The sequence below is a fragment of the Micromonospora sp. DT63 genome (genome assembly GCF_049841615.1).
Classification (GTDB): domain Bacteria; phylum Actinomycetota; class Actinomycetes; order Mycobacteriales; family Micromonosporaceae; genus Micromonospora.
On record NZ_JBNCKQ010000003.1, the window covers coordinates 55,359 to 110,553 of the forward strand.

Annotated in this window: 61 protein-coding genes (2 of these 61 only partly in view); 43 read left to right on the forward strand and 18 right to left on the reverse strand. The window is 72.0% G+C overall.

Features of this window, described 5'->3' with window-relative positions:
• Positions 1-330: the 3' portion of a PH domain-containing protein gene (locus tag ACLQ27_RS12555; protein WP_234582603.1), read on the forward strand. 99 nt of this gene lie to the left of the window's left edge; the window shows 330 of its 429 coding nt (coding positions 100-429); the start codon falls outside the window, past its left edge; it ends in the stop codon at positions 328-330.
• Between the two features lie 3 nt (positions 331-333).
• Here ACLQ27_RS12555 and ACLQ27_RS12560 read toward each other — a convergent pair whose 3' ends face one another.
• Both ACLQ27_RS12560 and ACLQ27_RS12565 read right to left on the reverse strand, forming a co-directional pair.
• Positions 334-1,245 carry a rhomboid family intramembrane serine protease gene (locus ACLQ27_RS12560; protein WP_425866886.1) on the reverse strand — a complete coding sequence of 304 codons (912 nt, stop codon included), beginning with the start codon at positions 1,243-1,245 and terminating at the stop codon, positions 334-336.
• A gap of 100 nt (positions 1,246-1,345) precedes the next feature.
• Entirely contained in the window at positions 1,346-1,876 is a 531-nt protein-coding gene (locus tag ACLQ27_RS12565; RefSeq protein WP_234582605.1) for a peptidylprolyl isomerase, read from the reverse strand.
• 84 nt (positions 1,877-1,960) lie between these two features.
• On the opposite strand from ACLQ27_RS12565, the gene ACLQ27_RS12570 reads away from it, so the two are divergent.
• The gene (locus ACLQ27_RS12570) at positions 1,961-2,737 is read left to right on the forward strand and encodes a hypothetical protein (RefSeq protein WP_357491866.1); all 777 of its coding nucleotides are present in this window, start codon (positions 1,961-1,963) and stop codon (positions 2,735-2,737) included.
• A gap of 89 nt (positions 2,738-2,826) precedes the next feature.
• Here ACLQ27_RS12570 and corA read toward each other — a convergent pair whose 3' ends face one another.
• The 4 genes from corA to ACLQ27_RS12590 all read right to left on the reverse strand — a co-directional run bounded on the left by corA (position 2,827) and on the right by ACLQ27_RS12590 (position 6,415).
• Entirely contained in the window at positions 2,827-3,975 is a 1,149-nt protein-coding gene (gene corA / locus ACLQ27_RS12575; protein ID WP_234582607.1) for a magnesium/cobalt transporter CorA, read from the reverse strand.
• Positions 3,976-4,279: 304 nt separating this feature from the next.
• Positions 4,280-5,374 (reverse strand): PLP-dependent aminotransferase family protein, encoded by a 1,095-nt coding sequence (locus ACLQ27_RS12580; RefSeq protein ID WP_234582608.1) that lies wholly within the window; start codon positions 5,372-5,374, stop codon positions 4,280-4,282.
• A gap of 106 nt (positions 5,375-5,480) precedes the next feature.
• Complete coding sequence (locus tag ACLQ27_RS12585; protein WP_357575795.1) at positions 5,481-5,939, reverse strand: ester cyclase; 459 nt, start codon at positions 5,937-5,939, stop codon at positions 5,481-5,483.
• Positions 5,940-6,022: 83 nt separating this feature from the next.
• Positions 6,023-6,415 (reverse strand): cyclic nucleotide-binding/CBS domain-containing protein, encoded by a 393-nt coding sequence (locus tag ACLQ27_RS12590; RefSeq protein ID WP_425866890.1) that lies wholly within the window; start codon positions 6,413-6,415, stop codon positions 6,023-6,025.
• Between the two features lie 114 nt (positions 6,416-6,529).
• On the opposite strand from ACLQ27_RS12590, the gene ACLQ27_RS12595 reads away from it, so the two are divergent.
• From ACLQ27_RS12595 to ACLQ27_RS12615, 5 genes are all read left to right on the forward strand, one after another.
• Positions 6,530-6,718 (forward strand): NUDIX domain-containing protein, encoded by a 189-nt coding sequence (locus ACLQ27_RS12595; protein WP_357491859.1) that lies wholly within the window; start codon positions 6,530-6,532, stop codon positions 6,716-6,718.
• Positions 6,715-7,482, forward strand: a complete 768-nt coding sequence (locus tag ACLQ27_RS12600; RefSeq protein ID WP_357491857.1) for a hypothetical protein — start codon at positions 6,715-6,717, stop codon at positions 7,480-7,482. The genes ACLQ27_RS12595 and ACLQ27_RS12600 overlap by 4 nt, the downstream gene beginning before the upstream one ends.
• A 79-nt stretch (positions 7,483-7,561) precedes the next feature.
• On the forward strand, positions 7,562-8,293 hold the full coding sequence (locus ACLQ27_RS12605) for a sugar phosphate nucleotidyltransferase (protein WP_425866892.1): 732 nt from the start codon (positions 7,562-7,564) through the stop codon (positions 8,291-8,293).
• Entirely contained in the window at positions 8,281-9,348 is a 1,068-nt protein-coding gene (locus ACLQ27_RS12610) for an iron-containing alcohol dehydrogenase family protein (RefSeq protein ID WP_234582613.1), read from the forward strand. Before ACLQ27_RS12605 ends, ACLQ27_RS12610 begins: the two co-directional genes overlap by 13 nt.
• The gene (locus ACLQ27_RS12615; protein ID WP_357491853.1) at positions 9,323-10,045 is read left to right on the forward strand and encodes a CDP-alcohol phosphatidyltransferase family protein; all 723 of its coding nucleotides are present in this window, start codon (positions 9,323-9,325) and stop codon (positions 10,043-10,045) included. The genes ACLQ27_RS12610 and ACLQ27_RS12615 overlap by 26 nt, the downstream gene beginning before the upstream one ends.
• A gap of 244 nt (positions 10,046-10,289) precedes the next feature.
• Here ACLQ27_RS12615 and ACLQ27_RS12620 read toward each other — a convergent pair whose 3' ends face one another.
• The gene (locus ACLQ27_RS12620) at positions 10,290-11,555 is read right to left on the reverse strand and encodes a glycosyltransferase (RefSeq protein ID WP_425866895.1); all 1,266 of its coding nucleotides are present in this window, start codon (positions 11,553-11,555) and stop codon (positions 10,290-10,292) included.
• A gap of 24 nt (positions 11,556-11,579) precedes the next feature.
• Here ACLQ27_RS12620 and ACLQ27_RS12625 point away from each other — a divergent pair, with 24 nt between their 5' ends.
• The 10 genes from ACLQ27_RS12625 to ACLQ27_RS12670 all read left to right on the forward strand — a co-directional run bounded on the left by ACLQ27_RS12625 (position 11,580) and on the right by ACLQ27_RS12670 (position 23,134).
• Entirely contained in the window at positions 11,580-12,440 is an 861-nt protein-coding gene (locus ACLQ27_RS12625; protein ID WP_357491849.1) for an Fpg/Nei family DNA glycosylase, read from the forward strand.
• 264 nt (positions 12,441-12,704) lie between these two features.
• Positions 12,705-14,276 carry a sugar transferase gene (locus ACLQ27_RS12630; protein ID WP_234582693.1) on the forward strand — a complete coding sequence of 524 codons (1,572 nt, stop codon included), beginning with the start codon at positions 12,705-12,707 and terminating at the stop codon, positions 14,274-14,276.
• Positions 14,277-14,308: 32 nt separating this feature from the next.
• The gene (locus tag ACLQ27_RS12635; protein WP_234582617.1) at positions 14,309-15,535 is read left to right on the forward strand and encodes a sensor histidine kinase; all 1,227 of its coding nucleotides are present in this window, start codon (positions 14,309-14,311) and stop codon (positions 15,533-15,535) included.
• Positions 15,532-16,290 carry a LytR/AlgR family response regulator transcription factor gene (locus ACLQ27_RS12640; protein ID WP_053651534.1) on the forward strand — a complete coding sequence of 253 codons (759 nt, stop codon included), beginning with the start codon at positions 15,532-15,534 and terminating at the stop codon, positions 16,288-16,290. The genes ACLQ27_RS12635 and ACLQ27_RS12640 overlap by 4 nt, the downstream gene beginning before the upstream one ends.
• A gap of 66 nt (positions 16,291-16,356) precedes the next feature.
• Positions 16,357-17,019, forward strand: coding sequence for a DUF5701 family protein (locus ACLQ27_RS12645; protein ID WP_357575798.1), 663 nt, complete (start codon positions 16,357-16,359; stop codon positions 17,017-17,019).
• Between the two features lie 171 nt (positions 17,020-17,190).
• Positions 17,191-17,868 carry a response regulator transcription factor gene (locus tag ACLQ27_RS12650; RefSeq protein WP_234582619.1) on the forward strand — a complete coding sequence of 226 codons (678 nt, stop codon included), beginning with the start codon at positions 17,191-17,193 and terminating at the stop codon, positions 17,866-17,868.
• Positions 17,865-18,941 (forward strand): HAMP domain-containing sensor histidine kinase, encoded by a 1,077-nt coding sequence (locus ACLQ27_RS12655; RefSeq protein ID WP_425866898.1) that lies wholly within the window; start codon positions 17,865-17,867, stop codon positions 18,939-18,941. Before ACLQ27_RS12650 ends, ACLQ27_RS12655 begins: the two co-directional genes overlap by 4 nt.
• A 749-nt stretch (positions 18,942-19,690) precedes the next feature.
• Positions 19,691-21,034 carry a DUF4153 domain-containing protein gene (locus ACLQ27_RS12660; RefSeq protein WP_425866900.1) on the forward strand — a complete coding sequence of 448 codons (1,344 nt, stop codon included), beginning with the start codon at positions 19,691-19,693 and terminating at the stop codon, positions 21,032-21,034.
• Positions 21,035-21,078: 44 nt separating this feature from the next.
• Positions 21,079-21,492 carry a DUF485 domain-containing protein gene (locus ACLQ27_RS12665; protein ID WP_234582623.1) on the forward strand — a complete coding sequence of 138 codons (414 nt, stop codon included), beginning with the start codon at positions 21,079-21,081 and terminating at the stop codon, positions 21,490-21,492.
• 1 nt (position 21,493) lies between these two features.
• On the forward strand, positions 21,494-23,134 hold the full coding sequence (locus ACLQ27_RS12670) for a cation acetate symporter (RefSeq protein ID WP_425866902.1): 1,641 nt from the start codon (positions 21,494-21,496) through the stop codon (positions 23,132-23,134).
• Between the two features lie 14 nt (positions 23,135-23,148).
• Here the strand turns inward: ACLQ27_RS12670 and ACLQ27_RS12675 are convergent, their stop codons facing one another.
• Positions 23,149-23,502, reverse strand: coding sequence for a hypothetical protein (locus ACLQ27_RS12675; protein ID WP_234582625.1), 354 nt, complete (start codon positions 23,500-23,502; stop codon positions 23,149-23,151).
• Entirely contained in the window at positions 23,499-23,960 is a 462-nt protein-coding gene (locus tag ACLQ27_RS12680) for a hypothetical protein (protein WP_425867316.1), read from the reverse strand. The genes ACLQ27_RS12675 and ACLQ27_RS12680 overlap by 4 nt, the downstream gene beginning before the upstream one ends.
• A 122-nt stretch (positions 23,961-24,082) precedes the next feature.
• Here ACLQ27_RS12680 and ACLQ27_RS12685 point away from each other — a divergent pair, with 122 nt between their 5' ends.
• Both ACLQ27_RS12685 and ACLQ27_RS12690 read left to right on the forward strand, forming a co-directional pair.
• Positions 24,083-24,847 (forward strand): ABC transporter ATP-binding protein, encoded by a 765-nt coding sequence (locus ACLQ27_RS12685; RefSeq protein ID WP_234582626.1) that lies wholly within the window; start codon positions 24,083-24,085, stop codon positions 24,845-24,847.
• Positions 24,832-26,535 carry an ABC transporter permease gene (locus ACLQ27_RS12690; RefSeq protein ID WP_357491835.1) on the forward strand — a complete coding sequence of 568 codons (1,704 nt, stop codon included), beginning with the start codon at positions 24,832-24,834 and terminating at the stop codon, positions 26,533-26,535. The genes ACLQ27_RS12685 and ACLQ27_RS12690 overlap by 16 nt, the downstream gene beginning before the upstream one ends.
• On the opposite strand, the gene ACLQ27_RS12695 is transcribed toward ACLQ27_RS12690, so the two are convergent.
• Positions 26,532-26,747: a DUF397 domain-containing protein gene (locus tag ACLQ27_RS12695; protein ID WP_357491833.1), complete on the reverse strand. Its 216-nt coding sequence runs from the start codon at positions 26,745-26,747 to the stop codon at positions 26,532-26,534. The genes ACLQ27_RS12690 and ACLQ27_RS12695 overlap by 4 nt on opposite strands.
• The gene (locus tag ACLQ27_RS12700) at positions 26,744-27,529 is read right to left on the reverse strand and encodes a helix-turn-helix domain-containing protein (RefSeq protein WP_357491831.1); all 786 of its coding nucleotides are present in this window, start codon (positions 27,527-27,529) and stop codon (positions 26,744-26,746) included. Before ACLQ27_RS12700 ends, ACLQ27_RS12695 begins: the two co-directional genes overlap by 4 nt.
• 479 nt (positions 27,530-28,008) lie before the next feature.
• On the opposite strand from ACLQ27_RS12700, the gene ACLQ27_RS12705 reads away from it, so the two are divergent.
• From ACLQ27_RS12705 to ACLQ27_RS12760, 12 genes are all read left to right on the forward strand, one after another.
• Positions 28,009-28,761 (forward strand): flavin reductase family protein, encoded by a 753-nt coding sequence (locus ACLQ27_RS12705; RefSeq protein ID WP_425867318.1) that lies wholly within the window; start codon positions 28,009-28,011, stop codon positions 28,759-28,761.
• 176 nt (positions 28,762-28,937) lie between these two features.
• The gene (locus ACLQ27_RS12710) at positions 28,938-29,303 is read left to right on the forward strand and encodes a DUF485 domain-containing protein (protein ID WP_357491829.1); all 366 of its coding nucleotides are present in this window, start codon (positions 28,938-28,940) and stop codon (positions 29,301-29,303) included.
• On the forward strand, positions 29,281-30,972 hold the full coding sequence (locus ACLQ27_RS12715) for a solute symporter family protein (protein ID WP_357491827.1): 1,692 nt from the start codon (positions 29,281-29,283) through the stop codon (positions 30,970-30,972). Before ACLQ27_RS12710 ends, ACLQ27_RS12715 begins: the two co-directional genes overlap by 23 nt.
• Before the next feature lie 82 nt (positions 30,973-31,054).
• Entirely contained in the window at positions 31,055-32,032 is a 978-nt protein-coding gene (locus ACLQ27_RS12720; RefSeq protein WP_357575803.1) for an NAD-dependent epimerase/dehydratase family protein, read from the forward strand.
• Between the two features lie 76 nt (positions 32,033-32,108).
• Positions 32,109-33,332, forward strand: coding sequence for an LCP family protein (locus tag ACLQ27_RS12725; protein ID WP_357491823.1), 1,224 nt, complete (start codon positions 32,109-32,111; stop codon positions 33,330-33,332).
• Positions 33,333-33,527: 195 nt separating this feature from the next.
• Positions 33,528-34,790: an LCP family protein gene (locus ACLQ27_RS12730; RefSeq protein ID WP_425866907.1), complete on the forward strand. Its 1,263-nt coding sequence runs from the start codon at positions 33,528-33,530 to the stop codon at positions 34,788-34,790.
• A 228-nt stretch (positions 34,791-35,018) separates the two neighbouring features.
• Positions 35,019-35,981 (forward strand): LCP family protein, encoded by a 963-nt coding sequence (locus ACLQ27_RS12735; protein WP_425867320.1) that lies wholly within the window; start codon positions 35,019-35,021, stop codon positions 35,979-35,981.
• Positions 35,982-36,039: 58 nt separating this feature from the next.
• Entirely contained in the window at positions 36,040-36,375 is a 336-nt protein-coding gene (locus ACLQ27_RS12740) for a rhodanese-like domain-containing protein (RefSeq protein WP_039905019.1), read from the forward strand.
• 10 nt (positions 36,376-36,385) lie between these two features.
• Positions 36,386-37,174 carry a glycerophosphodiester phosphodiesterase gene (locus tag ACLQ27_RS12745; protein WP_425866909.1) on the forward strand — a complete coding sequence of 263 codons (789 nt, stop codon included), beginning with the start codon at positions 36,386-36,388 and terminating at the stop codon, positions 37,172-37,174.
• 152 nt (positions 37,175-37,326) lie between these two features.
• Positions 37,327-38,781, forward strand: a complete 1,455-nt coding sequence (locus ACLQ27_RS12750) for a PAS domain-containing sensor histidine kinase (protein ID WP_425866911.1) — start codon at positions 37,327-37,329, stop codon at positions 38,779-38,781.
• A 61-nt stretch (positions 38,782-38,842) separates the two neighbouring features.
• Positions 38,843-39,277 carry an ATP-binding protein gene (locus ACLQ27_RS12755; RefSeq protein ID WP_234582698.1) on the forward strand — a complete coding sequence of 145 codons (435 nt, stop codon included), beginning with the start codon at positions 38,843-38,845 and terminating at the stop codon, positions 39,275-39,277.
• A 62-nt stretch (positions 39,278-39,339) separates the two neighbouring features.
• On the forward strand, positions 39,340-40,227 hold the full coding sequence (locus ACLQ27_RS12760) for a DUF5926 family protein (RefSeq protein WP_425866913.1): 888 nt from the start codon (positions 39,340-39,342) through the stop codon (positions 40,225-40,227).
• A gap of 18 nt (positions 40,228-40,245) precedes the next feature.
• On the opposite strand, the gene ACLQ27_RS12765 is transcribed toward ACLQ27_RS12760, so the two are convergent.
• On the reverse strand, positions 40,246-41,463 hold the full coding sequence (locus ACLQ27_RS12765) for an arginine deiminase (protein ID WP_234582637.1): 1,218 nt from the start codon (positions 41,461-41,463) through the stop codon (positions 40,246-40,248).
• 167 nt (positions 41,464-41,630) lie between these two features.
• Between ACLQ27_RS12765 and ACLQ27_RS12770 the strand changes: the two genes are divergently transcribed.
• The 5 genes from ACLQ27_RS12770 to pheA all read left to right on the forward strand — a co-directional run bounded on the left by ACLQ27_RS12770 (position 41,631) and on the right by pheA (position 45,119).
• Positions 41,631-42,371 (forward strand): hypothetical protein, encoded by a 741-nt coding sequence (locus ACLQ27_RS12770; protein WP_234582638.1) that lies wholly within the window; start codon positions 41,631-41,633, stop codon positions 42,369-42,371.
• A gap of 167 nt (positions 42,372-42,538) precedes the next feature.
• Positions 42,539-42,997: a hypothetical protein gene (locus ACLQ27_RS12775; protein WP_357573752.1), complete on the forward strand. Its 459-nt coding sequence runs from the start codon at positions 42,539-42,541 to the stop codon at positions 42,995-42,997.
• Between the two features lie 75 nt (positions 42,998-43,072).
• Positions 43,073-43,462 (forward strand): ACT domain-containing protein, encoded by a 390-nt coding sequence (locus tag ACLQ27_RS12780; RefSeq protein ID WP_357573751.1) that lies wholly within the window; start codon positions 43,073-43,075, stop codon positions 43,460-43,462.
• A 66-nt stretch (positions 43,463-43,528) separates the two neighbouring features.
• Complete coding sequence (locus ACLQ27_RS12785; RefSeq protein ID WP_357491810.1) at positions 43,529-44,152, forward strand: hypothetical protein; 624 nt, start codon at positions 43,529-43,531, stop codon at positions 44,150-44,152.
• 10 nt (positions 44,153-44,162) lie between these two features.
• Positions 44,163-45,119 carry a prephenate dehydratase gene (pheA, locus tag ACLQ27_RS12790; protein WP_425866915.1) on the forward strand — a complete coding sequence of 319 codons (957 nt, stop codon included), beginning with the start codon at positions 44,163-44,165 and terminating at the stop codon, positions 45,117-45,119.
• 73 nt (positions 45,120-45,192) lie between these two features.
• On the opposite strand, the gene ACLQ27_RS12795 is transcribed toward pheA, so the two are convergent.
• From ACLQ27_RS12795 to ACLQ27_RS12805, 3 genes are all read right to left on the reverse strand, one after another.
• Positions 45,193-45,915, reverse strand: coding sequence for an AIM24 family protein (locus ACLQ27_RS12795; RefSeq protein ID WP_234582643.1), 723 nt, complete (start codon positions 45,913-45,915; stop codon positions 45,193-45,195).
• 175 nt (positions 45,916-46,090) lie between these two features.
• A complete protein-coding gene (locus ACLQ27_RS12800; RefSeq protein ID WP_234582699.1) occupies positions 46,091-46,438 on the reverse strand; it encodes a metallopeptidase family protein in 348 nt (115 codons plus the stop codon).
• Positions 46,439-46,634: 196 nt separating this feature from the next.
• Positions 46,635-47,066: an OsmC family protein gene (locus tag ACLQ27_RS12805; RefSeq protein ID WP_007453754.1), complete on the reverse strand. Its 432-nt coding sequence runs from the start codon at positions 47,064-47,066 to the stop codon at positions 46,635-46,637.
• Positions 47,067-47,240: 174 nt separating this feature from the next.
• Here ACLQ27_RS12805 and ACLQ27_RS12810 point away from each other — a divergent pair, with 174 nt between their 5' ends.
• The 3 genes from ACLQ27_RS12810 (at position 47,241) to ACLQ27_RS12820 (ending at position 49,859) form a co-directional block, all read left to right on the forward strand.
• Complete coding sequence (locus ACLQ27_RS12810) at positions 47,241-47,966, forward strand: hypothetical protein (RefSeq protein ID WP_425866916.1); 726 nt, start codon at positions 47,241-47,243, stop codon at positions 47,964-47,966.
• Between the two features lie 259 nt (positions 47,967-48,225).
• Positions 48,226-49,047 carry an HAD family hydrolase gene (locus tag ACLQ27_RS12815; RefSeq protein WP_234582645.1) on the forward strand — a complete coding sequence of 274 codons (822 nt, stop codon included), beginning with the start codon at positions 48,226-48,228 and terminating at the stop codon, positions 49,045-49,047.
• Entirely contained in the window at positions 49,047-49,859 is an 813-nt protein-coding gene (locus tag ACLQ27_RS12820; protein ID WP_357491802.1) for an HAD family hydrolase, read from the forward strand. The genes ACLQ27_RS12815 and ACLQ27_RS12820 overlap by 1 nt, the downstream gene beginning before the upstream one ends.
• Before the next feature lie 9 nt (positions 49,860-49,868).
• On the opposite strand, the gene ACLQ27_RS12825 is transcribed toward ACLQ27_RS12820, so the two are convergent.
• Positions 49,869-50,471 (reverse strand): bacterial proteasome activator family protein, encoded by a 603-nt coding sequence (locus ACLQ27_RS12825; RefSeq protein ID WP_234582647.1) that lies wholly within the window; start codon positions 50,469-50,471, stop codon positions 49,869-49,871.
• 84 nt (positions 50,472-50,555) lie between these two features.
• Here ACLQ27_RS12825 and ACLQ27_RS12830 point away from each other — a divergent pair, with 84 nt between their 5' ends.
• Both ACLQ27_RS12830 and ACLQ27_RS12835 read left to right on the forward strand, forming a co-directional pair.
• The gene (locus tag ACLQ27_RS12830; RefSeq protein ID WP_425866918.1) at positions 50,556-51,353 is read left to right on the forward strand and encodes an alpha/beta hydrolase family protein; all 798 of its coding nucleotides are present in this window, start codon (positions 50,556-50,558) and stop codon (positions 51,351-51,353) included.
• A 79-nt stretch (positions 51,354-51,432) separates the two neighbouring features.
• Complete coding sequence (locus tag ACLQ27_RS12835; protein ID WP_357491798.1) at positions 51,433-52,620, forward strand: ABC transporter substrate-binding protein; 1,188 nt, start codon at positions 51,433-51,435, stop codon at positions 52,618-52,620.
• Between the two features lie 75 nt (positions 52,621-52,695).
• On the opposite strand, the gene ddaH is transcribed toward ACLQ27_RS12835, so the two are convergent.
• Complete coding sequence (gene ddaH / locus ACLQ27_RS12840; protein ID WP_357491796.1) at positions 52,696-53,529, reverse strand: dimethylargininase; 834 nt, start codon at positions 53,527-53,529, stop codon at positions 52,696-52,698.
• Between the two features lie 59 nt (positions 53,530-53,588).
• Here ddaH and ACLQ27_RS12845 point away from each other — a divergent pair, with 59 nt between their 5' ends.
• A complete protein-coding gene (locus ACLQ27_RS12845) occupies positions 53,589-54,050 on the forward strand; it encodes an Lrp/AsnC family transcriptional regulator (protein ID WP_234582651.1) in 462 nt (153 codons plus the stop codon).
• Between the two features lie 60 nt (positions 54,051-54,110).
• Positions 54,111-55,067 carry a zinc-binding dehydrogenase gene (locus ACLQ27_RS12850; protein WP_425866920.1) on the forward strand — a complete coding sequence of 319 codons (957 nt, stop codon included), beginning with the start codon at positions 54,111-54,113 and terminating at the stop codon, positions 55,065-55,067.
• On the opposite strand, the gene ACLQ27_RS12855 is transcribed toward ACLQ27_RS12850, so the two are convergent.
• Positions 55,064-55,195: the final stretch of a T3SS (YopN, CesT) and YbjN peptide-binding chaperone 1 gene (locus tag ACLQ27_RS12855; protein ID WP_425866922.1), read on the reverse strand. 972 nt of this gene lie beyond the right edge of the window; only the last 132 of its 1,104 coding nucleotides appear in the window; its start codon lies beyond the right edge, outside the window; it ends in the stop codon at positions 55,064-55,066. The genes ACLQ27_RS12850 and ACLQ27_RS12855 overlap by 4 nt on opposite strands.

Here is a 55,195-nt window from a genome sequence, read left to right on the forward strand (position 1 = left end):
TTCGCCGACGGCGACCCGATCCGGCTGGTCGTGGCCGGTGTGGCCGCCGCCGCACTGGCCGCCTGGGCGGTACGGGACCTGGTCGCGCCGGTCCGCCTGACCGTCGATCCGGCGGGGCTCACCGTCATCCACGGCTTCGCCGGCCGGCGGCTGCTGCCGTGGCCGACGGTCGAGGCGATCACCGTGGACCGCCGGCAGCGGTGGGGGCTGACCGGCGAGGTCCTGGAGATCGACGCGGGCGAGTCGCTGCACCTGTTCGGCAGGTACGACCTCGGCGCCACCCCCGAGGAGGTGGCCGCCGAACTGCGCGCCGCCCGCCGACACCCCTGAGCGTCAGCTCAGCAGTTGCGCGGTGCGGAACAGGACCAGGCCGAGCAGGATCAACAGGATGATCGCGCCGCCCACGGCCTGCACCAGCGTGCGCCGACCACGCGGCGCGTACGCGAGCACCGCCGCCATCGCGCCGCCGACCACCAGGCCGCCGAGGTGCCCGGGGATGGAGATGCCCGGCACGGTCAACGTGAACACCAGGTTGATCACCAGGATGGGGATCACCTGGGAGATGTCCCGGCCGAGCTTGCGCTCGATGATGATCAGCGCGGCGAAGAGGCCGAAGACGGCAGTGGACGCGCCGGCCGTCGCCGAGTTCTGGGCGCTGAACAGATAGGCGGCCACGTTGCCGCCGAGGCCCGCGACCAGATAGAGCGCGCCGAAGCGCAGCGGCCCGAGGTTGGCCTCCAGCGACCGGCCGAGCACCCACAGCGCCCACATGTTGAGGAGCAGGTGGATGACGCCGTAGTGCAGGAACATCGCGGTGATCAGCCGATACCACTGACCCTCGGCGATGCCGCCGAGCGTGCCGTCGGGGAGGACCGCCAACCCGAGCACCGAACCCCAGTTGGTGAGCGGGGTCCCGCCGCCCATCAGCCCGCCGAAGCCGGAGCCGCCGAGCGCGGCGTCCCCGCCCCGGTCGGAGGCGATGGACAGCAGCATGACCAGCACGTTCAGGGCGATGATGCCCTTGGTGACGTAGCCGTGCCGGCCGGCCGTACCACCACCGAAGGCGGTACGTGCCGGCCGGGCGGTGCGACGGCCCTCGTTGACGCACTCCGGGCACTGGTGCCCGACGGACGCCTCCCGCATGCAGTCCGGACAGATCGGCCGGTCGCAGCGGGTGCACCGGACGTAGGTCTCCCGGCCAGGGTGCCGGTAGCAGACCGGGGTGGTCGGCGGGGACTCGCTCACCGGGCCGGTCCTCCGTCCGCCACCGCGCGGCTCACCGACGCTGGCCGGCGCGGTGCTCCGGAGCGCTCAATCATGCGAGCAAAGGTACCTCGCGGGTTCGTCAGGCGGCAGACCGCTCGATCTCGACCCGCTCGATGACGACGTCCTGCAGCGGACGGTCGCTCGGGCCGGTCGGGGTGTTGGCGATCGAGTCGACGACCTTCACCGACTCCTCGTCGGCGACCTGACCGAAGATGGTGTGCCGGTTGTTGAGGTGCGGGGTCGGGGACACCGTGATGAAGAACTGCGAACCGTTGGTGCCCGGTCCGGCGTTCGCCATCGCCAGCAGGTACGGCCGGTCGAAGCGCAGCTCCGGGTGGAACTCGTCGGCGAACTTGTAGCCCGGCCCGCCCCGACCGGTGCCGGTCGGGTCGCCCATCTGAACCATGAAACCGCTGATCACGCGGTGCGAGATGGTGCCGTCGTAGTACGGCCCACTGCCCGGCTGACCGGTGCGCGGGTCGGTGTATTCCCGGTTGCCCTCGGCCAGGTCGATGAAGTTGCGGACCGTCTTCGGAGCGTGGTTTTCGAAGAGCTCCAGCCGGATCGGGCCAGCGTTGGTGTGCAGGGTGGCGTAGACAGCCTCGGCCACGGGTACTCCTCACTCGTTGGTCAGTTCCATGCGGATCCTCCCATGTGCCCGATCTGGCATCGCGGAGGCATCCGAAGGTGGAGGATGACGAAGGAACAACTCCCAGGAGGTAGGACCGTGTTTGGAATCGGGCGGCGTCAGTCCCAGGGCCAGCTCGCCAAGGCAGAGCTGAACCAGAGCATCAGCCACCTGATGCAGGCAGCCAACCACGCCGCCAAGGGCGCGGGCGCGACTGTCGGTCCGCGGGTCCAGGTGGCCCGGGGCTATGTCGGGCCGGCCGCGGTGAAGGTGCGCGACCGCGCGTCGACCGGCTGGGGAACCACACTCACCACGCTGGCACCGCTGGCGGCGGCGGCCCGGGACGGCGCCACGCAGGCAGGGCCGCTGACCAGGAAGGCCAAGTCGAAGACCATGCGGATCACCGGTAAGAAGAAGCAGCCGCGCCGTCGCGGCTCGATGATGACCGGCCTGCTGGCCGCGGGCGCCATCGCGGGCCTGGCCGGCGCTGTCGCCCTGCGTCGCCGCCGGGAGCAGCAGGAGTGGGCCGAGTACGACCCGACCCGCACCCTGGAGCCGATGCGCGACGAGGTCGACTCGATCGAGGTGCGTACGCCGGCCGCGCCGACCGCGACCAAGGGGACCGACGGTTCCGCCATGGCCGGGATGACCGGCGCCGGCAGCTCGGCGGTGGCCGGCGGCGACAGCGCCAGCACCACCGGCACGGCCAAGCCGGGCAGTGTCCGCCCGACCAACAAGGTCCCGTCGGTCGCCGAGGGAGCCACTGACGTCTCCGGGCGCCCGACCGACGACCTCACCAAGGCCCTGGGCAAGGACACCGCCCGCACCAACGGCCGCCGCTGACCCCCGGCACAGCAACGCAGCGAGCGCCGGCGACGCGGGTTCACCCCGCTCGCCGGCGCTCTCGCGATTCCTGCCGGCGCTGTCGCGGGTCAGAGCCAGCCGTTGCGGCGGAACCAGCGGTAGAGGGCCAGGGAGACACCGAGCATCAGGGCCAGGGCCACCGGATAGCCGTACGTCATCTTCAGCTCAGGCATGTTGTCGAAGTTCATGCCCTCGACGCCGGCGATGGAGGTCCAGACCGCGGCGATGGCCGCCCACGCGGCGATCTTGCGCATGTCGTTGTTCTGGTCGACGGTGACCTGGGCCAGCCGCGCCTGAAGGATCGAGTTCAGCAGGTCGTCGTACGAGTTCACCTGCTCGACGGTGCGGCTCAGGTGGTCCTGCACGTCCCGGAAGTACTTGCGGATCTCCTTGGGCACGTCGCGGTTGACCTGGGAGGTCAGGTTCATCAGCGGCCGCTGCAACGGGACCACCGCACGCTTGAACTCCACCAGCTCCCGCTTCATCTGGTAGATCCGCTGGATCCGGCCGTGGCTGTTGCGGTCGAAGACCTCGGCCTCCAACTGATCCAGGTCGTCCTCGAGCTGCTCGGCCACCTCCAGATAGAGGTCGACCACCCGGTCGGTCACGCCGTACGCCACCGCCCATGGGCCCTGGAGCAGCAACTCCTGCTTGGTCTCCAGGTCGGCGCGGACCGGGGAGAGCCGGCAGGCGTCCCCGTGCCGGACACTGATCAGGAAGTTCGGGCCGATGAAGAGCATCACCTGGCCGGTCTCGACGACCTCGGAGGTCTCGGTCAGCTCGGTGTGCTCGCAGTAGCGGGCGGTGCGCAGGACCAGGAAGCTGACGTCGTTGAACCGCTCCAGCTTGGGTCGCTGCTCGGCCTTCACCGCGTCCTCGACGGCCAGCTCGTGCAGGCCGTACGTCTCGGCGATGGCGGTCATCTCGGCCAGCTCCGGCTGGTGCAGCCCGATCCAGACGAAGCCGTGCTCCTCGCGGCGTGCCGCCTCCAGCGCCTCCGCGTAGGTCCAGTCGCCGGGCTGCCGCTTGCCGTCGATGTAGAGCGCGCAGTCGACCACCCCGCTGCGGCCGGTGCCGGTGGGGGCCGGAGTGGGCGGCGATCCGTCGGCGTTGAGCATCCTGGTCACCGCCCGGACCGGGGACGGCCAGGCCCGGGGTCGCAGCACCCGGGACGTGTTCAGCGGGGCCGTCCGGCCCTGCTCTGCCCGATCCGTCATCGCGACACCTCCCCGCGCTCGCCTGCGGCTTGCAGGCTACGCCGATGGTCGCCACCGGCAGGTGTGACGGCGGTCGCGGGTGCGGCGCCGGGCGGGCCGGGCCGCATCGGGGGGTGAAGGACGACACGGCCCACCCGGCGCCCGTGGGGGCGGGGGTTGTGCTGCACGCGTGGCCCGAGGTGGCGGCGGGGTGACCCTCGCTGCACCTGACGGGTGACGCTCGCAGCATTGTGAGCCGCCGGCCGCCCGCTGGGGAGTCCCGGGACGGCCGGCATCGTCGTTCTGTCGGGAACCCGACAGAAAATCAGCTCCGAATGGCTTCGACAGCCGACGCCAGCCGGCGGACACCCTCGTCGATCTTGTCGGCCGTCACGGCCGAGAAGGCCAGCCGCAGGGCGTGCCGCCCACCGTCGAGAACGAAGTCGCTGCCCTTGACCACTGCGACACCGCGCTCGGCCGCAGCCGGGGCGAGCTGATCGACAAACACGTCCTCGGGGAACTCCACCCACAGGAAGTAGCCGCCGTCGGGCTCCACGAACCGGGCCTGCGGCAGGTGCTGGCGCAGCGACTCGGCCAGCACCCGGGCGCGTTCGCCCAGCGCCGACCGGACGGTCTCGATCGAGCGGTCGATGTCGCCGGAGACGCAGAACTGGTGCACGATCGCCTGCGACACCATGCCGGGCGAGATGTAGAGGCTCGTCGCGTTCTTGGCGATGTCGGCGATCAGATCCGCCGGACCGACCAGATAGCCGACCCGCACGCCCGGGCAGACGGTCTTGGTGAAGCTCGACGCGTGCACGACCACGTTGCGGGTGTCCAGCGAGAGCATCGACGGCAGCGCCTCGCCGCGGAAGCGGATGTCCGCGTACGGGTCGTCCTCGAAGATCGTGAACTCGTACTCGGCCGCCAGGTCGAGCAGTTCGCGGCGCTTCTCCAGCGACAGGGTCATGCCGGCCGGGTTCTGGTAGTTCGGGATGACGTGGGCCAGCCGGGGGCGGACCCCGGACTCCAGCAGCTTGCGCAGCTCGGCGGTGTCCAGACCGTCGGGCTGGACCGAGATGCCGTGCAGCTCGCTGCCCATCCGCTGGAGGTTGAGCAGCGTGCGGTCGTACGTCGGACGCTCCACCACCACCGCGTCGCCGGGACGGACCAGGTGGTCGAAGAGGAAGGCGTCGGCCTGGAGCGAGCCGTTGGTGACCAGCACCTGGTTGGCTTCGACCCCGTGCTTCTCGGCGATCCACTTTCGCAGCGGAAGGTAACCGACGGAGGTGCCGTACGCCGTGACCCCCGCGGGGTCGGCGTCGAAGGCGCGTACGGCGGCGGCCTTGAGCCCCTCGACATCGACGATGTCCAGCGAGGGTGCCCCACGGGCAAAGGAGATCAGCTGCTCGGCGGTCATGGATATTGAGCGTACGGGCGGCGGCGGGCGACGCGCGGACGGCACGGCGATGTCCGCATCCTGAGCCACCGGGACGGGTGACCCGGGTCGGCCGGTCGCCGTCAGATCAGACCGGAAGTGCGAGCGAGTCGTGCTGCGGCGCGCGGGAAAGGCCCTCCAACTGCACGCCGAGCGCGTCGAGGAGCTGGCTCCAGTCGAAGTAGGAGCGCCACGCGACGATCCGGCCCCGGCGTGCCCGGACGATGTCGGCAACCTCCCAGCTCACCGACCGGCCGGTCGGAGCGACGGTGCCGTACGGCGTGTGCAGCGTGCCGGTGTGGGTGCCGCTGAGGCGCAGCTCCACTGCCGCGCCGCCGGACGTGCGCACCGAGCCCAGCGGATCGACCCGCAGATCCCCGAAGGCACCCGTCCAGGTGCGCAGCAGCGCGGGCAGCTCGATCGGGCGGACCGTGACACCCGGCATGGCGTAGAACGCCTCCGGGGCGTACAGGTCCGGCAGTCGGGCCACGTCCCGCCGCAGAAGCATCGCGTACTGCTGCTCGACCAGGCGCTCCGCGTCACGCATCGGGCCCTCCCCCACGGGACACGGAATCTCCGCGCCCGCGAGGGATCCTTACCCGTCGATCCGGCCTGGCACACCTCGCGGGGTCAGGTCGTGGCGGCCACCTGGCTCTCGGCCCAGACCCGCATGATGTCCCGGACCGAGATCACCCCGGCCACCTCCCGGCCGTCGAGCACCACCAGGTGCCGGAAGCCGCCGCGGGCCATTGCGGCGGCGGCCTCGGCGACCGTCCACTCCGGCCCCGCGTAGACCACGTCCCAGGTCAGGTGGGCGCCGGTGCGTTCGGTGTCGCAGTCGAGGCCCGCGCCGATGGCCTTCAACACATCGCGTTCGGTCATGATCCCGATTCCCTCGGACTCGGGGTCGATCACGACCGCCGACCCGACACCGCGGGTCGACATCATCCGGGCCGCCTGACGCAGCGTGTGCTCCGGACCGACGACGAGGACCTGGCTGGACATCGCTTCCCGTACCTGCATCACACATCACCCCTTTGGGACGGTGGCATTCGGTACGCACATGGTCGTCGGTGGATGTTTCCGGGACAAGACCGGGCATCGTCGCGATGCCGGGCCGCTCGCTACTGTCGAAGCGTGTCCACCGAGCCCCTGCGCTGCGCCGGCGCGCTGATCGTCGACCACGACGGCCGAATCTTCTTCCAGCGCCGCTCACCCCACCGGCGCCTGTTTCCCAACTGCTGGGACGTCGTCGGCGGCCACCTGGAACCGGGCGAGGAGATCGCGGAGGAGGGCTTCGCCACCCTGCGGTCGATCGATCGGTGAACACCGTCGAGCTGGCGCCGTACCGGATCGCCGGGCTGCTCGCCCCGGCCGTGGACCGGGCGTTCCGCGCCGGCATGCTGGCCGGCCGCGACGGTGGCGGCGCCGAGTTGAGCCAGCGGTACGGCGGGCCGACGGCGAACGGCTTCCTGGTGGACCTGCGCACCCGGCTCGCCGCGCCGGGCGGCACCGTCGACGGGCCGGGTTTCGCGGCGATCACCCGCTACGCCGACCCGGTCGCGGTCCGCCGGGCGGTCGACAAGCAGGTGGCGTACGGCATGCTCCACCGCCGTCCGGACGGATCCCTCTCCGCCACCGAGCGGGGGGCCGCGTTCCTCACCGAGCTGTACCAGGTGCACGCCGAGGTCACCGAGGAACTGTGGGCCGGGCACGACGAACGGGTCACGCGGCTGGTGGCGGCGCTCGGCCGGCTGCTGACGTACGCCCTGGTGCTGGCCGACGCCGACGGCGACCGGAACGGGTCGGCGTTCGCGGCGCTGGCGCCCCCGCACGAGCCGGACGGCACCCCGCCCGGCGTCCTGCTGCTCAACCGGCTCGGCACGCTGCGTTACCACCGGGCCGACGCGCACGCCGCCGCCTGGACGGCCGCCGGGCACACCGCGTCAAGCGTCGCCGCCCTGCCTCCCGGCCCCGAGCGGCTGGCCATCGAGCTGGAGACCGACCGCCGGGCGGCCGGCCCGTACGACGCGCTCGACGCCGAGGAGCGGCTGACCATGCTCGCCGACCTGGCCGCGCTGCCCGGCTGACCCGGTTGGCCGGAGCGGCACGGCCGGCCGGCGCTATCCTCCAGCGGTGACGGGGAGCAGGACGAGGGAGGATGTCGCGATGATCGGAATGGTGCTCGCGGCCGGCGCGGGACGACGGCTGCGCCCGTACACCGACACCCTGCCCAAGGCGTTGGTGCCGGTGGACGGCGAGACGACGATCCTGGACATCGCGCTGGGCAACCTGGCCGAGGTCGGGCTCACCGACATCGTGATCGTGGTCGGCTACGCGGCGGACGCGGTCCGCGAGCGGCAGGCCGACCTGGAGAAGAAGTACGGGGTCACGCTCACCCTGGTGCACAACGACAAGGCCGAGGAGTGGAACAACGCCTACTCCCTCTGGCTGGCCCGGGAGTACTTCGCGCGCGGGGTGCTGCTGGTCAACGGGGACACCGTGCACCCGGTGAGCATCGAGAAGACGCTGCTGGCCGAGCGCGGCCCGGGCATCCTGCTCGCGGTGGACACGCTCAAGCCGCTGGCCGAGGAGGAGATGAAGACCACCTTCGACGCCGCCGGCCAGCTCACCCGGATCACCAAGATCATGGACCCGGGCGAGGCGTACGGGGAGTACATCGGCGCGACGCTTATCGAGCCGCAGATCGCCGACGCCCTGGCCGACGCCCTGGAGGCGACCTGGCGGCGGGACCCGAACCTCTACTACGAGGACGGCTACCAGGAGTTCGCCGACCGTGGCGGCGAGGTGCGGGCGGCGCCCATCGGCGACGTCCCCTGGGTCGAGGTCGACAACCACGCCGACCTGGCCCGCGCGCGGGAGATCGCGTGCCGCTACTAGCTCGGAGCGTCCTCACCCCGCTGCACATCGACGTGCGGCGCGGGGCGGTCGCCGACCTGGCCGCGATCCTCGCCGACGGGCGGATCTCCGCCGGCGGTGACGTCGCGGTGGTGGTCGGCCCGGGCCAGGGCGCCCAGATCGCGGAGCTGATCCGACCGTCGCTGCGCTCGGCCGACGTGTTCACCGTCGCCGGGGCGACCCTCGACGCCGCCGACGACCTCGGCGGCAAGCTCCGCGCCCGGTCGTACGACGCGGTGGTCGGCATCGGCGGCGGCAAGACCATCGACGTGGCCAAGTACGCGGCCACCCGGCGCGGGCTGCCGATGGTGTCGGTGGCGACCAGCCTCGCCAACGACGGGATCGGCTCCCCGGTGGCCAGCCTGATCACCGACGGGATCAAGGGCTCCTACGGGGTGCACATCCCCATCGCGGTGATCGTCGACCTGGACTTCGTGGAGAGCGGCCCGGACCGGCACAACCGGGCCGGCATCGGCGACGTGATCAGCAACATCAGCGCGCTCGCCGACTGGGAGCTGTCCCGGCGGGTACGCGGCGAACCGGTCGACGGGCTGGCCGCCTCGCTGGCCCGGGCGGGCGCCGAAGCGGTGCTCAACCATCCCGGCGACATGACCGACGACGCCTTCGTCACCGTGCTGGCCGAGGCGTTGATCTCCAGCGGTCTGGCCATGGCGGTCTGCGGCACCAGCCGTCCGTCCAGCGGCGGCTGCCACGAGATCATGCACGCCGTCGACTCGCTCTTCCCCGGTACCGCCTCGCACGGTGAGCTGGCCGGGCTGGGCGCGCTGTTCTGCACCTGGCTGCGCGGAGACCTGCGCCGCTTCGGGGAGATGTCGGCCTGCCTCGCCCGGCACGGTCTGCCCCGACTGCCCGCCGAGGTGGGGCTCACCGACGACCAGTTCATCGAGGCGGTGCAGTTTGCGCCGCGTACCCGGCCGGACCGGTACACGATCCTCGAGCACCTGGCCCTGTCGCCTACCGAGACGCGGGAGCGGCTGGCAGACTACGCCGGTGCAATCCGCGACCAGCTTGGCTGACCCCCGTCCCACCGTCGCCGACTTCCACCGGGTGAACCGGGGCGGCGGCCTGTTCAGCGAGTCGATCAGCCAGTGGCTCGGGGCCGTCTTCGCGTTGGTCGCGCAACGCCTCGGGCTGCGCCCGACCGCGCTCACCCTCACCAACCTGGTGCTCGGGCTGGCCACCTCGGTCACCGTTGTGGCGCTCGCCGGGCCGGTCGCCGACGGGGACGTACCGGCCTGGGTGGTCGGCCTGCTCGCCCTGATCGGCTGGCAGGTCGCGTACTCCCTGGACTGCGCCGACGGGCAGCTCGCCCGGGTGACCGGCCAGGGCAGCCCGGCCGGCGCACGGATCGACATTCTCTGCGACGTGGCGGCGCAGATCGCCCTGGTGGCCGCGCTGGCCGCCACCGCCGTGGCGCAGGAGCCGTCGACGCCTAGCTGGCTCGTGGCGACCTTCGCGGGCACCTGGATGGTCAACCTGGTCACGTCGGTGATGCAGTCCGGCCCGAACGCGGCCAGCATGGTCACCTCGACCTCGCTGCCGGTACGCCTGGCCAAGCTCGTCCGCGACTACGGCGCGGTGGTCTTCGTGGCCGCAGTGGTGCTGGCCGTGGCCCCCGCGCTGGTCCTCTGGGTGCTGGTGGCGTTCACGATCGTCAACGGCGGCTTCCTGCTGGCCAGCATCGCCTTCTCCGCCCGCGCCTCGCTGCGCTGATCCCCCGCCCGCGCCTCGCTGCGCTGATGCCCCGCCCGCGCCGCTCCCAGACCGGCGCCAAGGGTGTTCGAGTCGTCCTTTGCTCTGCTTCAGCCCAGGAAACACGTGGCGTCCGATATCCGGACACCGGGTGTTTCCTCCGCTGAAGCAGAGCAAAGGGAGCGAACAGTAGGTGCTCTCCTCCCGGATTTCGGCGCTCCCGCGCTCCCGCGCTCCCGCGCTCCCGCGCTCCCGCGCTCCGGAGTTACGGCGTTACGGCGTGGGCCATCCCCGCGTAGATGTCGATGAGCTGCTTGGTGACCACGTCGGGGTGGAAGGTCCGCTCGTAGCGGGCGCGGGCGGCCAGCGCCAACCCGGACGCGCCGGCACGGGCCACCGGCAAGGCCGCCGCCAGCGCGGCCGGCTCCGGAGCCACCACCCAGCCGGCCTCGCCGAGGCCGATCCCGGCCGGCATGACCGGCCCACCGCCGCCGGCGACCGCCGAGGCGGTCTCGGCCGGGCCGGTGCCGGCGGGCTCGTGCGGGGCGTCCGCTCCGACGAGGTACGGGATGCCGCCCAACGCGGTGCCGAGCACCGGCCGGCCACTGGCCAGCGCCTCGATGATCACGGTCGGCAGCACGTCGTGCCACATCGAGGCCGCGATCACCACGGCGCTCGCCTCGACCGCGGCGCGTACCCCGGCCCGGTCGAGCTGACCGAGGTAGACCACGTCGGGTCGCTCGGCGACCGCGGCCTCCACCAGCGGGCGCAGCTCGCCGTCACCTGCCACGCGCAGCGTGCCCAGGGTGCCCACCGGATGCCGACGCCAGGCGTCCAACAGCAGGTCGACACCCTTCTCGGGCGAGAGCCGGGCCATGTAGAGGAAGCCGTCACCCAGTGGGGCCGGCCGGCCCGGATCGGGTACGGCATTCGGCTTCACGACGATCCGATCGTCCGGAATGCCGTAATCGCGGAGGTGGTCGGCGATGGCCGTGGTGAGCGCGATGAACCGGTCCACCGAGCGCCAGGTGCCCCGGTGCACGGCCAGTGTGGTCGCCATCAGTGCGCTCTGCGCCGTCGAGTCGCGGTAGCACCGGTGCCTGATCGCCGGCACGCCCAGCGCCCGACCCTTGCAGTCCTGGCAGATCACCCCGTCGCGGAAGTAGATCCCCGACGAGCAGACCTGCCGGTAGTTGTGCACCGTCTGCACCACCGGCACACCGTGCCGGTGCGCGGTCCGCACCACCCACGGCGAGATCAGGGGGTACGGATTGTGCAGGTGCAGCACGTCCGGGCGGTGCTCGGTGAGCAGCCGGCTGAGGTCCTGCTGGGCACGCGGCGCCCAGATCGGCGAGATCGGCAGCAGCGCCTTGGCGGCCTTCGACATCGACGGGATCTCGTCCGAGCTGCGGATGAAGGGCAGCACCTCGACGCCGGCAGCGGTGAGCTGAGCGATCTCCGAGTCGACCATCGTGTTCTCGCCGGAGGGCTGAGCTTCCCGGTACCGGTTGTGCGCCACCACGATTCTCACGGGAAAGAAGGCTACCGTTGGTTGGTGCCCGAACTACCGGAGGTTGAGGCGCTCGCAGGTTACCTGCGGCAGCGCGCGGTGGGGCGGCGTGTCGACCGGCTGGAGATCGCCGCGATCAGCGCCCTGAAGACGTACGACCCGGCACCCGCCGCGGTCGCCGGTCGGGCGGTGGTCGACGCCCGACGGCACGGCAAGTTCCTCGACGTGGTCGTCGAGGGTGATCTGCACCTCGTGGTCCACCTGGCCCGGGCGGGTTGGCTGCACTACCGGGAGGCGTTTGGATCGACGACGCCGCTGCGACCCGGCAAGGGCCCGATCGCGGTACGCGTCCGCCTCGACGACGGCTCCGGCTTCGACCTCACCGAGGCCGGCACCCAGAAGAAGCTGGCCGCGTACCTGGTCACCGACCCGGCGACGGTGCCCGGGGTGGCCAAGCTGGGCCCGGACGCGCTCGCCGCCGACCTGCCCACCTTCGCCGAGCGGCTGCGCAGTCGGCGTGGGCAGGTCAAGGGGGTGCTGACCGACCAGTCGGTGCTGTCCGGGGTGGGCAACGCGTACTCGGACGAGATCCTGCACGCCGCGAAGCTGTCGCCGTTCGCGATCACCGACCGGCTCACCGACGCCCAGCTCGCCACCCTGCACGCGGCGACCCGCCAGGTGCTCGGTGACGCGGTCGAGCGGTCCCTCGGCCAGCGTGCCGCCGAGCTGAAGGGTGAGAAGCGGTCCGGGTTGAAGGTGCACGCCCGCACCGGGCTGCCCTGCCCGGTCTGCGGGGACACCGTGCGGGAGGTGTCGTTCGCCGACTCGAGCCTCCAGTACTGCGCGACGTGCCAGACGGGCGGCAAGCCGCTGGCTGACCGACGGTTGTCCCGCCTTGTACGGTGAGTAATTCCACTCGGCGACTACGGAGCGGAATCGGCCAGAGTGCGCCGAAGCTCCCGTCCGCCGTTCTCGCCACACGCACATCCATCGGTATAGTGGCCCGGTCCCCGGCTTCTGAAATGGTGCGGAGCCGGCCAGATCCCGCCGGCACCATCGGTCGCCAATCTCCTTCGGGGCGACGACCGGTCGGAGCCCGCGTGGGAGACTGGGACGGTGGGCGACCCGGGCCCTCACGCCGAGTGAGCGGCCCGTGTCATGCGGGAGGACATGGGTGAGGTGACGGCAAGCCTCCAGCGCCCGGTATCCAACGAAGGCCGGAGCAGACTCGTGCGGCACGTCGACAGCTTCGAGATCCAGCCGCCGACGCCGCCGTCCCACAACGGCGTCCCCCGGTCGGCTTGGGCCCGGGCGCGACGCCGTGTCTCCCGCTGGCACCGTCCCTACACCGCCATCCTGCTGCTGCTCGACTTCGGCGCAGCGGCGTTCGCCAGCTGGATCGCGATCCAGCTCTTCGACCAGGCCGCCTCCGGTTTCTCCGGCACCAACCAGGATCCGACCTGGTTCCACACCGTCTCCTACCTGCTGCTGCCGCTGGGCTGGGTGGTCATCCTCTGGAGCAACCGGGCGTACGACCGGCGCTACCTGGGGCTCGGGCCGGACGAGTTCAAGCGGGTCATCCGGGCCGCCGTCACGGTCGCGGCCAGCGTCTCCTTCCTCGCGTTCGCCACCAAGACCGCGCTGTCCCGGTGGACGGTAGGCACGGCACTGCTCGGGGCGCTCCTGCTGATCCTGTGGGGCCGCTTCGTGGCCCGCTGGGCGCTGCACTACATCCGCCGGCGGGCCGGTCAGGCCGCGCACCGGATGGTGCTGGTCGGCACCCTGCCGGAGTGCCTGGAGGTGTACGCGGCGGTCACCCGCAGCCCGAACGCCGGGCTGGTCCCGGTCGCCATCCACATCACCGACGGGTACGCGGCGGCGCGGGGGATGCCGACGCCGGTGCCGGTGCACGCCGGGCGCGACGTGCTGGCCCTGGTCCGCGAGGTCGGCGGGGACACCATCGCCGTCTGCGGGTCGGCCAGCGCCGAGCCGGGCGAGCTGCGCCGGCTGGCCTGGCAGTTGGAGGGCTCCGGCGTCGACCTGGTGGTCGCACCGCAGTTGACCGACATCGCCGGCCCTCGGGTGCACATCCGGCCGATCGAGGGTCTGCCGCTGCTGCACGTCGAGGAGCCGACCCTCTCCGGGCCGGCGCTGCTGGCCAAGAACCTGATGGACCGGGTCGCCGCCGGCCTGGGCCTGCTGCTGCTGATCCCCCTCTTCGTCGCCGTCGCCGTCGCGATCCGCATCTCCGACCCCGGGCCGGTGTTCTTCCGCCAGCCCCGGGTGGGGCACGAGGGGCGCACCTTCCGGGTGTGGAAGTTCCGGACCATGTACGTCGACGCCGAGGACCGACTGGCCAGCCTGACCGACCAGAACGAGACCGACGGCATGCTGTTCAAGATGAAGCAGGATCCCCGGGTCTTCCCGGTGGGTCGCTTCCTGCGGGCCTCGTCGCTGGACGAGCTGCCGCAGTTGATCAACGTGCTCTGGGGTGAGATGTCGCTGGTCGGGCCCCGCCCACTGCCGGCCGACGATGGTGACTTCCTGGGCGACGTGCGCCGCCGCCTGCTGGTCCGCCCCGGCATGACCGGTCTCTGGCAGGTCTCCGGCCGCTCCGACCTCTCCTGGGACGAGGCCGTCCGGCTCGACCTCTACTACGTCGACAACTGGTCGCTGGCGTACGACCTGAGCATCCTCTGGCGCACCGTCGGCGTGGTGCTCGCCCGCAAGGGCGCGTACTAGCGCTAAGGGCGGCGAGCCGTCAGGATCGCTGCGTGGGTGGCAACCTCTCCGCCGTCGTCGGCGTCGTCTCGCTGGTCACCGCGTTGACCGCGGCTCTGCTGGCGGTGCTGCGGTTGCGCGCCCGGCGCGGCATCGCCACCGCCACACAACGGGCCACCTACGAGGTGCTGCACACCGCCGGCCTGGCCGCCGAGCCGCTGCGGGCGGGACTGAGCGCGGCCGGCGCGACGAAAGCCGTACGCCATCTGCGGGCCCTGGTGGGCGCGGTCGGGCTGGCGCTCACGGACGCCGACGAGGTGCTCGCCCTCGACGGGCGCGGCACGCACCACGGTGAACAACTACTCGCGGCGGCCCAGCGGTCGGTGGCCACCGGGCGCTCGACGGTGCTCGGGGAGTCCGACCTGCGGTGCGACCGGGTCGACTGCCCGATCCGCGGTGCGGTGGTCGCGCCCCTGCACGGCGCGGACGCGCGGGTGGTCGGCGCGCTGGTGGCGATCGCCGACAGCGCGCCGGCGCCGGGACTGGTCCAGGCCACCCTGGAGACGGCGCACTGGGCGGGCAACCAGCTCGCCCTGGCCGAGCTGGACTCGTCACGGGAGCGGCTGGCGAGGGCGGAGGTCCGGGCGTTGCGGGCGCAGATCAGCCCGCACTTCATCTACAACGCGTTGACCGCGATCGGCTCGTTCGTCCGCACCGATCCGGAGCGGGCCCGGGAGTTGATCCTGGAGTTCGCGGAGTTCACCAGGTACTCGTTCCGGGCGCACGGGGAGTTCACCACCCTCGCCGAGGAGCTGCGCTCGATCGACAGGTACCTGACGATCGAGCGGGCCCGGTTCGGCGACCGGCTACAGGTGCGGTTGCAGATCGCCCCGGAGGTGCTGCCGGTGACGCTCCCGTTCCTCTGCCTTCAGCCGCTGGTGGAGAACGCCGTCCGGCACGGGTTGTCCCGCAAGCCGGGCACGGGCATGGTGAGCATCGAGGCCCGGGACGCGGGCGCCGAATGCCACATCACGGTGGAGGACGACGGGGTGGGAATGGATCCGACCACGCTGACCGCCGGCATCGCCGAGCTGGCCCGCAGCACCGGCGATCCGGGAGACGACCCGGGCCAGCACGTCGGCCTCTCCAACGTCGACGAGCGACTGCGGTCGGTCTTCGGGGACCGGTTCGGTCTGGTCGTCGAGACCGGGCTGGGTTCGGGCACCCGGGTGAGCATGCGGGTGCCGAAGTTCCACCCGGGCGTACGGGCCGGCTCGTGACCACCGGCTTCCTGCGGGTGCTGGCGGTGGACGACGAGCCGCCCGCGCTCGACGAGTTGGCGTACCACCTGCGGGCCGACCCCCGGGTGGCCCGCCTGCACACCGCCGGGGACGCCACCGAGGCGCTGCGGCTGCTGCGCGACGGTGACGTGGACGTGGTCTTCCTGGACATCCGGATGCCCGGCCTGGACGGCATGGAGTTGGCCCGGGTGCTGCGCCGGTTCGCCCGGCCGCCGGCGATCGTGTTCGTCACCGCGTACGACGACGGGGCGGTGGACGCGTTCGACCTGGGCGCGACGGACTACGTGCGCAAACCGGTACGCGCCGAACGGCTGGCCGAGTCCCTGCGCCGGGTGATCGGCTCACGGGTGGTGCCGTCGCATCCGGCGGCGCTGGCCCGCGCCGAGGAGGACCCGACCATCCCGATCGAGTTGGCCGGCACCACCCGGATGCTGCCCCGCTCGGCGGTGCGCTGGGTGGAGGCGCAGGGCGACTACGCCCGGCTGCACACCGCCGAGGGGTCGCACCTGGTGCGGGTCTCGCTGGCCACGCTCGCCGAGCGGTGGGCCGATGCCGGTTTCGTCCGGGTGCACCGGTCGTACCTGGTGCAGTTGAAGTTGATCGCGGAGCTGCGCCTGGTGAACTCCGGGTACGTGGTGGTGGTCGACTCCACCGAGCTGCCGGTGAGCCGGCGGCACACCCGGGAGTTGAAGGACAAGCTGGTCAGGGCCGCGAAGCAGGACTGGAGTCGCTGAGGCGGGAATGCTCCCGACCCTCCCGTACGTTGTACGATAGCCGATACGACAACCCGGGAGGCCGCCGTGCACGAAACTCCGTTCGACGCCGAGACCGAGTTCGACACCCAACTCGACCAGCTGGTGCGACTGGGCTATCCGGCCCTGGCCGGGATGCCCGAGAGCGCCTTCCGCGACCTGGTCGCGCCGCTGCGCGCCCGCGCGGTCGACGGCGCCGCCGGCCTGAGCGCGCCCACCGACGCCCGGGTGCCGTTCCTGCTGGTCATTACACGGGACCTGATCGGGGTGGAGCCCCGGCTCGCACTCACCACCCTGGCCGGCAAGCGCAAGCCCGGCTTCCTCGACCGGCACTACGCCGAGGACGACCTGCCGCGCTTCGACCCGATCAAGGAACTGGAGGTGCCCGTCGGGCCGGCGTACCTGCTCTTCGACGTCGACCGGGGCGAGGAGTTCCGCAACCTGGCGCCGGCCGCGGCGATGGAGGGCATGACCGCACAGGACCGGCTGCCGCTCACCATCGACGAGGGGCTCGCCTTCATCACGCTCCACCCGGAGGCGCTGGCCAGCAACAGGTGCTTCTCGCTGGTCGGCTCGCGGTGCGGCGACAAGCGGGTGCCGGCGCTGTGGATCAGCCAGGGTGCGCCGAAGCTGGGCTGGTGCTGGTACGGCAACCCGCACACCTGGCTCGGCTCCGCCTCGGCCCGCCCGGTACGCGTCGGTCTGGAGTAACCGCGCACGGCCGCCGCCACGGCTCGCTCGGTTCGTCCACACGGAGGCTCGGGGGTTCGTCGAGGCCAGCCCTCGTGACCCCCGGGTTATCCACAGGGGTGAACCGTTCTCCACAGGTTATTCACAATGCCACCCACTGATCTCCACGGTGGCTCCCTACAGTCAGACCCCATGAAGGAACGCCGCGTCCTGGTCGTCGAGGACGAACGCACCATCGCCGAGTCGGTCGCCGCCCGACTCCGCGCCGAGGGTTTCGCCGTGGAGATCGCCACGGACGGCCCCAGCGCGGTCGAGCGGTTCCGGGCCGGGCAGCCCGACCTCGTCGTCCTCGACGTGATGCTGCCCGGCTTCGACGGCCTGGAGGTGTGCCGCCGGATCCAGGCCGTCCGGCCGGTGCCGGTGCTGATGCTCACGGCCCGGGACGACGAGACCGATCTCCTGGTCGGGCTCGCTGTCGGCGCGGACGACTACCTCACCAAGCCGTTCTCGATGCGCGAGCTGGCCGCCCGCGTACACGTGCTGCTGCGCCGGATGGAACGTGCCGCGACGCCCGCGCCACCCGCCATCCGGCTCGGCGACATCGAAATCAACGAGGCCGAGCGGCGGGTTCGGCGCTCCGGCGCGGACGTGCACCTCACACCTACCGAGTTCGACCTCCTGATCCACCTCGCCGGACGGCCCCGCACGGTGCTGCCCCGGGAACGGCTGCTCGCCGACGTGTGGGGCTGGGCCGAAGGCACCGGCACCCGCACCGTGGACAGCCACGTCAAGGCCCTGCGGCGCAAGCTCGGCGCCGATCTCATCCGGACCGTGCACGGCGTCGGGTACGCCCTGGAGGTGCCCGCGTGACCAACCACCGAGTGGTGGACTGGCTGGACCGTGCGCTGCCTCGCCCGCTGGACCCGGTCCGCTCGATCAAGATGAAGCTCGGCGTCCTGCTGGTCGCCTCCTGGGCGGTGGCCATCGGCTACTTCTGGTACGGCATCGGTTGGCTCCCGCCAGGCACCTCGATCACCGTCATCTGCATCGCGCTGGTCACCTCGCAGGTGCTCGCCCACGGGATGACCTCGCCGCTGCGCGAGATGACGGCGGCCGCCGGGGCGATGGCCCGCGGCGACTACACCCGTCGGGTGCGCGCCACCTCCCGCGACGAGGTGGGTGAGCTGGCCCAGGCGTTCAACAAGATGGCCGAGGACCTGCACGCGGCGGACCAGCGCCGGCGCGAGCTGATCGCCAACGTCTCCCACGAGCTGCGTACGCCGATCACCGCGTTGCAGGGCGTACTGGAGAACATGGTGGACGGGGTCGCCGAGCCGGAGCCCGCGGCCCTGCGCGCGGCGCTGTCCCAGACCGAACGGCTCGGCCACCTCGTCGCCGACCTGCTCGACCTGTCCCGTCTCGATGCCGGGGTGGTGCCGCTGCGCCGGGTCCGGATCGACGTCGGGGACTTCCTGGACGAGGCGGTCGAACACGCCACCGCCAGCGCCGCCGGAGCGGGACTCGACGTGAACTTCCAGCTCCGCGAGCTGGCGGTGCCACTGACCGTGCGCGCGGACCCGTGGCGGCTGCACCAGGTGTTCGCGAACCTCCTGGACAACGCGGCACGGCACAGCCCACCCGGCGGCACCGTGCGGGTGAGCGCCGAGGAACACGCCGGCCAACTGCACTTCGAGGTGAGCGACGAGGGGCAGGGCATTCCGACGGCAGAGCGTTCCCGGGTGTTCGAGCGGTTCACCCGCGGCGACCGGGCGGCCGGCGGTGGGACCGGCCTGGGCCTGGCCATCGCCCGCTGGGTCGTCGAACTGCACGGCGGTCAGATCGGGGTCCTCGACCCGGTCGGAGCCGCCAGGAACTCCCAGCCCGGTTGTCGCATCCGGGTCACCATCCCGAGCAACGGGCCACACCGAGAAGAGGCCGCATGACCAGCCCCGGCAGCACGTCCGCACCGGCCAACAGACCGACCGGGCCGCAGCCCACCCCGCCCGGCCAGGCCACCCAGGCCGCTCAGCCCGCCCAGCCCGGCCCGGCCGTTCATCCAGGTCAAGCCGCTCAGCCCGGCCAGGCCGCCCAGCCCGCCCAGCCCGGCCAGCCCGGCCAAGCCGCCCAGCCCGGTCAGCCCTGGTTCGGTCCCGGCCCGACGCCTCCGCCGACGGCCGGCCGGCCCCAACCGTGGCCACCGCAGCCCTGGCCGTCCCAGTCCGTTGCCCCACGGCCACCGTCGCTGCTCGCGCAACGGTGGCCGGGTCCGACCGGTGCCGCCCATCCGCTGCTCCTGGGCGTGTTGACGGCAGCGGCGGTCGTCGGCGCCTCGGCACTGACTGTGGTCCGGCCCGGACTGGGCTGGCTGGTCGCCGCGTTGGCGGCCACCGCCGCGCTCGCCACCGCCGGTGTCGTCCGGTCCGGCACGTCGTCCTCTGCAACCGACCCGACCGGGCGCACCGCGTCCACCGCACCGGATGCCCGACCGGGACCGCCGCCCGGCGCATCGGCCCCAGCGCCGACACCGTTGCCCGACGCGCCGGCCGCGGCCGCGCCGACTCCCGTCGCCGCCGCGCCAACCGTTCCGCCGGCTCCAACCGCTACGCCGGCTTCACCCGAAGCGCCCGCTCCAACCGCAGCGCCGGCTCCAACCGCTGCACCGACTCCGACCGCTCCGGCGGCGCCAACCGCTGTGCCGGGTTCGACCCCGGCACCGGTTCCGCCGGGGGCCGCGACCACCGTCCGTCCCGGTGCCACGGGGGCACCGGGGCGGGCGGCGCAGGTCGCCTGGGCCGCCGCGACTGTCGCGCTGGTCGCCGTCGGCACGGTCCGGGCCGCCGGCTGGCTCTTCGTGCTCTGCCTGCTCGCCGCCGCGGTGACCGCGACGCTCGCGGTGACCGGTGGCCGGACCCCGTTCGGGATGCTGCTGGCCGCGACGTTGCCGCCGGCCGCGACGGTCCGAGCGCTCCCCTGGGCGGTACGAGGGCTGCACCGCACCCGCTCGTCCGGGCCCGGGATCGGGCGGATCGTGGCCAGCCTGGCGATCTCGGTAGGTCTGCTGACCCTGTTCGGCCTGCTGTTCTCCTCCGCCGACGCGGTCTTCGCCGACCTGCTGGCGGGCCTCTTGCCGGACATCTCGCCGGGCAGCGTGGTCGGCTGGTTGGTACGCCTCGGGCTGATCGGCCTGGGCCTGCTCGGCGGCGCGTACCTGGTCAGCCGGCCGCCCGACCTGAACAGCCTGCGGGCGAAGCCGGGCCGGCCGGTGCACCGGCTGGAATGGGCCCTGCCGTTGGTGCTGCTCGACGCCCTGTTCGCCGCCTTCGTACTGGTGCAGTTGACAGTGTTCTTCGGCGGCGCGGGGCACGTGCTGCGCACGGCCGGCCTCACCTACGCCGAGTACGCCCGGAGCGGGTTCTGGCAACTGCTCGCCGTCACCACGCTCACCCTGCTGGTGATCGCCGTCGCGGCCCGCCGGGCACCGAAGGCGACCCGTGCCGACCGGCTGCTCGTCCGGACTCTGCTCGGTGTGCTCACGGCACTCAGCCTGGTCGTCGTCGCCTCGTCGCTCTACCGCATGCAGGTCTACGCCGACGCGTACGGCGCCACCCGGCTGCGGCTCTTCGTGGCGACCGTGGAGCTGTCGCTCGGGGTGCTCTTCGTCCTGGTCGGCGTGGCCGTGGCGCGGCTACGGGCCGACTGGCTGCCTCGCCTGGTGATCGGTACCGCGGTGCTGGCGCTGCTGGGGTTGGCGCTGGTCAACCCGGATCGGCTGATCGCGGACCGGAACGTCGACAGGTACCTCGAAACCGGCCGCGTCGATCTCACCTACCTCTCCGGGCTGTCGGCCGACGCCGTACCGGCCCTGGCCCGGCTGCCCGAGCCGATGCGGACGTGCGCGCTTCGGGAGATCGCCTTCGAGCTGCCCGACGACGGCTTCTGGGCGACGAACCTCGGCCGGGAACGGGCCCGGTCGGTCCTGGACGCGACAGAGGTGACCAGCAGCACGACGAACTGTGTCGCCGAGGTGCGCTGGTGAGCGCGAACGCTTGACAATCGCGCTGGGCGGGCAAGACTGCCGGGGTGGCCGAGCAACTGTCTGACGTCGGGTCGGGCGGTGCGGTACCGCCGCCCCGGCGGGCCCGGATCGTGTTGGCCGACATCACCCGGCGGGACACCCGCTCCGAGCGGACCCGCGCCGAGTTGGCCCAGCAGACCCAGGTCGGCGAGGCGCTGGTTCGCGGCCTGGTCCGCGCCCAGCTCGCGCTGGCGTTGCGGCTGTCACTGGTGGTCGTCATCGGGCTGGGCGGGCTGCCCTGGCTGTTCGCCATCGCACCGTCGCTCGGCCGGACCACAGTGGTCGGCGTCAACCTGCCCTGGCTGCTGCTCGGGTTGGTCTCGTTCCCGTTCCTGATCGCGGTGGGTTGGGCGTACGTGCGGCTGGCCGAGCGCAACGAGCAGGACTTCACCGACCTGGTGCAGCGGCCGGAGCGCTGACGTGGGCAACGACTACGTGGTTCCGGCCATCGTCGCGGTCACCCTGGTCACCGTCGGGATCGGTTTCTACGGGCTGCGGCTGGCGCGGACCACTTCCGACTTCCTGGTCGCGTCCCGGGCGATCAGTCCGACCTGGAACGCCGCAGCCATCGGCGGGGAGTACCTGTCGGCAGCGAGTTTCCTCGGCATCGCCGGCCTGGTCCTCAAGTACGGCGTGGACGTCCTCTGGTATCCGGTCGGGTTCGCCGCCGGCTACCTGGCCCTGCTGATGTTCGTGGCCGCACCGCTGCGCCGCTCCGGCGCGTTCACGCTGCCCGACTTCTGCGAGCTGCGGCTGGGGTCCCGTCGCCTGCGCATCCTCGCCACGGCTTTCGTGATCTTCATCGGTTGGCTCTACCTGGTGCCGCAGTTGCAGGGCGCCGGGCTCACCCTGGCCACGGTGGCCGGCTCCCCGTACCCCGTCGGTGCCCTTCTGGTGGCCGCCGTGGTCACCGCGAACGTGGCGCTCGGCGGCATGCGGGCGATCACCTTCGTGCAGGCGTTTCAGTACTGGCTCAAGTTGACAGCTCTCGCCGTACCGGTGATCTTCTTGGCGTTGCAGTGGCAGGCCGACGGCCGCCCGGCGGTGACCCCGCCCGACGGGCCGACGTTCCGGGCCGCGACCACGGTCGTGGTCGAGCACCGCGCGACCCTCACCCTGGCCGACGGCGACATCCGAGAGGTACGCCCCGGCGACGAGCTGTCCTTCGCCGCCGGTGACCCGGTGCCGGAGGTGTCCGGGGTGGCCACCGACGCGGGGGACTGGTTGCTGCCCAGCGCGGCCGGCGACGACGACCGGGGCCTGTTCGCGACGTACTCCCTGATCCTGGCCACGTTCCTCGGCACGATGGGCCTGCCGCACGTGCTGGTCCGCTTCTACACCAATCCCGACGGCGCGGCGGCGCGGCGGACGACGCTTGTGGTCCTGGCGCTGGTCGGCGCCTTCTATCTGCTGCCCACCCTGTACGGGGTGCTGGGCCGGATCTACACACCACAGCTGCTCATCAGTGGGCAGACCGACGCGGTGGTGGTGTTGCTGCCCGGCGCCGCCCTCGGGAACGGGCTGGTCGGGCGGCTGCTCGCCGCGCTGGTCGCGGCGGGAGCGTTCGCGGCTTTCCTCTCCACCTCGTCGGGGCTGCTGACCAGCGTCGCCGGGGTGATCTCGACGGACGTGCTCGGCCGGGGCTCGGTGCGCGGCTTCCGCCTGGCGACCATCATCGCCGGGGGTGTGCCAACGGCGCTGGCCCTGCACGTCTCCGGGTTGGACGTGTCCCAGGTGGTCGGGTTGGCCTTCGCGGTCGCCGCGTCGAGCTTCTGCCCGCTGCTGGTGCTCGGCATCTGGTGGCGAGGGCTGACCGACCTGGGCGCCGCCGCCGGTGTGCTGGCCGGCGGCGGGGCGGCGATCGGGGCGGTGCTGGTCACGGTGCTCGGCCCGCCGCTGTCGGGTTGGCCCGCCACGCTCACCGAGCAGCCGGCCGCCTGGACGGTGCCGCTGGCGTTCACCGTGATGGTCGCGGTGTCCATGGCGACCCGCCGACGGGCACCGGCCGACGTCGCCGCCACCATGCTGCGCCTGCACACCCCCGAGGCGTTGCGCCTGTGAGCGCAGCCCCAGGCTCAGTCGGTTGCCCTGGGGTGACCCGTGCCAGCGTGTTTGACCCAGCAGGTGCGGGTGTCGTGGTCGGGGAGATACCAGATGCGGCCGCCAGCGGTGACCTCGTACTGCCACTGCGGCAGTGTCTTCCCGTTGTGCGCCGCAGTGGAGAGAGAGCCCTTCAGGGGGTGCTGCCTGCTGGTCGGCGGGGAGGGGCAGGGGTCGGATTCGATGGCGTCGAAGGCGGCGCGGGTGTTAGCCGCGGCCTGGCGACACAGTTCCTCCCAGCCCTTGGCCGCGTCGTTCGTGGCGAATCGCAGGACGTAGCCACCGGGGCGGGGTGGCGGCGCTGCCCGGTCGCCTCGCTTGGCGCTCACTCTGCGTCCGGGCGGGGCACCGCCCCGAAGTCGCCGGAACTGGGGGCGGCCAGGACCCGGTGCAGGTCGGGGTCCGCGTGGATCTCGGCTGTGTGCCGCCACTCGGCGAGCAACTGGGACACGGCGGCGGTGTTTCCCACCGCCGCGGCGGCCTCCGCCGTCTCGACGAATTCGTTGGCCATCTGCTCACGTTCGTCGGGGGGCAGCAACCGCACCCACGGCAACACGGTCGGCAGTGCCTCACGCACCAGAGTGGGGTCCCGGCGCACGACGCTGGCCAGCAGCCGGGCGGTCAGGTCCACCACCTCACCCTCAGCCGCCGCCCGATCGGCGGACATCAACACGAGGTCAGCGGCATCGCGGCGGCGCAGCCGCACCGCGCGGGCTCGGGACAGCCGCTCGGCTGTCTCGGCTGGCTGCCGCAGCAGCTCCGAGAACGGCACGGACTCCAAGGGCATGGACACGACTTCAACACTACTTCAGAAGTCGAGGGAAGACTACGAACTCCGCCTCGGGGATGACCCCGGGTCCATCCGCGGCCGGACGGCGGAACTGGCGGTCGGCGGATAACGTCGGGCCCATGACTGGTGAGCACCCCGCGCTCGCGCTGCGTGGCCTGGCGAAGCGGTTCGACGGCACGATCGCGGTGGCGGGCGTCGACCTGGACGTACCGGCCGGCTCCTTCTACGGACTGCTCGGCCCGAACGGCGCCGGCAAGACCACCACGCTGTCGATGGCGGTCGGGCTGTTGCGGCCGGACGCCGGTTCGGCGTGGGTGCTCGGCCAGGACGTGTGGCGCGATCCGGTCGCGGCCAAGCGGCTGCTCGGCGTAATGCCAGACGGGGTACGCCTGTTCGACCGGCTGACCGGTGCGGAGCTGCTGGCGTACCACGGGCTGTTGCGGGGGATGGATCCGGCGGTGGTCGACCAGCGGGCCGCGGAGCTGCTCGACGTGTTGGCACTCGGCGACGCCGGCCGGACGCTGGTGGTGGACTACTCGGCGGGCATGAAAAAGAAGATCGGCCTGGCCTGCGCGCTGCTGCACGGCCCCCGGGTGCTGGTGCTGGACGAGCCGTTCGAGGCGGTCGACCCGGTGTCGGCGGCGCTGATCCGCGACATCCTCACCCGCTACGCGGCCGGCGGGGGCACGGTCATCTTCTCCAGTCACGTCATGGAGGTCGTCGAGCGGCTGTGCTCGCACGTGGCGATCCTCGCCCAGGGCACCATCAAGCGCGTCGGCACGATCGCGGACGTCCGCGGCGGCCGCTCGCTGGAGCAGGTCTTCGTCGAGGTGGTCGGCGGGCGCACCGCGACCGGTGACGAGCTGTCATGGCTCTCCCGGTGAACGTCGCCGCCGCGCCCGCCGGTCCGGCGCGGACGGTCTCCGCCCGCCACTTCGTGCGCCTCAAGCTGCGGGTGATGGGCAACAACTTCCGGGGTCAGGGCTGGCGGGTCGCGCTGTTCATCGGTGGCGCGCTGGTCGGGCTGTGGTTCGCGGCCAGCGGCTTCTTCCTCTTCGCCGCGCCGGGCCTGGCCGACAACGGCAGGTACGCGGTGCTGATCGCTGCCGCCGGCGGTGGCCTGCTGGTGCTCGGTTGGCTGCTGCTGCCCCTGGTCTTCTTCGGCGTGGACGAGACGCTGGACCCGGCCCGGTTCGCGCTGCTGCCGCTGCCGCGCCGCACGTTGGTCACCGGCCTGTTCGCCGCCGCGCTGGTCAGCGTGCCGGTGCTGGCGATGTCGGTCGCCGTGCTGGGGCTGGTGCTGACCGCCTGGGCGTTGGGCGGCTGGTCCGCCGGCCTGGTGGCAGTGGTCGGCGTACTCGCCGGGTTGCTGCTCTGTGTGGCCGCCAGCCGGGCGGTGACCAGCGCTTTCGCCAGCATGTTGCGGTCCCGCCGGGTGCGGGACCTGGCGGCCGTGCTGCTGGCGGTGGCCGCCGCGCTGCTCGGGCCGTTGCAGATCGTCGGCCTGGCGGCGCTGCGCGAGACGGACTGGACCCGGCTGACCGGTGCCGCGACGGTGCTCGGGTGGACGCCGTTCGGAGCCCCGTGGACCGTCGGCATCGACGTGGCGCAGGGGCGGGTGTGGGCCGCCCCGCTCAAGCTGCTGATCACAGTGGCGGCGATCGTCGCCCTGCTGGCCTGGTGGTCCCGCTCGCTGGAGTCGGCGATGGTGGGCACGGCGAGCACCGGCAAGGCCCCCGCGCAGCGCGGTGTCACAGGTGGGGCGGTCGCCCAGCTGTTTCCCCGGGCCGCAGGCTGGGTCCGGCGGGACCGGTTCGGCGCGCTGGTCGCCCGGGAGGCCCGTTACTGGTGGCGGGACGCCCGTCGCCGGGCCAACCTGATCACGATCGCGGTGGTCGGCATCTTCGTGCCCGTGTTGATCAACGTCACGGGCGGGGACTTCGCGGCCGAGGACGGCGCGGGGTTCACGGCGGCTGTCGGCGACAGCTCCCCCGTCGTGGTCACCGTCTCGATGCTCTTCGTCGGCGTACTCGCCTCGGTCACCCTGGCCAACCAGTTCGGCTTCGACGGCAACGCGTACGCGGCGAACGTCGTGGCCGGCGTGCCCGGTCGGGTCGAGCTGCGCGCGCGGATGACCGCATTCTCGTTGTACGTCCTGCCGATGCTGGCTGTCGTCGCGGTGGTGCTGTCGGCGCTCCTTGGTCGACCGGGATGGATCGGGCTGATGCTGGGCAGCCTGGCCGCCACCTACGGCGCGGGGCTGGCGGTGAACAGTTTCGTCTCGGTGCTCGCGGCGTATTCGCTGCCGGAGACGAGCAACCCGTTCGCGATGAACAGCGGCGCGGGCGTGGCGAAGGGCCTGCTCACCCTGCTGTCCATGATCATCACGACGGTCATCGGGGTGCCGATGGTGGTGGCTGCCGCGCTGCTCGGCAGCGCCTGGCTCTGGCTGGCCCTGCCGGTCGGTGCGGCGTACGGGCTGGGCGCGGCGTTGCTCGGCGCGTACCTGGCCGGCGACGTGCTGGACCGCCGTCAGCCGGAACTGCTGGCCACTGTCACCCCACGTCGTTAACCGGCGTTCCGGCCGGCGCCCTGGGCAGTCAGAGCGGCCTGGGCAACGAAGTCACGCCACGCGGCCGGAGCGAAGGTGAGCGTCGGACCGGAGCGATCCTTGCTGTCCCGCACCAGCACGACACCGGGCAGATTGTCCGCCACCTCGACGCAGGCGCCACCGGTGTCGCCGGATCTGGTCGATGTCCGCCACAGCGGTTGAGTAACGGTCACGGCGTCACCTTCAGCTTCCGGATCAGATCCAGCGAAGCGCCAGCGGACAGCGCCTCGCCGAGCAGGCTATCCCATTTCCGACCAATCAGACGGACGACGTCGGGGTCGTCAATCACGTGTCCACGAGCGACGTCTTCCACGTAGGTGACCCGTTCACCATCGGGCAGTTCCGCGAGCAGAAATCCGCCGGTCAGGCCGACGTGCGCCCCGATATCGAGCGGCACCACGTGCAACCTGACGCTGGGCAGGACGGCGAGTTCCAGCAGCCGACCGAGCTGAGCGTCCAGTGCCGCCGGTCCACCCACGGGGCGTCGTAGGGCGATCTCGTCCAGGACGAACACGCACTGCGGCGGCTCTGCGCGCTGCCACAACTGCTGCCGATCCAACCGGACCGCAACCAGGTCGTTCACCACGTTGACCGGGTTCAGGCCACCGGCCGAGATCACCGCTCGGGCATACTCCTCGGTTTGGAGCAGGCCAGGAATCAGGCACGGCTCGAATTCACACAGCCGGATCGCTTCCTCTTCGTGGTGACGCCACGGGACGAACCAGCTCGGCAACCTCTGCCGGTCGGCGGCCCTGAGGAGTTCGGCGAGGAGGCCCCCGGTGGCGAGAGCCTCGTCCGCGGCGACCGCGAACTCCATCGTTGGCCGGCGGCGGCCGGTCTCGATGGCGGCCACCGTGGACGGACTCCACCTGATGACGGTCGCCAGCGCTTCCTGGGAGACCTCGGCACCAGCCCGGGCGGACTTCAACGCCCGTACCCACATCTCGATGTTCATCCTTACCTTCCCGGTAAGTACGTGACCGCGCTGCGTAGTAAGCCCTGGAATACTCCCCTGCCCACAGCCGGGAGTCCAGGGTGGAGAACGCGCGGCCCGGCCGGTGGAGGCGACGTCCCGGCGGTCGGTCCTGCGTCGGGCCGCCCCGGTCATCCCCCGATCGGGGCGGCCCTCGTCGACCGGGAGGGATTCCTCATGCTCGGGTCAGTCCTCGCTGGGAACGGGGCGCGGTGGTCGTATCCGCTGAGGATCGTGGCGTCGACGGCCGTGCCGGGCGCGATCCAGCCGGCACGCGGCGGCGCGGCGAGTCGGGCCGGGGAGCGTGCCATGCCAACGAGCGTGATGCCTCTGAGTCATTTTAATGACTCACAGGCATCACGCTTATTCGAGCGTTACCCCCCGGCGGCCGAGCGACCGCGCGGCCCGGGGCGCCCGACGCCTACCGCCGGCGGTGCGCGGTGAGCCGGCCGCACGTGCCGATGCGGCCGCTGTGGCGGTGTCGGGGCTGCGGCGCGCTCTGGCCGTGCCAGCCGGCGCGGCTGGCGTTGCTCGCGGACTACCGGCACGACCGCACCGCGCTGCTGGTCCACCTGGGCACCCTGATGGCGGAGGCGGGCGATCAACTCGCCCGGCTCAACGGACGACCCGCCGACCTGCACGAGCGCTTCCTGGGTTGGGCGCGGGTCCGGGGCGGCACAATGTTTCACGTGAATCATGAGCCGGGTGCCGAGATCCACCACACCGACCCGTTCGCGGTGCCGACCGGGCAGCGGTCGCCGGTCCGCCGGCTGCGGGGTCGGCTTGCGGCGCCGGTGACCCTCTGGACGGCGCCCGGTCCGGCGGGCCTGACCGTCTCGTCCACCCTGATCGCCGAGGGGGAGCCGGATCGGCTGCTCGGGTTGATCGACGCGGAGTCCGACCTCTGGGCCGCGGTCGAGGAGGCGGGCCGTTTCGCGGTAGCGCCGCTCGGACCGGCGCACCGCCAGCTCGCCGACCGGTTCGCCGGCCTCTTCCCCGCCCCGGGAGGGCTGTTCGCCACCGGCACGTGGACCGAGACGCCGTACGGGCCGGTGCCGAGCGACGCCGGCGGCTGGGTGGGCTGTCGCCTGGACACCGCCCGGGAGTACGGCTGGGGCCTGCTGGTGGAGGCCACCATCGAGGCGGTCGACCTGGCCGAGGAGGCCGCACCGCTGCTGCATTACCGGGGTCGCTACCACGAGCTGCCGGGCTGACCTGGGCGGCCCGCGAACCGACCGGTCACCGGAGTGACCTGGGTCACTCGGCGCAGCCAGCCAACCGCTCGGCGCACTCGACGACCGGCGTCGATCTCGGCCTTCCCCGTTCGGGAGCGCGCTCTCTACGGTGCGCGGAAACTACCCCCGACGCCTGTGAAGGTGGTGATCCACAGATGTCCACGGACACACCCGCGCCTACCGCTTCCCAGCCGGACAAGTACCTGGCCGTGCAACGGTCGGACGAGTTCGCCGGGCTGCGGCGCGCGCTGCGCGGCTTCGTCTTCCCGATGACCGTCGCGTTCTTCCTGTGGTACGCGCTCTACGTCATTCTCTGCGCCTACGCCCGGGACTTCATGGGCACGAAGCTGTTCGGCAGCAACATCAACGTCGCGCTGGTCTTCGGCCTGCTCCAGTTCGTCTCCACGTTCGTGATCGCCTGGCTCTACTCCCGGTACGCGGACCGGAAGATCGACCCGGTCGCCGACCGGATCCGTGCCGAGATCGGGGAGGTGACCCATGACAACGGTCCACGCGGCTGACCTGCTCCTCGCGGCCGAGGCCCCCAACCACACGGCCCGCAACCTGACGATCACGCTGTTCCTGGTCTTCGTGGCGGTGACCCTGGGCATCACCATCTGGGCCAGCCGGCAGACCAAGACGGCCACCGACTTCTACGCGGGCGGTCGTTCCTTCTCCGGCTTCCAGAACGGCATGGCTATCGGCGGCGACTACATGTCCGCCGCCTCGTTCCTCGGCATCGCCGGCATCATCGCCCTCTACGGCTACGACGGCTTCCTCTACTCGATCGGCTTCCTGGTCGCCTGGCTGGTCGCCCTCCTGCTGGTCGCGGAGCTGCTGCGCAACTCCGGCCGGTACACGATGGCCGACGTGCTGGCCTTCCGGATGCGGCAGCGCCCGGTGCGGACGGCGGCGGCGGTCTCCACCATCACGGTGTCGATCTTCTACCTGCTGGCCCAGATGGTGGGCGCCGGCGCGCTGGTGGCTCTGCTGCTCGGCATCAAGCCGGGAACGACCTTCCTCGGCATGGACGCGGCCACCGCCAAGGTGGCGACCATCATCATGGTCGGCGCTCTGATGATCATCTACGTGACCGTGGGTGGCATGAAGGGCACCACGTACGTGCAGATCGTCAAGGCGTTCCTGCTGATGACCGGCGCGCTGCTGATGACCGTGCTGGTGCTGGCCAAGTTCCACTTCAACCTGTCCGAGCTGCTCGGTGCCGCCGCCTCGTCGTCCGGCAAGGGCGACAAGCTCCTGGGGCCGGGCCTGCGCTACGGCGTGGAGGTCGCCGGCAACGCGACGCAGACCTTCTACAACAAGATGGACCTGCTCTCGCTCGGCATCGCCCTGGTGCTCGGCACGGCCGGTCTGCCGCACATCCTGATCCGCTTCTACACCGTGCCGACCGCCAAGGCGGCCCGCAAGAGCGTGCTCTGGGCGATCGGCATCATCGGCACGTTCTACCTGCTCACCCTGGCCCTCGGCTTCGGCGCGGCGGCACTGGTCGGCAGCGAGGCCATCACCGCGCAGGACAAGGCCGGCAACACTGCCGCACCGCAGCTCGCCGAGGCGCTCGGCCTGGAGTTCTTCGGCGGCGACCTGGGCGGCGCGGCCCTGCTGGCGATCATCGCGGCGGTTGCCTTCGCCACCATCCTGGCCGTGGTCGCCGGGTTGACCCTGGCCTCCTCGTCCAGCCTGGCGCACGACTTCTACGCGAACGTCCTGAAGAAGGGCGAAACGTCGGAGCGCCAGGAGGTACGGGTCGCCCGGATCTCCGCCCTGGTGATCGGCGCGATCTCCATCCTCCTGTCGATCTTCGCGCAGAACCTCAACGTGGCGTTCCTCGTGGCGCTGGCCTTCGCGGTCGCCGCCTCGGGCAACCTGCCGGCGATCCTCTACAGCCTGTTCTGGCGGCGGTTCAACACCTCCGGAGCGGTCTGGGCGATCTACGGCGGTCTGCTCTCGGCAGTGGTGCTGGTGTTCTTCTCACCTGTGGTCTCGGGCGCGGCGACGTCGATGTTCCCGGACCACGACTGGCAGTGGTTCCCGCTGTCCAACCCGGGCATCCTGTCCATCCCGTTCGGCTTCCTGTGCGGGTGGATCGGCACCCTCATCTCCAAGGAGCACGACGAGGAGAAGTACGCGGAGCTGGAGGTGCGCGCCCTCACCGGTTCGGGCGCCCACTGACCCTCGACACGGGGCCCCCTGTCGACGCCACGCGTCGACAGGGGGCCTCTCGCGGTAAACGGGGGTCGGTAGGCTGACCGGCATGAAGGTTGCTGAGCGCTTCGGTCCCGGTCACCGCGTTCTCGTCACCGGCGGCGCCGGTTTCGTCCCGTCGCACCTGGTCGACTCCCTGATCGCCCGGGGCTGCACGGTGGTGGCGCTGGACAACTTCGTCACCGGTTCCAAGGAGAACGTCGCCCACCTGCTCGACCGGCCAACCTTCACCCTGGTCGAGGCGGACATCTCCGACGGCCTGCCGACGCACCACCCGGCCCTCGCCGAGCGGTTCGACGCGATCCTGCACATGGCCTCGCCGGCCAGCCCCACCGACTTCGCGCAACTGCCGGTGGAGATCCTCCGGGTCGGCTCGGTGGGCACCCTGCACCTGCTGGAGCGCGCGGTCGCCGACGGCGCCCGGTTCCTGATGGCCTCGACCTCCGAGGCGTACGGGGATCCGAAGGAGCACCCGCAGCGCGAGACCTACTGGGGCAACGTCAACCCGATCGGCGTCCGCAGCGTCTACGACGAGGCGAAGCGCTTCTCCGAGGCCGCGACGATGGCGTACCACCGCTACCGCGGGCTGGACGCGGCGATCGTGCGGATCTTCAACACGTACGGCCCGCGGATGCGCCCGGACGACGGCCGGGCCATCCCCACCTTCATCTCCCAGGCGCTGCGCGGCGAGCCGATCACCGTGCACGGCACCGGCAACCAGACCCGGTCGATCTGCTTCGTCGAGGACCTGGTGCGGGGCATCCTGCTGCTGCTCGACTCGACCGAGACCGGCCCGGTCAACTGCGGCACCGAGCACGAGCTGTCCATGCGGCAACTCGCCGAGTTGATCGTGTCGCTCTCCGACAGCAGCTCGCAGGTGACGTACATCACCCGCAGCTCGGACGACCCGGAGATGCGCCGCCCCGATCTGACCCTCGCCCGTGAACTGCTCGGATACGAGCCGACCGTGGCGCCCGAAGACGGCCTGCGACGCACGATCGAGTACTTCCGGGCGCGGCTAGGGTAACCAGGTCACGGCGGAACACCGGTCGCTGAGTGTCGCCTGAGGGCGGTAGTGGCTCCCGCTACGTACCCTGAGTTACATGTCAGCGACCTCTGCCGGCGTTCCTCACCCGCACCTGCACCGCAGCACCGGGCGCGCTTCGGTGCCCGGCCCCGACCGGGGCGCCTCCGGACGCGCGCGTCCCGCCGAGGCGCGCTGGTATCCGTCGCACGACGAGCAGCAGCCCGGCCCGGGCGGCCCGGGAGGGCCGACGGGACCTGGCCGGCCCGGTGGCGCCGGCGGGCCGGGACGGCGTGGCCCCCGGCCGCGCTGGGGGCGGATCGGCCTGGTGGCCGGGGTCGCGGTGCTGGTGTTGGCGCTGCTCGGCGGCCTGGGCGCCTGGCTGTACGCGCGCAACCTCAACAACGATCTGGCCCGCACCGACCCGTTCGCGGAGATCACCGGAGGTCGGCCGGCGAAGCCCGTCGACGGCGCGTTGAACATCCTGCTGGTCGGCAGCGACTCCCGGGACCCGGACGCGCCTGTCGACACCAAGAGCCAGTGGCGGGCCGACACGGTCATCGTCATGCACATCCCGGCCGACCACCAGTCGGCGTACCTGGTCTCCATCCCGCGTGACCTGTACGTGCCGATCCCCCAGAGCGCCGGAGCGGACTGCGGCTCCGGCCAGCGCGCGAAGATCAACGCGGCGTTCGCGTTCGGCGGCCTGCCGCTGGCGGTCCGCACCGTGGAGTGCTTCACCGACGTCCGGATCGACCACGTGATGGCTATCGACTTCGGCGGGTTCAAGGAGGTCACCGATGCCCTCGGCGGGGTGGACCTGAAGGTGGAGCGGACGATCACCTCGATCCACAAGCCGTACCGGACCTTCACCAAGGGCACCAACCACATGGACGGCGCGGAGGCGCTGGACTGGATCCGGCAGCGCAAGCAGTTCCCGGACGGCGACTTCGCCCGGATGCGGCACCAGCAGGAGTTCCTGCGGGCGCTGATGGACAAGGCGGCGAGCACCGGCACCCTGGCGAACCCGAAGAAGCTCAACGACTTCCTCAAGTCGGTGACCGCCGCGGTGACCGTCGACCAGGGCTTCTCGGTGACGGACATGGCGGTGCAGTTCCGCAACCTGCGCGGGCAGAACCTCACGTTCCTGACCAGCCCGAACTCGGGCAGCGACACCATCAACGGCGAGTCGGTGGTGGTGTCGGACCGGGAGAAGGCGCTGGCGATGTACCAGGCCATGTCGGCCGACACCATGGCGGACTGGGTCAAGGCCAACCCGCCGAAGAACACCGACGGGGGCTGAGCGCAGGGGTGGACCGCGTCGCCGGCGACGCGGTCCACCCGGAGCCGAGAGGGCCTCGCCTTTACGGTCATCACGTGGCGACGATCGCCCGGTTGACAACGCCCGGCGACCGAGTCGAGCCCAGATGAACTCGCAAACTCGAATTGATGTACGTACAGTAGGGCCGCCCCCTCCTGATCACGAGCTGGAGCACGCATGCCGGTTCAGGCCAGCCGTCGCCCTTCGTCCCCCGGAGCCGCAGCCCCGAGCGGCCGGACCGCCGCGTCCATTCCCGCGCAGCCGGGCCCTTCAGGTGGAGGGCCGGGCGGTCGTCCGCCGGGCGGCGGCGGCAACGGCCGGACGGGCGGCAAGGGGCCGGCGAAGAAGCGGCCCAAGCGCAAGGATCCGCTCTGGGCCCGACTGACCGTGATCTTCGGTGCGGTGCTGATGCTCAGCAGCGGAGTGGCGATCGTCGGCAGCAAGGTGCTGATCGGCCAGGCGACCGGGGACATCGCCCAACGCAACCTGCTCGGTGATGCCGGCAAGACCGACGCGGAGGGCGGCGCGAGCCTCGACGGCCCGATCGACATGCTGCTACTCGGCGTGGACGCGCGCGAGCGGTGGGCCGCCGACGACGTCCGCTCGGACAGCATCATCATCCTGCACATCCCGGCCTCGCACGACCAGGCGTACCTGATCTCGATCCCCCGGGACACCGAGGCGCAGATCCCGCCCTTCAAGAAGAGCGGCTTCGCCGGTGGCACCGACAAGATCAATGCCGCGTTCCAGGCCGGCGCCCGCAACGGCGGCGGCTGGGAGGGCGGCGCCCAGTTGATGGCGCAGACGATCAAGCGCCTCACCGGGGTCAGCTTCGACGGCGCGGCGATCATCAACTTCGGTGGCTTCAAGAACGTCATCGACACCCTGGGCACCGTGAAGATCTGCGTGAGTCACGAGGTCAAGTCGAAGCACATGTCGTTCGTCGACGGCAAGCCGATGTGGAACGCCGACGCCAAGAAGACCGGCAAGCAGATGACCCCGGTGGTGCACAAGAAGGGCTGCCAGGAGATGGAGGGCTGGGCCGCCCTCGACTACGCGCGGCAGCGCTACGGGCTCCCCGGCGGCGACTACGACCGTCAGCAGAACCAGCAGCAACTGATCAAGGCGATGGCGCGCAAGGCCACCGACGGCGGCATGCTGACCAACCCGGCCAAGCTGAACCAGTTGATCAAGGCGGCCGGCAAGGCGTTCGTCCTGGACACCGGCGGCGTGCCGATCGAGAACTTCATCTTCACCATGCGTGGGGTCACCGCGAACGAGCTGACGATGTTGAAGACCAACAACGGCAGCTTCAACGGCAACAGCAACAACCGCGAGGCGTTGAACGAGGAAACAATGCAGATGTTCGAGGCGGTCAAGCAGGACAAGCTCGCCGAGTTCGTCTTCTCCCACCCCGAGGTGATCTCCGGCCGCAAGTGACGGCCGCCGCGTCGCCTGAGGCGGCCGCCGCCTCAGGCCGCGCCGTCACCCGAGGCTGTGTCGCTTGAAGTCGCGGAAAGCCCGGCAACCGGTCCGCTACCGACCGTAGCCTGACGTGAGCAGGTTTCACGTATCGGCTGCGGGGAGGCGGTCACGTCCAGGTGGGGGCGGAACGCAGCGGACCGGGCACGCCCGGCCGCGCCCCGCCGCACCCGCTGGTCACGCGTCCTGCTCGGCGTCGGTCTGGCCCTCGTCCTGCTGGCCGGGCTCGCCCTCATCGGGCTCAAGACGCTGACCCACCGGTACGACCGGACGGTGACCAAGGAACAGCTGCTCGACGCCGACGCCCGCACCGACCGGACCGACCTGGACGGGCCGCTCAACTACCTGCTCATCGGCACCGACCGACGCGCCGGCAGCAGCGAACCGGACCAGCGCTCGGACACCATCCTCATCGTGCACGTGCCCGCCGGACGGCGGGAGGCGTACCTGGTCTCCATCCCGCGTGACCTGCTGGTCTCCATCCCACCCGCGAACGGCTTCGGCGGCGGTCCAGACAAGATCAATGCGGCGTACGAGCACGGCGGCGGCGGGCAGGCCGGCACCCGACTGCTCTCCGTCACCCTGAACCGGCTCACCGGCATCCGCTTCGACGGCGCCGCGCTGATCGACTTCTCCGGTTTCAAGAAGGTGATCGACCTCCTCGGCGGGGTGCAGATGTGCGTGGACACCGAGGTCCGCTCGATCCACACCAACCGCGTCTTCCCCACCGGCTGCCAGCGGATGGACGGGGCGCAGGCGTTGGACTACGTGCGGCAGCGCTACGACCTGCCCAACGGCGACTTCGACAGGCAGCACCACCAGCAGCAGCTCTTGAAGGCGATGCTGGACAGCGCCGGCAACGCCGACCTGCGCAACAACCCCGTCAAACTGGACCAGGTGCTCCGCGCGGTCGGCGGCTCGTTGACCGTCGACACCAACGGCGTACCCCTGGAGGACCTGCTCCTCGCGCTCCGCGCGCTGCCGCCCGACGGGATGCACGGCGTCCAGGTGCCGTCGTCACCGCAGACCATCGACCAGGTCTCGTACGTGGTGCTCGACAACGGCGGCAACGGGCTCTTCGAGGCCGTCCGGGGGACCCGCGTACCGGCCTGGGCGCAGGCCAACCCGCGCTGGGTGACCCGGTTGTGACCGTACCGACGGCCGGTTCGGTGCCGATCCGGCCCGCGAGGATCTAGTGTTGCTTCCTGTGTTCGGACCCCAGGTTCCCACCGTGCCCGTGACCGAGATCGCCGACGACACCTACCTGCTCGACGTGCGGGAGGCCGACGAATGGGCGGCCGGCCACGCACCCACCGCCCACCACCTGCCGATGATGGAGCTGCCGGCGCGGCTGGCCGAGGTGCCCACCGACCGGGACGTGGCAGTCATCTGCCGCTCCGGTGGACGTTCCGCCCAGGTCGTCGCCTACCTGGTCAACAACGGCTGGGAGCAGGTGCGGAACGCCGACGGCGGGATGCGCCAGTGGGCAGCGGTCGGCCGTCCGGTGGTCGACGCGAACGGGCAGCCCGGCCAGGTCATCTGAGGCGGCCGGAATGGGCGGGCCTCTGGTCTTCGCGCACCGCGGCGCCTCGTACGACCTTCCGGAGCACACCCTCGCCGCGTATCTGCGCGCCCTCGACGAGGGTGCCGACGGGCTGGAGTGCGACGTCCGGCTGACCCGGGACGGGCACCTGGTCTGCGTGCACGACCGGCGACTGGACCGCACCAGCAACGGCAGTGGTCTGGTCAGCGCGCGTACGCTCGCCGAGCTGGACGCGCTGGACTTCGGCTCCTGGCATCCGGGCAGCGCGCCGAGCGGCGACCTGCCGCCGGACGAGTCGCACACCCGGCTGTTGACGCTGGCCCGGCTGCTCGACGCGGTGCTCGCCGCCGGGCGGCCGGTCCGGCTGCTGGTGGAGACGAAACACCCGTCCCGCTACGGCTCGAACGTGGAGCGGCGGCTGGTCGACCTGCTGCGGCGGTACGGGCTGGCCGACCCTGCGCCGGACGACCCGGTCCAGGTCACCGTCATGTCGTTCTCCCCGCTGGCGGTGCGACGGGTCCGGGAGCTGGCCCCCGCGCTGCCCACGGTGCTGTTGCTGGAGGTGCTGCCGCCCTGGCTGCGGCTGGGCCGACTGCCGTTCGGCACCCGCATCGCCGGGCCGGGCATCGGCCTGGTCCGGGCCCGACCGCGCCTGCTGCCCGCGCTGCGCGCCGCCGGCAACCAGGTGTACGTCTGGACGGTCAACGAGCCGGCCGACCTGGAGCTGGTGCTGGCCGAGGAGGTGGACGGGATCATCACCGACCGACCAGCGCACGTCCTGGCCCGCCGGGACCGCTGAACGGCCCTCGACGCCGAGCTGGCCGTGCAGCGTGCCGACAGCGCCGGCACCTTACGCCTGCGCGACAACGCCGAGCTGGCCGTTCAGCGCGCCGACCGCCTGCGCGACAACCGGGGGTGCCGAAAGCCGGACCGGCGGGGCAGACTCGGCACATGCCGGAGCGTATCGATTTTCCCGCTCTCCTCGCCGGCCAGGCCGCCGTGATCGAGATGATCAATTCTGGGGACGCGGGCCTACCGGTCCTCACCCAGCTCCTTCTGGTGACCCAACCGGCGCTCAACGCGACCGGAATGGCGTTCGTCGAGTTCGGCCCGACCGGCGGCCGGGTGATCGCGGCCACCGGCGCGGCGGAGTGGGCGCTCGGCCGACCGCTCGCGGTGGACGACCCGGACACCGTCTGCCTGCTCTCCGGGCCACGGGTGAGCCAGGTCCGGGTGACCGAGCTCAACGGCAAGCTCGCCGCCGAGCTGGCCGGCAGCGGCTTGCGGCGGATGGTGGTGTCCCGGGCCGAGATCGGCGGTCACACCGTCGGCAGCCTGCACGCCCTCTACCCGGGCGACGACGACCCGGGCGCCGAGCAGCAGGGGGTGCTCGCCTACCTCGCCTCGTGCATCGCGCACATGTACGGCGACCAGAGCGGGCTGCCGGTGCACGGCGACGGGCCGGTGGTGGCGGCGCTCGCCGACGGGTTGGCGGTGGTCGACCGCGACGGCCACGTCCGGCTCTGGAACCCGGCCGCCGCCCAGGTCACCGGCCGGACAGCGGAGCAGGCGCTGAGCGGCCCGCTACCGTTCCCGTTGCCGCCTTCCGGCCAGGTCCGTGACCACCGGCTGCCGGACGGACGCTGGCTGCGCATCACCTCCGGCGACCTGCCCGGCCCGGGCGCGCTGCGGGTGGTCACCTTCCGCGACATCACCGACCAGCAGCGCCGCGATCACGACCGGGAGCTGTTCGTCGCGGTCACCAGCCACGAGCTGCGTACGCCGGTCACCGTCATCAAGGGGTACGCGGACACCCTCACCGACCACTGGGAGTCGCTGACCGAGGGCGACCGGCGACAGGCCGCCCGGGTGATCGGGCAGCGCGCCAACGAGCTGGCCCGGCTGGTCGACAGACTGCTCTCCTCGGCGGCCGAGGCGGGGCCGGGGGACGACCCACCGACCCCGTTCGACCTCGGTGAGGCGCTGCGCGCCGCCACCGTGGACCTGCCGGCGGATCTGCGGCACCGGCTGACGCTGCGCCTCCCGGCCGACCTGCCCAAGGCGCTCGGCCACCGGCCCAGCCTGGCCACCGTGCTGACCGAGCTGGCGACCAACGCCGGCAAGTACTCACCGCCGGGCTCCCCCATCGAGATCACCGCCGGGGTGGACGGCCAGTTGGTCGCGTTCCGGGTCAAAGACCGGGGCATCGGCATCCGGCCGGAGCACGTGGAGCGGGCGTTCGACAGGTTCTGGCAGGGCGAGTCCGGCGACCGGCGCGGCTACCCGGGAGCGGGGCTCGGCCTCTATCTCGTCCGCCGGATCGTTGAACAACAGAATGGATGGGTATCCCTACGTCCGAGGACCGACGGCGGTACGGTCGCAGAGGTGCGGCTACCGCGCGGTTGACCGACGGTGGCGCGACGTGGAGGCGACGGTGGCAGCGGCAGTGAGGGATCGGGCGTGGTGCGTGGTGGTTCCCCACCACCCCGCCGGCGCACGGCTGGCACGACACCGGCTCGCCGGCGACCTGGCTGACGTCGTGGCCCCGGCGCTTCTCGCGGATCTGATCGCGGTGCTCGCCGAGCTGGTGGGCAACTCGGTCCGGCACGCCCGACCGCTGCCCGGCGGCGTGGTCCGGGTGGCGTGGCGGCTGCGGCCCTCGGCCGAGGGCCCCCGGATCCAGTTGCGGGTGACCGACGGCGGCGCGGGCACCAGCCCGCGGATCCGCACGGCCAACCCGGACGCCGCGGACGGGCGGGGTCTGCACATCGTGGCCGGCCTGGCGACCCGCTGGGGCGTCGAGCGGGACGGCATGGGCCAGCGCGTGTGGGCGGAGTTCGATCCACCCCGCACCTCGCGGCCCACCGCGCCCCCGCGTTCCGGCCTGGTGACGGCCGGCTGACATCGTCGGGCCGGGTGGGTCCGGCCCACGGTGGGACCGGCGGGGCCTTAGGCTGTGACGCCGTGAGCAAGCGTCGAAAGAGCCAGCGAACCGCCGCCGACACCGCGCCCCGGAAGGACAAGGTGCGCGACGTCTTCGTGCCGCGACCGTTCGAGGGGCTGGCCGACGAGGTCGAGTGGATCGCGCTGCGCGAGTTGGTGCCCGCCGCGTCCGCGCCGCTGCGGCTGGCGCCGGCCCTCGTCGAGGAATTCGGGGAGCGGTCGGTCACGCTCGCCACCGTGCTGCCGATGGCCGCGCCCGCGGTGAGCAAGCCGGACGGCCGGGTGCTCATCGGTCTGCAACGCCACCAGCAGTCCGGCGACGTCTCCCGGGACCTGGCCGAGGCGCTGCTCTGCGCGCTGCGGGCCGAGCCGGGCGGCCAGGTGTCCGTACCACCGCTGCCCGGTCCCGGGCCGCGTCTGCAGGACATCCTGGTGGACGGCCCGCTGGAGATCACCATGCACGACGGGTTCGAGTTCTGGCTCGACCCCGGCGCGACCGACGACCCGAGCGTCCAGGCGTCGCTGGAGCGGGCGAACGCCGCCATCTACCCGACCGTGCGGATGACCGCCGCGAAGGCCGCGTACTGGTGCCGGGTCCCGGAGAAGTCGCACGTGCGCTGGGTGCTGCCGGACGACGAGGACGCCGCCCTGGACGCGCTGGCCCGCCTCGGCGCGGCCGGCACGCTGACGCTCGGCGAGCAGACCAAGTTCGCCGGGATGTTCCGCGCGCACGGCCGGCTGGTGCCGGTGTGGGACCTGCCCGAGGAGACTCCGGCCGCCGAGTGGGAGGACCCGGTCGCGCAGTTCGCCAAGCGGTACGCCGAGGCGCTCGCCACCACCGAACCGCTGGACGCCGCCGGCCGGCGGGCCCGCCAGGGGCTGCTCGGCCGCCAACTCACCCTGCGCTGACCCCGGCTCGCTGCCCGTTCACCCGTTGACGGGCAGCGGGTCGCGGACGATCGGGCAGGACATGCAGCGCGGGCCTCCCCGGCCGGAGCCCAGCTCCGAGCCGGCGATCGGGATGACCTCGATGCCGGCCCGCTCCAACTGCGCGTTGGTCTCCGTGTTGCGCTCGTAGCCGACGCAGAGCCGGGGTGCCAGGGCGAGGGTGTTGTTGCCGTCGTCCCACTGCTCGCGTTCCGCGGTGACCGGGTCCAGGCCGGTGTCGATGACCCGGAGCTGGTCCAGGTCCATCGCGTCGGCGGCGGCCCGCAGGAAGGGCGCCGGGCCGTCCACGCGCGGGTCCTCGCCGTCCGCGCCGGCGATCACGGTGTACGCCGAGAGCGTGCTGGCGATGTTCGGATACATCAGCACCGCGTCGGCGTCGACCATCGTGCACACGGTGTCCAGGTGCATGGTGGCGCGCTTCTGCGCGATCGGCACCACCAGGATGGTGTGGGCCAGCCCGGCGGCGAAGACCTGCCGGCCGAGGCGTTCGGCGCCGGCCGGGGTGGTCCGCTCGCCCACCCCGACCGCCAGGACGCCGGGTGCGAGCAGCAGGACGTCCCCGCCCTCCAGGTGCTCCAGGTTGGGGCGGTAGACGAACTGGGTGCCGGCGAAGCGTGGATGGTGGCGGTAGATGGCGTCGGTCAGGGTGGTCTCCCGGCGTCGGGCCGGCATGGCCAGGCTGGTGACGCCGACCCGGTCGCCGATCCACAGCGACGAGTCCCGGGTGAACAGCAGGTTCGGCAGCGGGTCGATGACGAAGTCGTGCCGGTCCATCAGGGTGTAGACCAGGCCGCCCGGCCGCTCCGAGCTGATCCGCAGTTCCTCGTGGGCGAGCCCGGCGGTGAGCACGTCGGCCAACGCGACCGGGTCCAGATAGGCGAGGTGGTCGGCGACCCGGGCGCGGAGCGTGTCGCCGAGGCGACGGGAGCGCAGCACCTCCTCGGTCAACTCGGCGCGGGCGTCCTCGACGGCCAGCGTCTCGGCCAGCAGGGTGGCCAGGTAGAGCACTTCGACCCCGCGCTCGCGCAGCGCGGCGGCGAACGCGTCGTGCTCCTCCTGGGCGCGGCCGACCCAGGGGATCGCGTCGAACAGGAGCGAGTCGTTGTTGCGGGGGGTGAGCCGGGCCAGTTCCGGGCCGGGCCGGTGCAGCAGCACGGTGCCGAGCCGGCCGACTTCACTGTCGACGTAGTGGGTCACCCCCGCAGCGTAGGGCAGGGTTTGGCGGCATCCGAGAAAAGAACTGTGGATGAATATGGCATTCATCCACAGTCACTCCGGCGCTCCGGCTTGCCGAACACCCACAGTGGCAACGTAGGGTAGTGAGGACATAACTTCGAGGGACCTTTTGCCGGAGGTCGACGACGATGACTGTCTTTCCCGCACGACGAGCCGTACCGACCGCCAGGGCACTGCCGCCCATCGCGGTGCCCCACCCCCGCGTCGAGTCGCCCGGGGCTCTGGAGCCGGTCCGTCCCACACCGCTCGAATGGGCCCGCCGCCGCCGTGCCGAGCGGGGCGCCCGTCGACTGGAGGCGGCCGGAGCACGAGCGCTCGGCCAGCTCGACCATCTCGGGCCGGCCTGGCACGTCATCGAGTGGCCCCGCACCGACGTGGCGGACGTCCTGCTCGACCGCACCCAGGACGACCGCGCCGGGTTCCTCGCCATCGGGCCGAGCGGCCTGTTCGCGGTGACCATCGCCGACCACGGCCGGGCCCGGGTGCTCGTCGCCGGGGACGTCGTGCAGATCAACGGCAAGCGGCCTCCGTACGTCACCGAGGCCCGGCGGGACGCCAGGCGGGCCAGCAAGGCCCTCTCTGACGCGGTGGGGCTGACCATCCCGGTGACGCCGGTGCTGACCTTCGTGGGCTCCGGCGTGATCAGCGTCTACGGCCTTCCGAAGGACTGTCTGATGGCCACCCACCGAGAGCTGGATCGGCTCCTCGTGGCCGGTGGCAGCCGGATCAGCCCGGCCACGGCCGAGAAGCTGTCCCGGGTGGCACAGCACCCGAGCACCTGGCTGAACGGCACGTACCGTCCATCGGCCGACTACCGGTGGTACGACGAGGGCCGAACGGCCGCTGACAAGCCGGCCCACCGCCGGTAACGTCACCGGCGACGCCACGCGGCCCCGGTCCCCCACCTACCCACCGGCTCCCGCGCCGTCGCCGGCCGCCCCGGTTCGAGCTGTGCGGTTCGGTGACCTGGTGCGCTCGGTGATTCCGTCGGCGACCGGCTAGCGTGGACAGTCCGTCGGTGGACATAGGAGGCGCGGTGGCCCACGTCGAACTCTCGCTCTCGGAAGTGTTCGTGCCGTCGGCGCGGGCCTCGACAGAGCTGGGGTCCGACAATGTCGGCCAGTGGTCCTCGACGGTCGGCCGGGCCGATGAGCCCTGCCTGCTGATCGACGCCGACACCCGGGTCGTGGCCATCTCCACCGCCGGCTGTGAGCTGCTCTGTCTGGGTGACCCGGCCGGCCTGATCGGGCGACCGCTGCTCGACGGCGGGCTGCGCCTGCTGGATTTCACCGCCAACCGGGGCGAGCTGACCGAGGCCGAGATCGACAAGATCCCGCCCCTGCTGGCGCTCTCCTCCGGCCGCCTCGCCCGTGGGCTGCTGCGGGTGCAGGCTGCCTCGGCGGACAGCTCCGACGCGACGGTCGACGCGATCTCCACCCCGGTCCTCACCAACGGTGCCGTGGCCGGCTCGCTCACCTTCTTCTCAGAGGTCTGACCTGCGGCGCAATGTGTCGTTCGCCGCACGCGCCGATGGCGGGACGGTCCCACACCCACGCCGTAAGGTGCCTTCATGCTCAATATCGATCTGCTGCCGGGGGAGTACGCCGTGTGCCGGTTGAGTGCCGGCGCCGCCCTGCCGGCCGCACTGTCGAGTGAGCTGGGCCGCGCCGACGTGGTCACGGTGAGCTGGACCGCCGACGGGATCTCGGTGATCTGCCCTACCGACCGGGTGCCCGCCAAGGCAGTGGTGGAGACCACCTGGCGTTGCCTGCGCGTCGTCGGCCCGCCGGGCGTGGACGGCACCGGCACACTGGCGGCGCTGGTCGACCCGCTCGCCGCGGCCCGGGTCAGCGTGGTCACGTTCTCCACCTTCGACACCGACTACGTGCTGGTGCCGACCGTCCGGTTGACCGAGGGCAGGGCCGCCCTGGAGCGTGCCGGGCACCGCGTCCTCGGCTGAGCTTCACCCGGCCGACCACTCGCCCTACGATGGGCTCGGCCACCCCGGCCGCAACGACGTTTCCCGATGTCCGAGGATCGGCCCGTGCCGTTCACCCCGCCCCGCCACCCGGCTCCCCCGACCCGGGCGACAACCGCCATCACGTCCGTGGCGGTTCGTGCGCTGCCAGTGGCCGGGGCCCTGCTGGCGCTCCTGGCCATCGGGGCGCTGGCCGGCTGCGGCGCCCCTCCCGAGCTGCACGACCCGGCCGGGCTGCCCACCGGCGCCGGCACCCCGACGGCACCCTCCTCGACCGGCGTCCCGACGGGCACGCCGTCCACCGTGCCAAGCGCCCCACCGGCCGTGACCCCGTCGGCCAGCCGGGAACCGGGCCTGGTCGCGACGGCCTGCCGGAACGGTCCGACCGGGCAGCGGGTGGTGCAACTGCTGAAAGGCCGGGCCTCGGTGCTCCCGGACAACGTGCGGGTCCGGGTCCGCACCGGGCCGCTGTGCGCCGCCGACTGGCAGTACACGGTGCTGGAGGTGACCGGGCACGAGGAACTTCAGGTTGTCACCCGGGGTCGGCCCGCCGCCCCGGAGCTGGTCACCGCCGGCACCGACGTGTGCACCATCGAGGTCCGCGCCACCGGGCCGGCCGGGATCCGTACGCTCGCCTGCGATGACGATCCGGCGGCCCGGCCGGGTGCGTAGTCTGGTCGACATGCCCGGAACACCGCCCACGCGTTTCGTCTACCTCGGCCCGGAGGGCACCTTCGCCGAGCAGGCCCTGCGCACCGTTCCCGCCGCCGAGCGTGGCACCCGGACTCCGGCCCGCAGCGTCGGTGAGGCACTGGACAGCGTCCGGGCCTCGGATGCCGACGCGGCGCTGGTGCCGCTGGAGAACTCGATCGGCGGGGCGGTCGGCGTCACCCTGGACGAGATGGCCGAGGGCGATCCGCTGGTGATCACCCGGGAGGTGATCCTGCCGGTCGAGTTCGTGCTCGCCGCGCGAGCCGGCACCGCGCTGTCGGCGGTCCGCACGGTCGCGGCGCACCCGCAGGCGTCCACCCAGTGCCGGGGCTGGCTGCGTGACCACGTCCCCGACGCCGTGGTCGTCGACGTGCTCTCCAACGGCGCGGCTGCCGCCGGCGCGGGTTCCGGCGAGTACGACGCGGCGATCTGCGCGCCGATCGGGGCGGCCCGACACCGACTCGCCCTGCTCGCCGACAAGATCGCCGACCACCCCGACGCCGTGACCCGTTTCGTCCTGGTCTCCCGCCCCGGGCCGCCCCCACCGCCGACCGGCGACGACCTCACCTCGCTGGCCGTCTACATCGCCCACGACCGGGTCGGCGCGCTGCTGTCGGTGCTGATGGAGCTGGCCGTCCGCGGCGTCAACCTGACCCGGATCGAGTCCCGCCCGACCGGCGAGGCCCTGGGCCGGTACGTCTTCTTCCTCGACTGCACGGGCCACGTGGCCGACGTACGCCTGGGCGAGGCGTTGCAGGGGCTGCGCCGGGTGTGCGCCGACGTCCGCTTCCTGGGGTCGTACCCCCGCCATCGCTGGGTCGACGCGGCGGGCGAGCGGCAGGTGCCCGCGCCGGCAGGCCTCTCGGACGTCGACTACGCCGACGCGGCAGCCTGGCTGGCCCGGCTGCGCACCGGCGAGTTGAGCTGACCGGCCGAGCAGGCGCGCAACACGCGTACGGGCGCCCCGGTGCGACCGGGAGCGCCCGTACCCGCGTCGGTGGTCAGCTCAGCAGACCGCCGAGCAGACCGCCCTCCTGCTGCTGCTGACCGCTGCCCATGACCGGGGGCTCCTCGGACGGCTGCACCACCACGAAGCCCTGACCGGCGAAGCTCATCGTGAACGACTCGCCGGTGCGCCGGCCCAGCAGCGTGCCGAGACCGAGCTGCTCAGCCCGGTGGTAGCCGGTCTGGAGGTTGGCCGACCAGCAGACGGCGGCCTGCGGGTCGACGTACGTCGGGGCGTCCACGTTGAGCACCACAGGGGTGCCCTTGGTCGTGATGGCGATCCGGCCGTAACCGCTGAACACGCAGTTGAACAGGCCGGACGAGGAGGCCATGCCGGCGCCGCCGACCATCCTGATGTCGTACTGGAGGGTCGAGTCGAAGGCCAGCACGCTGGAACCGTTGATGGAGAGCGCGTCGCCCGGCTCCAGGTCGATGATGTGCACGTCCTTGGCCAGCTCGGCGAGGAAGACGTCCCCCTGGCCGGTGACCTTCATCAGCGGGACGCCCTCGCCGGTGAGCTTCTGCTTGAGGAACTTGCCGAGCCCACCCGAGCCCAGCGCCTGGAACTGCACGTTGCCCTGGTAGGCGACCATCGACCCGACCCGGGCCATCGCCTCGCCGTTGAGCTCGATCTTCAACATCTTGGAGTTCTGTAGCCGCATGCCGGCCTGCGCGGACTCCTTCTCCAGATTCTCCGCCGAGAACAGCTCGCTGCGCATGAAAGGTGCCTCCTGAAACGGTCGCGGTAGCTGCACCGACGGTAGGCGACCAGGGCAACCAGGGGCCATCGGCCGAGCGGCGTGCCGCGCTCGGGCGTGGCGGTAGGCAGCGAACGGTCGCCGCGTGCGGCCAGGGAATCGCCGTGTGCGCCGGGGGTCGCCGTGTGCGCCCGGGTCAGCCCCAGCCCAGTGCGTGCAGTCGCGCGTCGTCGATGCCGAAGTGGTGGGCGATTTCGTGCACCACTGTCACCGCGACCTCGTCGACGACGTCCTCGTCGCTGTCGCAGATCCGCAGGATCGGACGGCGGTAGATGAAGATCCGGTCCGGCAGCACGCCGGAGTAGTCCCAGCCCCGATCGGTCAGCGCGTGCCCCTCGTAGAGGCCGAGCAGGTCGGGGTCGGTGTGCGGTGGGTCGTCCTCGACCAGGATCACCACGTTGCTCATCAGGCCGAGCAGTTCCTCGGGAACTTCGTCGAGGGCGTCAGCCACCAGCTCCTCGAAGCGCTCGCGAGTCATGTCCACCGGCACGGCGTCCATTCTGCCCGACGTCGCACCGGTCGGCCGGCTCACGCTCGGCCACGGCCGGGGCCGCGCTCGGCCACCCAGGCCGGGGCCGCGCTCGGCTGGCCCAGGCCGGGGCCGCGCGTTCACGAAAGAGAGCGGCCGCCCGGGAGCCGGGCGAGGCCCCTTCCGTGAACGTGCGGCGTACGTCGCTGGGTCAGGAAGCCAGGCGAGCGGTGAGGGTGATCTCGGCGCCCGGCGAGAGCAGCCGGGAGATCGGGCAGTTGGCCTTGGCGGCCTCGGCGAGCTTCTGGAACTCCGCCTCGTCGACCCCGGGCACCTGGCCGACGGTCTCCAGGTCGATCCGGGTCACGCTCATCCCGGCGTCGGTCTTGTCCAGGTGGACCTTGGCGGTGGTCTCGACCGAGGTGGGCGTCGAGCCGGCGTCGGCGAGGGCCTTCGAGAACGCCATCGAGAAGCAGCCCGCGTGCGCGGCGGCGATCAGCTCCTCGGGGTTGGTGCCCTCACCCTCCTCGAAGCGCGACTTGAAGGAGTAGTTGCCGGACAGGCCGCCCTTACCGGTGCGGACGGTGCCGGAACCCTCGGTGAGATTGCCCTGCCATTGTGCGGAAGCGGTACGGATAGGCATGAGGAGAACGCTAGCCGAAACGTGCCTCCCGAGCGACCGACCGGCACCGACGCCTGCCGTGCGATCCCCGTCACCCTGGCGGGAGGCGCGACGCGGGCGGCTTCGGCAACGGCACCAGCGCGGCCCCCTGTGCCATGATTCGACGCAGGCCCGCGACCGGCGGAAGGATGGCCGATGTCCGAGGAGCTGCCCATCCCACGGCAGGGCGACCCGTCCGACGGGTCGGCCGTGATCGAGTTCGGTGCCGACGAGCCCGCCACTGGAAGCCGCCGCCTCGGCTGGTCCCTGGCGGGTATCACCCGGGACCCCCGTCTGCCCCTGCTGCTCGCGGGGCTCGGCGCGGTGGCGGGGGTGGCCTCGCTGCTCGGCGAGTGGCTGGTGATGACCCTGCCGAACGGCGGCCCGGTCGGTTCCACCTCGATCGACGTGCCCGCCGGCGTGTCCGACATCGGCGGCTTCGGCATCGGCTACCTGGTCGGTCTGCTCGGGCTGGTCTGCACCGTGGCGCTGGCGCTGCGGGGCACGGCGGCCGTCCGGCCGAACGCCCGACTGGTCGGGTTCACCCTGAGCGGGGCGCTGCTGGCACTGCTGGTCGCGGCGACGGCGACGCTCGACGACCCCGGTCAGCGCAACTTCTTCTACGAGTCGGAGGACAACTTCCGGGTCGAGTACGGTCGCGGCCTGGTGATGGCGTTCGTGGCCTGCGTGCTGCTCGCCGCGGCCCTGCGGCTGGCCCCGAACACGCCGGCGGAGGACGACGGTTCCGCGTCCACGAGGGGACAGGGCTGGCACCGTCGGCACCTCGCCCCGGTCGAGAGGGAGGACGGCCCGCCCGCCCCGGCCGACCTGACCGTAACCGCAGCGCCCCCCTTCGCCCGCCCCCAACACCCCACCCCCTAACCCCTGACCCTGCACGAACCCCTCCCAACCGCGCCGATCTTGCACTTTCTGCCGGGACAGAAGGTGCATTGCACCGCAGATCGGCGACCGAAAGTGCAAGATCGCGGGGGCTGGGGGGGCGGGGCTGGTGTTGGTGCCCGATTCGCCTGGAAGACATGGTTCGGGCCCGTTTCCCGAGGTACGGTTGCTGCCCGCCGTCACGCCGGGCCTCGCTTTCCTGGCCAGGGCAGGTGCGACGGCGGCGGGCGAAGGAGGAACGATGACCCGCCCAGGACTGCCCAAGCTGATCGCGACCGACCTCGACGGAACGCTGGTCCGCAGCGATGACACAGTCTCCGCGTACACCCATGGGGTGCTCGACCGGGTGCGGGCCGCCGGCATTCCGGTGGTCGGCGCGACCGGCCGCGGCCCCCGACTGACCGAGCTGACCCGCAACGACATCCGGGCCGCCGACTTCCTGGTGATGGCCGGCGGCGGACGGGTGGTCGACCAGAGCGACCCGACCGGTCCGGTGGTGCTGCGCGACGAGCGGCTGCCCGCCGAGGTGCTGGCCCGGCTGCTCGCCGACCTGGAGGCCGAGGTCGGTCCGCTGACCGTGATGGTCGAGGCGTCCGACGAGCACGACGCCCCCCTCTGGGGCGACTACCACGAGAGCTGGCCCTACCAGGACCGGTTCGAGGCGCGCAGCCGCGCCGAGTGCCTCTCCTGCGATGTGATCAAGGCGTTCGCCCGCACGGCCGACCACCACGTCGACGAGCTGCTCGCGGTGGCCCGCCGGATCGTCCCGCCGCAGGTCGCCACGCTCACCCAGGCCGGGCTCGGGTTCATCGAGATCTGCCCGCCCGGCGTGGACAAGGCGACCGGGCTGACCGTGGTGGCGCAGAGCCTGGGGGTCGACCCCGCGGACGTCCTGGTCTTCGGCGACATGCCCAACGACCTGCCGATGTTCGAGTGGGCCGGCTGGTCCCGGGTCGCGGTGGCCAACGCGCACCCGACGCTGCGGGCCGCCGCCGACGAGGTGACCCTGCGCAACGACGACGACGGGGTGGCGGTGTACCTGGACCGGCTACTGTCCCGGTGATGCGAGACACCCCTGCGCTTGTCGCCACCGACATCGACGGCACGCTGATCCGCGACGACCGCACGCTCAGCCCGCGCACCGCCGACGTGCTCGCGCGGATCACCGCGCGAGGCACGCCTGTCGTCCTGGTCACCGGCCGTCCGGTCCGCTGGCTGAAGATGGTGTACGACCAGCTGGCCGCTCCGCTGCCGGCGGTGTGCGCCAACGGCGCCGTCGTCTATGACCCGGTACGCGACGAGGTGCTGCGCGCCGATCCGCTCGCGCCGCAGCACCTGGCGGAGGTGGCCGAGCGGCTACGCGCCGAGGTGCCCGACATCAGCTTCGCGGTGGAGATCCTGGACAGCCGGGAGATGCGGCACGAGGCGCACTACCCGCTGCGCTGGGACGCCGACCACGACCGGATCCGCCCGGTCGAGACGCCGGAGGAGCTGCTCTCGCTTCCTGCCGTGAAGCTGCTCGCCCGAGCCGGGGAGCAGGACCCGGACACGTTCGTCGAGCTGATCGGCGCGGCGGTGGCGGGGCTGGCCGAGGCCACGCACTCGTCGTACTCGGGCCTGGTGGAGATCTCCGCGGCCGGGGTGACCAAGGCGGCCGGGCTCGACTGGTACTGCGACCGGCTCGGTGTGGCCGCGGCGGACGTGCTGGCCTTCGGCGACATGCCGAACGACGTGCCGATGCTGAGCTGGGCGGGGCGCGGTGTGGCGGTGGCCAACGCGCACCCCGCCGTCCTCGCGGTCGCCGACGAGGTGACCGGGGCGAACTCCGAGGACGGCGTGGCGGCGTACCTGGAGAAGGTCTTCGGGGTGGACTGACCGGCCAGGTCAGAGGTATTGGCCGGTGTTGTGGCCCTCACCGCCGCCCGGCTGGCCGATGCCCGGCATCCCGGGCACCACGCCGCCGGGGCCGCTGGGCAGCGCCTGCCGCCCGCCGCGCATCTGCTCCAGCTGGACCCGCGCGGCCATCTGCTGGGCGACCAGGGCCGCCTGGATGCCGTGGAACAGGCCCTCCAGCCAGCCGACGAGCTGGGCGTGCGCGATGCGCAGCTCGCTCTCGCTCGGGGCCTTGTCCTCGGTGAAGGGCAGCGAGATCCGCTCCAGCTCGTCGCGCAGCTCGGGGGCCAGACCCTCCTTGAGCTCGACGATGGACCGCTCGTGGATCTCGCGCATGCGGTGCCGGCTGGCGTCGTCCAGCGGGGCCGCCTTGACCTCCTCCAGCAACTGCTTGATCATGCTGCCGATCCGCATCACCTTGGCCGGCTGCTCTACCAGGCGGGTCGGGTCCTCGCCCTGGCCCTCGTCGGTCTGCATGGTGCCGATCGGCCGGCCGTCCGGACCGACCACCACCACGGTGCCGGAGTGGCCGGAGTCGTCGGGGCCGGGCTGGTCGTTCTGCTCAGCGGAGCGCGCTTCGGTCATGGGGTCCATCTTTACCCAGTGGGCGCGGCCCATGCCGCCCGGGACCGACTCCCAGGGCCGAACCACCCGGGCGGGGCGCGCTACGGTCGCGCCATGCCTGCCGACCCACGCGCCGTGCTGACCCGGCCCGCGCCCGAGCCGGACCTGACGGTGGCGTACGGCGACCACCCGGACCAGGTGGCCGACCTGCGCCGCCCGGCCGGGGTCGGCCCGGCCCGGCCCCTGGTCGTCGTGGTGCACGGCGGTTTCTGGCGGGCCGAGTACGACCGCCGGCACACCGGCCCGCTGGCCGCCGCGCTCGCCGCCGAGGGCTACCCGGTGGCGCAGGTTGAATACCGGCGTACGGGGCAGCCGGGCGGCGGCTGGCCGGGCACGTTCACCGACGCGCTGGCCGGCATCGCGGCCCTGCCGGGGCTGGCCACCGAGGCGCTGCCCGGTCGGGTCAGTGGGGCCGCGCCGATCCTCATCGGTCACTCCGCCGGTGGCCACCTGGCGCTGTACGCGGCGGCCACCGCGCCGTCGACGGTGAGCGGGGTGCTCGCCCTGGCCCCGGTGGCCGATCTCGCGGCAGCGCACCGGCTGGATCTGGACTCGGGTGCGGTGGCGGCGCTGCTCGGCGGCGGCCCACACGACTTCCCGGACCGGTACGCGGCGGGCGATCCACGATCGTTGGTACCGATACGAACACGCACGGTAGTCGTACACGGCTCTGCGGACCTGCAGGTGCCGGTGGCGATGAGCCGGGACTTCGTCGCGGCGGCTCGTGCCGCAGGATCCGATATTTCCCTTGTCGAGCTGCCCGGATGTGAGCATTTCGGGCTGATCGACCCGGAGTCTGCGGCGTGGCCCCGGGTGCTCGCTGTGTTGCGGTCCCTGCACGATGATCACTAGCCATTGACGCAGCGTCGCGGAGCAGGTAGAACGCCGGAGGGGCGATGTTCTGCCCTGCAACGCTCCTGGAAGGAACTCGGTGTCGCAGATGAATCGCAGGCGGGCGCTCCAACTGTTGGGCGCGCTCGGAACGGCCGGGTTCGCCGCCGCGTGCGGCTCCGACACCGACGGCAAGCCGGCCGCCGCCAAGAGCCCGATCAGGATCGGTCTGATCGCACCGAAGGCCGGCGGCTTCAAGTCCATCGGCGACGACATCACCAACGGCTTCCAGCTCTTCCTCGACCTGCACGGTCAGCAACTGGGCGGGCATCCGGTCGAGCTGCTGACCGCCGACGAGGGTGACAACGCCAAGACCGGCAAGGCCGCCGTCGACCAACTGCTCAAGCAGAACGTGCTGGCGCTCACCGGCGTGGTCAACTCGGCGGTGATGGTCGGCATCCGCGACACCGTGGAGGAGGCCCGGGTCCCGCTCATCGGCTCGAACGCCTCGCCGAGCAGCCTGCAGAGCGTCGTCTACATCTGGCGTACCTCGTACGTGCTGGACGAGGCCGGCCGGGCGCTGGGCCGTTACCTGCGCGACCAGCTACCGACGAACGGCCGGATCGCGATCATCGTGCCGGAGAACGTGGGCAGCCCGGACGTGGTGCGGGGCTTCCGGCAGGAGTTCGGCACCTCCGACGCGCGCATCGCCGACCCGGTGACCTACACCAGCCCGACCACGACGCCGGGCAAGGCCACCTACGTGGCGGACATCGAGAAGGCACTACGCAAGAAGCCGACCGCCGTCTTCTGCTTCTTCGCCGGCTCGGCCGCCGTGGAATTCATCAAGCAACTGCGCGACCAGTTCACCGGGCCCGTCTACGCGCCCGGCTTCCTCACCGAGGGCACCGTGCTGGAGAGCCTGGACCGGGACGCGCTGGGCATCCAGACCGCGCTGAACTACTCGGCCGACCTGAACAACACGTCGAACCGCGTCTTCGCCTCCGCCTACCGCAAGAAGCACCAGACCACGCCGACCACCTACGCGATGGCGTCGTACGACGCGGCGCAGGTGCTCGACCAGGCGATCCAGCTGACCGGCGGGTCGCCCACCCCGCAGCAGGTCAACCTGGCGCTCGGCAAGATCGGCCAGATCGACAGCCCGCGCGGCATCTGGCAGTTCAACCAGCCGCGTACCCCGCAGCAGAAGTGGTACCTGCGCGAGGTCCAGCGCGACGGTCAGGTCATGTCGAACGTGCTGATCAACGAGTTGGCCACGCTCGGCTGAACGCCCACCAGAAGCAACAGCAGGGGCCGGCCTCCGACGGGAGGCCGGCCCCTGCCGTACGCGGCAGTGTTCGGGTCAGTGCCGCAGTTCGGCGATGCAGCACTTCACGCTGCCGCCGCCCTTCTTCAGCTCGGCCAAATCGACCGGCACCGGGTTGTAGCCGGCGGCCTTGAGCTTGCCGGCCAGCCGGGTGGCCTCGCTGTTGAGCACCACGTTCGCGCCGTCGCTGACCAGGTTCAGTCCGAAGGCCATCGCGTCCTCGTCGTCGGCGATCACCGCGTCCGGGAAGAGCTGGGTGAGCACCCGCTGACTGGCCGCGGAGAACGCGCCCGGGAAGTAGACGACGTTCGTGTCGTCGAGAGCGGCGAGCGCCACGTCCAGGTGGTAGAAGCGGGGGTCGATCAGGCGCAGCGACACGACCGGCCGGCCCAGCGCCTCCTGCGCCTCGGCGTGCGCCGGGATCTCGGTGCGGAAACCGTGCCCGGCCAGGATGAGCCCGCCGTGCGCCTCCGGCACGTACGCGAAGTCACCCTCACCCTCGTTGGTCTCGCTCGGCGCGACGAACCGCCAGCCCTGCTCCTCGTAGAACGCGTGGTGCGCGGCGGCCTCGCCGGCCCGCTGCTCGTGCTTGAACCGTGCCCCGTAGACGCTGCCGTCGACCACGAAGGCGCCGTTGGCGGCGTACACCATGTCGGGCAGGCCGGGCTCCGGCGTGAGCAGGTGCACCTCGTGGCCGAGGCCGACCAGCGTCTCGCGCAGGCGGTCCCACTGTTTGACGGCCAGTTCCCGGTCCACGGAAGTGGTCACGTCCATCCACGGATTGATCGCGTACTCGACCGCGAAGTGCTCGGGCGAGCACAAGAGATATGTCCGCTTTCGCGAGACTCGCTGCTGGTTCACGGTCACCAAGAGTAGGTACCGTTGAACTTTGGTAACAGCCACAACCATTGCTTCCCAGAGGCGGAACGTTGCAGATAGACGCCGTTGACCAGCGGATCATTGCGTTGCTTGTCGCCGACGCCCGCGCGTCGTACGCCGACATCGGCACCCGGGTGTCACTCTCCGCCCCCGCGGTCAAGCGCCGGGTGGACCGACTGCGCGCCACGGGGGTGATCAGGGGATTCACCGCTGTCGTGGACCCGGCGGCCGTCGGCTGGACCACCGAGGCGTTCGTCGAGCTGTTCTGCGCCGGTCGGACCACCCCGGCGCAGATCGGCGTGGCCGTCCGCCGGCACCCGGAGGTGGTCGGCGCGTACACCGTCTCCGGCGAGGCGGACGCGCTGGTGCACCTGCGGGCCGCCGACATCGCCCACCTGGAGACGGCACTGGAACGGCTGCGCGCCGAGTCGTTCGTGACGTCCACCCGCAGCACCATCGTGCTGTCCCGGCTGGTCGAGTCCCCCGGCGTCGGGCCGTCCACCGGGGCTTGACCTCAAGCGCGGTTCAGGTGTTGGACTCGTGGCGGCCTGGCACGACACGAGGGGGACTCCATGCGGGCGATCTGGTTACGTGAATTCGGCGGTCCCGAGGTGCTGACGCCCGGGCCGGCGCCGGACCCGACGCCCGGCCCCGGCCAGGTGCTGATCGACGTCGCGCACGCGAACATCACCTTCATCGAGACGCAGCTACGCTCCGGTCGACCCGGGCCGTACCAGGTCACCCCACCGCTGATCCCCGGCAACGGCGTCGGTGGGGTGATCGCCGCCGTCGGGCCGGACGTCGACCCGGCGCTGACCGGGCGCCGGGTCGTCAGCGCCACCGGTGGCTCCGGCGGGTACGCCGAACGGGCGGTGGTGGACGCGTCCGCGCCCTTCGAGGTGCCGACCGGGCTGGCGCTCGACGACGCGGTGGCCCTGCTGGCCGACGGACGGACCGCCACCCTGCTGGTCGAGGCGGCCGGCGTCCAACCCGGCGACCGGGTGCTGGTGGAGGCGGCGGCGGGCGGCGTGGGCAGCCTGCTCGTGCAGCTCGCGGCGCGCGCCGGCGCACGGGTGATCGGTGTGGCCGGCGGCGCACGCAAGGTGGACCTGCTGCCCGGCCTCGGCGCCGACCTGGCGGTCGACTACCGCCTCCCGGGCTGGGCCGACCAGGTCCGGCACACCATGGGTGGAGTCGACGTGGTGTTCGACGGCGTCGGCGGGCCGACCGCCCGGACGGCGTTCGAACTGCTGGACCCGGGTGGCCGGATGGTCAGCTTCGGGTTGGCCAGCGGTGCGTGGTCGCCGGTCTCGGCCAAGGACGCCGCAGCCCGCCAGATCACGCTGGTCCGCACCGACGTGCCGCCCGCACGCATGCGGGCGTACACCGATCAGGCGCTCGCGGACGCGGCGGCCGGCCAGCTCCGGCCGCTGATCGGCCAGCGCTTTCCGCTGGAACGCGCCGCCGACGCGCACGCCGCCATCGAGGCGCGCGCGACGGTCGGCAAGACCCTGCTGGACGTGCTCTAGAGGTACATGCCGGTGCGGTGCTCGGACTCGTCGCGCCGGACCGGCTTGTCGCCCTCACCGAAGAACCGCTTGCCACCGAACTCGCCGTGCAGGCGGTCGTCCAGCTCGTCGGCGAGGCCGGTCATCAC

Coding starts and splice junctions, on each gene's coding strand:
- ACLQ27_RS12710 (WP_357491829.1), top strand. CDS start 28,938: ATGTCCACGGACACACCCGCGCCTACCGCTTCCCAGCCGGACAAGTAC.
- ACLQ27_RS12795 (WP_234582643.1), bottom strand. CDS start 45,915: ATGCGCAGCGAGCTGTTCTCGGCGGAGAATCTGGAGAAGGAGTCCGCG.
- ACLQ27_RS12585 (WP_357575795.1), bottom strand. CDS start 5,939: ATGCGTGACGCGGAGCGCCTGGTCGAGCAGCAGTACGCGATGCTTCTG.
- pheA (WP_425866915.1), top strand. CDS start 44,163: ATGCCCGGAACACCGCCCACGCGTTTCGTCTACCTCGGCCCGGAGGGC.
- ACLQ27_RS12820 (WP_357491802.1), top strand. CDS start 49,047: ATGCGAGACACCCCTGCGCTTGTCGCCACCGACATCGACGGCACGCTG.
- ACLQ27_RS12690 (WP_357491835.1), top strand. CDS start 24,832: ATGGCTCTCCCGGTGAACGTCGCCGCCGCGCCCGCCGGTCCGGCGCGG.
- ACLQ27_RS12720 (WP_357575803.1), top strand. CDS start 31,055: ATGAAGGTTGCTGAGCGCTTCGGTCCCGGTCACCGCGTTCTCGTCACC.
- ACLQ27_RS12785 (WP_357491810.1), top strand. CDS start 43,529: ATGTCCGAGGATCGGCCCGTGCCGTTCACCCCGCCCCGCCACCCGGCT.
- ACLQ27_RS12815 (WP_234582645.1), top strand. CDS start 48,226: ATGACCCGCCCAGGACTGCCCAAGCTGATCGCGACCGACCTCGACGGA.
- ACLQ27_RS12825 (WP_234582647.1), bottom strand. CDS start 50,471: ATGGACCCCATGACCGAAGCGCGCTCCGCTGAGCAGAACGACCAGCCC.
- ACLQ27_RS12730 (WP_425866907.1), top strand. CDS start 33,528: ATGCCGGTTCAGGCCAGCCGTCGCCCTTCGTCCCCCGGAGCCGCAGCC.
- ACLQ27_RS12715 (WP_357491827.1), top strand. CDS start 29,281: ATGACAACGGTCCACGCGGCTGACCTGCTCCTCGCGGCCGAGGCCCCC.
- ACLQ27_RS12570 (WP_357491866.1), top strand. CDS start 1,961: ATGACGAAGGAACAACTCCCAGGAGGTAGGACCGTGTTTGGAATCGGG.
- ACLQ27_RS12780 (WP_357573751.1), top strand. CDS start 43,073: ATGCTCAATATCGATCTGCTGCCGGGGGAGTACGCCGTGTGCCGGTTG.
- ACLQ27_RS12680 (WP_425867316.1), bottom strand. CDS start 23,960: ATGCCCTTGGAGTCCGTGCCGTTCTCGGAGCTGCTGCGGCAGCCAGCC.
- ACLQ27_RS12685 (WP_234582626.1), top strand. CDS start 24,083: ATGACTGGTGAGCACCCCGCGCTCGCGCTGCGTGGCCTGGCGAAGCGG.
- ACLQ27_RS12810 (WP_425866916.1), top strand. CDS start 47,241: ATGTCCGAGGAGCTGCCCATCCCACGGCAGGGCGACCCGTCCGACGGG.
- ACLQ27_RS12580 (WP_234582608.1), bottom strand. CDS start 5,374: ATGACCGCCGAGCAGCTGATCTCCTTTGCCCGTGGGGCACCCTCGCTG.
- corA (WP_234582607.1), bottom strand. CDS start 3,975: ATGACGGATCGGGCAGAGCAGGGCCGGACGGCCCCGCTGAACACGTCC.
- ACLQ27_RS12705 (WP_425867318.1), top strand. CDS start 28,009: ATGCGGCCGCTGTGGCGGTGTCGGGGCTGCGGCGCGCTCTGGCCGTGC.
- ACLQ27_RS12850 (WP_425866920.1), top strand. CDS start 54,111: ATGCGGGCGATCTGGTTACGTGAATTCGGCGGTCCCGAGGTGCTGACG.
- ACLQ27_RS12650 (WP_234582619.1), top strand. CDS start 17,191: ATGAAGGAACGCCGCGTCCTGGTCGTCGAGGACGAACGCACCATCGCC.
- ACLQ27_RS12750 (WP_425866911.1), top strand. CDS start 37,327: ATGCCGGAGCGTATCGATTTTCCCGCTCTCCTCGCCGGCCAGGCCGCC.
- ACLQ27_RS12830 (WP_425866918.1), top strand. CDS start 50,556: ATGCCTGCCGACCCACGCGCCGTGCTGACCCGGCCCGCGCCCGAGCCG.
- ACLQ27_RS12805 (WP_007453754.1), bottom strand. CDS start 47,066: ATGCCTATCCGTACCGCTTCCGCACAATGGCAGGGCAATCTCACCGAG.
- ACLQ27_RS12630 (WP_234582693.1), top strand. CDS start 12,705: ATGGGTGAGGTGACGGCAAGCCTCCAGCGCCCGGTATCCAACGAAGGC.
- ACLQ27_RS12700 (WP_357491831.1), bottom strand. CDS start 27,529: ATGAACATCGAGATGTGGGTACGGGCGTTGAAGTCCGCCCGGGCTGGT.
- ACLQ27_RS12770 (WP_234582638.1), top strand. CDS start 41,631: ATGACTGTCTTTCCCGCACGACGAGCCGTACCGACCGCCAGGGCACTG.
- ACLQ27_RS12590 (WP_425866890.1), bottom strand. CDS start 6,415: ATGCAGGTACGGGAAGCGATGTCCAGCCAGGTCCTCGTCGTCGGTCCG.
- ACLQ27_RS12605 (WP_425866892.1), top strand. CDS start 7,562: ATGATCGGAATGGTGCTCGCGGCCGGCGCGGGACGACGGCTGCGCCCG.
- ACLQ27_RS12725 (WP_357491823.1), top strand. CDS start 32,109: ATGTCAGCGACCTCTGCCGGCGTTCCTCACCCGCACCTGCACCGCAGC.
- ACLQ27_RS12745 (WP_425866909.1), top strand. CDS start 36,386: ATGGGCGGGCCTCTGGTCTTCGCGCACCGCGGCGCCTCGTACGACCTT.